At 72.8% G+C, this 40780-nt stretch carries 35 protein-coding genes; 19 read left to right on the forward strand and 16 right to left on the reverse strand.

Annotated features, from left to right (window positions below; translation table 11 throughout):
- Positions 1 to 178 precede the first annotated feature (178 nt).
- Positions 179 to 733 (forward strand): hypothetical protein, encoded by a 555-nt coding sequence (locus ABZ809_RS31935; RefSeq protein WP_357566363.1) that lies wholly within the window; start codon positions 179 to 181, stop codon positions 731 to 733.
- Positions 734 to 766: 33 nt separating this feature from the next.
- Here the strand turns inward: ABZ809_RS31935 and ABZ809_RS31940 are convergent, their stop codons facing one another.
- The 4 genes from ABZ809_RS31940 to ABZ809_RS31955 all read right to left on the reverse strand — a co-directional run bounded on the left by ABZ809_RS31940 (position 767) and on the right by ABZ809_RS31955 (position 6962).
- A complete protein-coding gene (locus ABZ809_RS31940; RefSeq protein ID WP_357566364.1) occupies positions 767 to 2974 on the reverse strand; it encodes a sulfatase-like hydrolase/transferase in 2208 nt (735 codons plus the stop codon).
- 60 nt (positions 2975 to 3034) lie between these two features.
- On the reverse strand, positions 3035 to 4057 hold the full coding sequence (locus tag ABZ809_RS31945; protein ID WP_357566365.1) for a formylglycine-generating enzyme family protein: 1023 nt from the start codon (positions 4055 to 4057) through the stop codon (positions 3035 to 3037).
- Positions 4054 to 5790, reverse strand: coding sequence for a sulfatase-like hydrolase/transferase (locus tag ABZ809_RS31950; RefSeq protein ID WP_357566366.1), 1737 nt, complete (start codon positions 5788 to 5790; stop codon positions 4054 to 4056). Before ABZ809_RS31950 ends, ABZ809_RS31945 begins: the two co-directional genes overlap by 4 nt.
- Before the next feature lie 374 nt (positions 5791 to 6164).
- Positions 6165 to 6962: a siderophore-interacting protein gene (locus tag ABZ809_RS31955; RefSeq protein ID WP_357566367.1), complete on the reverse strand. Its 798-nt coding sequence runs from the start codon at positions 6960 to 6962 to the stop codon at positions 6165 to 6167.
- A gap of 338 nt (positions 6963 to 7300) precedes the next feature.
- Here ABZ809_RS31955 and ABZ809_RS31960 point away from each other — a divergent pair, with 338 nt between their 5' ends.
- From ABZ809_RS31960 to ABZ809_RS31985, 6 genes are all read left to right on the forward strand, one after another.
- The gene (locus ABZ809_RS31960) at positions 7301 to 8332 is read left to right on the forward strand and encodes an iron-siderophore ABC transporter substrate-binding protein (RefSeq protein ID WP_357566368.1); all 1032 of its coding nucleotides are present in this window, start codon (positions 7301 to 7303) and stop codon (positions 8330 to 8332) included.
- On the forward strand, positions 8329 to 9372 hold the full coding sequence (locus ABZ809_RS31965; protein ID WP_357566369.1) for an iron ABC transporter permease: 1044 nt from the start codon (positions 8329 to 8331) through the stop codon (positions 9370 to 9372). The genes ABZ809_RS31960 and ABZ809_RS31965 overlap by 4 nt, the downstream gene beginning before the upstream one ends.
- Positions 9369 to 10403, forward strand: a complete 1035-nt coding sequence (locus ABZ809_RS31970) for an iron chelate uptake ABC transporter family permease subunit (protein ID WP_357566370.1) — start codon at positions 9369 to 9371, stop codon at positions 10401 to 10403. Before ABZ809_RS31965 ends, ABZ809_RS31970 begins: the two co-directional genes overlap by 4 nt.
- A complete protein-coding gene (locus tag ABZ809_RS31975; protein ID WP_357566371.1) occupies positions 10400 to 11224 on the forward strand; it encodes an ABC transporter ATP-binding protein in 825 nt (274 codons plus the stop codon). Before ABZ809_RS31970 ends, ABZ809_RS31975 begins: the two co-directional genes overlap by 4 nt.
- A 164-nt stretch (positions 11225 to 11388) precedes the next feature.
- On the forward strand, positions 11389 to 13101 hold the full coding sequence (locus tag ABZ809_RS31980) for an ABC transporter ATP-binding protein (protein ID WP_357566372.1): 1713 nt from the start codon (positions 11389 to 11391) through the stop codon (positions 13099 to 13101).
- Positions 13098 to 14966, forward strand: a complete 1869-nt coding sequence (locus ABZ809_RS31985) for an ABC transporter ATP-binding protein (protein ID WP_357566373.1) — start codon at positions 13098 to 13100, stop codon at positions 14964 to 14966. Before ABZ809_RS31980 ends, ABZ809_RS31985 begins: the two co-directional genes overlap by 4 nt.
- 71 nt (positions 14967 to 15037) lie before the next feature.
- On the opposite strand, the gene ABZ809_RS31990 is transcribed toward ABZ809_RS31985, so the two are convergent.
- From ABZ809_RS31990 to ABZ809_RS32035, 10 genes are all read right to left on the reverse strand, one after another.
- On the reverse strand, positions 15038 to 15781 hold the full coding sequence (locus tag ABZ809_RS31990) for a hypothetical protein (protein WP_357566374.1): 744 nt from the start codon (positions 15779 to 15781) through the stop codon (positions 15038 to 15040).
- A gap of 82 nt (positions 15782 to 15863) precedes the next feature.
- A complete protein-coding gene (locus tag ABZ809_RS31995) occupies positions 15864 to 17102 on the reverse strand; it encodes an acyltransferase (RefSeq protein ID WP_357566375.1) in 1239 nt (412 codons plus the stop codon).
- A 42-nt stretch (positions 17103 to 17144) separates the two neighbouring features.
- Complete coding sequence (gene wecB, locus ABZ809_RS32000) at positions 17145 to 18356, reverse strand: UDP-N-acetylglucosamine 2-epimerase (non-hydrolyzing) (protein ID WP_357566376.1); 1212 nt, start codon at positions 18354 to 18356, stop codon at positions 17145 to 17147.
- A 3-nt stretch (positions 18357 to 18359) separates the two neighbouring features.
- Positions 18360 to 19220 carry a choice-of-anchor P family protein gene (locus ABZ809_RS32005; RefSeq protein WP_357566377.1) on the reverse strand — a complete coding sequence of 287 codons (861 nt, stop codon included), beginning with the start codon at positions 19218 to 19220 and terminating at the stop codon, positions 18360 to 18362.
- Positions 19208 to 20719 (reverse strand): glycosyltransferase, encoded by a 1512-nt coding sequence (locus ABZ809_RS32010; protein ID WP_357566378.1) that lies wholly within the window; start codon positions 20717 to 20719, stop codon positions 19208 to 19210. Before ABZ809_RS32010 ends, ABZ809_RS32005 begins: the two co-directional genes overlap by 13 nt.
- Positions 20709 to 21248 (reverse strand): hypothetical protein, encoded by a 540-nt coding sequence (locus tag ABZ809_RS32015; RefSeq protein ID WP_357566379.1) that lies wholly within the window; start codon positions 21246 to 21248, stop codon positions 20709 to 20711. Before ABZ809_RS32015 ends, ABZ809_RS32010 begins: the two co-directional genes overlap by 11 nt.
- Entirely contained in the window at positions 21245 to 21394 is a 150-nt protein-coding gene (locus tag ABZ809_RS32020) for a hypothetical protein (RefSeq protein ID WP_357566380.1), read from the reverse strand. Before ABZ809_RS32020 ends, ABZ809_RS32015 begins: the two co-directional genes overlap by 4 nt.
- 135 nt (positions 21395 to 21529) lie before the next feature.
- Positions 21530 to 22141: a dTDP-4-dehydrorhamnose 3,5-epimerase family protein gene (locus tag ABZ809_RS32025; protein WP_357566381.1), complete on the reverse strand. Its 612-nt coding sequence runs from the start codon at positions 22139 to 22141 to the stop codon at positions 21530 to 21532.
- Positions 22138 to 23046, reverse strand: a complete 909-nt coding sequence (gene rfbA, locus ABZ809_RS32030; RefSeq protein WP_357566382.1) for a glucose-1-phosphate thymidylyltransferase RfbA — start codon at positions 23044 to 23046, stop codon at positions 22138 to 22140. The genes ABZ809_RS32025 and rfbA overlap by 4 nt, the downstream gene beginning before the upstream one ends.
- A 197-nt stretch (positions 23047 to 23243) precedes the next feature.
- Entirely contained in the window at positions 23244 to 24299 is a 1056-nt protein-coding gene (locus tag ABZ809_RS32035) for a GDP-mannose 4,6-dehydratase (protein ID WP_357566383.1), read from the reverse strand.
- Positions 24300 to 24691: 392 nt separating this feature from the next.
- Here ABZ809_RS32035 and ABZ809_RS32040 point away from each other — a divergent pair, with 392 nt between their 5' ends.
- From ABZ809_RS32040 to ABZ809_RS32090, 11 genes are all read left to right on the forward strand, one after another.
- The gene (locus ABZ809_RS32040; RefSeq protein ID WP_357566384.1) at positions 24692 to 25573 is read left to right on the forward strand and encodes a sugar transferase; all 882 of its coding nucleotides are present in this window, start codon (positions 24692 to 24694) and stop codon (positions 25571 to 25573) included.
- The gene (locus ABZ809_RS32045; protein WP_357566385.1) at positions 25566 to 27131 is read left to right on the forward strand and encodes an oligosaccharide flippase family protein; all 1566 of its coding nucleotides are present in this window, start codon (positions 25566 to 25568) and stop codon (positions 27129 to 27131) included. Before ABZ809_RS32040 ends, ABZ809_RS32045 begins: the two co-directional genes overlap by 8 nt.
- Positions 27128 to 27976: a class I SAM-dependent methyltransferase gene (locus tag ABZ809_RS32050; RefSeq protein ID WP_357566386.1), complete on the forward strand. Its 849-nt coding sequence runs from the start codon at positions 27128 to 27130 to the stop codon at positions 27974 to 27976. Before ABZ809_RS32045 ends, ABZ809_RS32050 begins: the two co-directional genes overlap by 4 nt.
- On the forward strand, positions 27976 to 28830 hold the full coding sequence (locus tag ABZ809_RS32055) for a class I SAM-dependent methyltransferase (RefSeq protein WP_357566387.1): 855 nt from the start codon (positions 27976 to 27978) through the stop codon (positions 28828 to 28830). The genes ABZ809_RS32050 and ABZ809_RS32055 overlap by 1 nt, the downstream gene beginning before the upstream one ends.
- Positions 28827 to 30170, forward strand: a complete 1344-nt coding sequence (locus tag ABZ809_RS32060; RefSeq protein WP_357566388.1) for a glycosyltransferase family 2 protein — start codon at positions 28827 to 28829, stop codon at positions 30168 to 30170. The genes ABZ809_RS32055 and ABZ809_RS32060 overlap by 4 nt, the downstream gene beginning before the upstream one ends.
- Positions 30163 to 31323, forward strand: a complete 1161-nt coding sequence (locus tag ABZ809_RS32065; RefSeq protein WP_357566389.1) for a glycosyltransferase — start codon at positions 30163 to 30165, stop codon at positions 31321 to 31323. The genes ABZ809_RS32060 and ABZ809_RS32065 overlap by 8 nt, the downstream gene beginning before the upstream one ends.
- Positions 31320 to 32624: an O-antigen ligase family protein gene (locus ABZ809_RS32070; protein WP_357566390.1), complete on the forward strand. Its 1305-nt coding sequence runs from the start codon at positions 31320 to 31322 to the stop codon at positions 32622 to 32624. Before ABZ809_RS32065 ends, ABZ809_RS32070 begins: the two co-directional genes overlap by 4 nt.
- Positions 32621 to 33568, forward strand: a complete 948-nt coding sequence (locus tag ABZ809_RS32075; RefSeq protein ID WP_357566391.1) for a glycosyltransferase family 2 protein — start codon at positions 32621 to 32623, stop codon at positions 33566 to 33568. The genes ABZ809_RS32070 and ABZ809_RS32075 overlap by 4 nt, the downstream gene beginning before the upstream one ends.
- A complete protein-coding gene (locus ABZ809_RS32080; protein WP_357566392.1) occupies positions 33568 to 34788 on the forward strand; it encodes a glycosyltransferase family 4 protein in 1221 nt (406 codons plus the stop codon). The genes ABZ809_RS32075 and ABZ809_RS32080 overlap by 1 nt, the downstream gene beginning before the upstream one ends.
- A complete protein-coding gene (locus ABZ809_RS32085) occupies positions 34785 to 36491 on the forward strand; it encodes a hypothetical protein (protein ID WP_357566393.1) in 1707 nt (568 codons plus the stop codon). Before ABZ809_RS32080 ends, ABZ809_RS32085 begins: the two co-directional genes overlap by 4 nt.
- 64 nt (positions 36492 to 36555) lie before the next feature.
- On the forward strand, positions 36556 to 37410 hold the full coding sequence (locus ABZ809_RS32090; RefSeq protein WP_357566394.1) for a TylF/MycF/NovP-related O-methyltransferase: 855 nt from the start codon (positions 36556 to 36558) through the stop codon (positions 37408 to 37410).
- Between the two features lie 78 nt (positions 37411 to 37488).
- Here the strand turns inward: ABZ809_RS32090 and ABZ809_RS32095 are convergent, their stop codons facing one another.
- Together ABZ809_RS32095 and ABZ809_RS32100 are read right to left on the reverse strand one after the other, a co-directional pair.
- The gene (locus tag ABZ809_RS32095) at positions 37489 to 38526 is read right to left on the reverse strand and encodes an LCP family protein (protein ID WP_357566395.1); all 1038 of its coding nucleotides are present in this window, start codon (positions 38524 to 38526) and stop codon (positions 37489 to 37491) included.
- 73 nt (positions 38527 to 38599) lie between these two features.
- Entirely contained in the window at positions 38600 to 39826 is a 1227-nt protein-coding gene (locus ABZ809_RS32100) for an acyltransferase (RefSeq protein WP_357566396.1), read from the reverse strand.
- A 208-nt stretch (positions 39827 to 40034) separates the two neighbouring features.
- On the opposite strand from ABZ809_RS32100, the gene ABZ809_RS32105 reads away from it, so the two are divergent.
- The coding region (locus ABZ809_RS32105; protein WP_357566397.1) for an MFS transporter at positions 40035 to 40780 on the forward strand (746 nt) is incomplete at its 3' end.

Consider the following 40780-nt stretch of genomic DNA (forward strand, 5'->3'; position numbering starts at 1 on the left):
CACCACATCACCCACCTCTCAGGCCCCCCCCTCTCCATAACCCGCCCACCCCCCCCGCCCCCCCCGGCGCGGGGGCGCCCCCCCCCCCCCCCGCCCCCCGGCCGCGTGGTCCCTCCCGCGCCATTTCTGTTGCTGACCCGGCGGTGCGGGCCGCCGGTCGCGCGGTTACCCTGCGGCGGTGACGGTCGGTGGGGAGGCGGAGGGGTTGGCGGCCTCGTTGGCCGACCGGCTCGACACGGTCACCTTCCTCGACCTGACCACGGACCAGGTCACCGCCCGGCTGATCGACGCGGTGGTCGACTGGGCGGGGGAGCGGGGCTGGCGGGTCTACCGGCGGGCGTCCAGCGTGCTGCCGTTGCCGCCGCCGATGTCCGCCCGGCAGTCGGTGCTCGACGTGGCCTGCGCCCGCCCGGACGGGCCGCCGGTCGTCGTCGAGGTCGACCACGGTACGCGCCGCCGCACCTGGGAGAAGCTGCTCGCCGAGGCCGACGCGGGGCGGATCGCGCTGTGGGTGCGCTGGGGGGCCGGCCGGCTGACCGCGCCACCCCCGCCGATCAGGATGGTGACCTGCGAGGTGAGCAGACGGTCGGACCCGGCCGGCCGGGGCTTGCTGCACAGCCGCGCGCCGCGCGCCGACAGGCTGCCGCCGGCGCACTCCTCGGTGCGGGTGGGGGAGGCGGCCGCCGTGGAGCTGCCGCTGCCGCCGACCGGGCCACCCACCCCCGAAACCTGAGCGGGGCGGGAGGGGCCGCCTCCCGCCGGCCGGTCAGGCCAGCCGGACGAAGGCGTCCGCCCACGACGTGTGGTTGAAGCCGTTGCCGGAGTCGGCGGCCCGTACGACCAGGCGCAGCAGCCGGGCGCCCCGGACGTCGACGTCCACCGGTTCGGGCCCGGTGGACGCCCGCAGCACACCGCTGCTGTGCACGAGCCGGTCGTCGGCCCACACCTCGGCGATCGTGTTGCCCCGCGCGCTCTGCCGGGCGCTGAAGTCGTCGATCCCCACAAGGGAGGTGAACCGGGTGGCCCGGCCGCCTAGGTGGTAGGTGACCTCGGAGTGGGAGTGGACACCGAGGCCCCTGGCGTGGACGGTGCCGCCGAAGGAGATCGGGGTGCCGTCCCCGGCGGCCTGCCTGCCGTTGCTGGTGTCCAGCTCCACCGGGCCCCAGCCGTTGACGGCGGTGATCCAGGGCAGGTCGCTCAGGTACGAGTCGGTGGTCGGCGGAGGTGGCGGTGGGGTGAAGCGGCGCTCGGCGCGGAAGGTGAGCGGCGCGTCGCGGGCGACGGCATGACCCCGTACGGCCAGCGGCCACCGCGTCGTCGTGGCCTGCGCGGGCACCCGGACCCGCCAGGTGGTGCTCACCCGGGTGCCGGGGGCGAGGCGGCCGAGCCCTCGGCTGGACGCCGGCTCGACGGTCCACTCCGGCGGTGCGGAGAGCACCAGCCGGGCGCCCGTCCAGGGCACCGCCGAGCCGTTCGCGAGGGTGGCGGTGATCGTGTACGTGACGCCGGGGAGCAGCAGGTCCGGGGTGTCGAGCGTGACGCCGTAGCCCTCGCGCGTGACCTCGTCGGCCCAGGACTGCCGCAGGAGCCCCACCAGCCGGGTCGCCACCTCGGGGTGGGTGGCCGCCAGGTCGGTCGTCTCGCCGACGTCGTGGGCGAGGTCGTACAGCTCGACCTGCCACTGGTCGTCCGGGACGGTCCGGTCCCTGCCCGGCGCCCAACGGATCACCTTCCAGTCGCCTTCGCGCACCGCCTCGGCCGCCCGCTGCAGGCGGTCACCGTCGACGGCGCGGGCCCGCCGGGTGTTGCCGTTGTCGAGCCGCCAGAAGTAGAGGTACGGCTGCGCGGCGGCGGCCGTGGGGCGCGGCCTGAGCAGCGAGCCGAACGACCGGCCGTCGATGTCGCGCGGTCCGGGAACGCCGGCGAGGTCGGCGAGGGTGGGCAGCAGATCGGTCTGCTGGGTCACCCGGTCGGTCACCCCGGGTCGGATCCGGCCCGGGCCCCAGGCGATCAACGGGACCCGCACCCCGCCCTCGTGCAGGTTGCGCTTGTAGCCGGTGAGGGGACCGTTCGCGTCGAACCGGTCCGGGTCGAAGCCGCCCTCCTCGTGCGGGCCGTTGTCGCTGGTGACCAGGACCACCGTGGACTCCAGCAGGCCCTGCGCGGCGAGTTCGTCGACAAGCTCACCGACGTACGTGTCGATACGGGTGACCTGGGCCGCGTGGCCCCGGTCAGCCGAGGGCCAGTCCTCGTCGGCGTACGGCTCCTGGCTGGGCACGTCGCTCGGGGAGTGGGGCAGGTTCGGGGTGACCACGAGCAGGAACGGCTCGGCGCGGTGGGCCCGGATGAAGTCGAGCGCCCGGGCGTGGAAGAGGTCTGGGGCGAAGGTGGTCGTGCCGGACCCGGCGTTCCCGGGCAGTTCGAGCCGCTCCCCGTTCTGCCACAGGTACGACGGGTGGTAGTCGTGCGCGTGGCCGTGCGTGATGTAGCCGAGGAACTCGTCGAACCCCCGGGCGTTGGGGTGGCTCGGCTGGTCGCCGCGCTCGGGACCGAAGCCCCACTTGCCGAACAGCCCCGTGCGGTAGCCCCGGGCGCGCAGCACCTCGGCGAAGGTGGTGTCACCGTCGCGGAAGGCGATCGAGTCGGGGTCGCCCCCGGGGTTGTTGCGCACCGGCCCGTGGCCGGCGTGCAGGCCGGTCAGCAGCGCCGAGCGGGAGGGCGCGCAGACGGCCGCGGCGGAGTAGGCGTCGGTGAAACGCAGCCCTTCGGCGGCGAGCCGGTCCAGGCGCGGCGTCGCGATGGTGCGCTGCCCGTACGCGCCGAGTTCGCCGTAGCCCAGGTCGTCGGCGAGCACGAGGACGATGTTCGGCCGGGGCCGCCCGGTGGTCCTCGGCTCGGCGGTGGCGACGGACGGGAGCGCTGCGGCTCCGAGGCCGGCGGCGGTGCCGGCGAGGAGTTGACGACGGGTGATCATGGAGTGGCCTCCGGGGTCAGGGCCCGCTGTCGGGGGAGTGGACGACGCGGGCGGGGCGTCTCAGGCGCAGCGGAAGCCGACGTTGGACGCCGCTGAGTCAGGGGTGTTCCCGGAGCGGGCCGCGACCCGGTACCGGTAGCAGTAGGAGTCGTGGCACAGGAAGGAGCCGCCACGCATCACGCGTCGGCCGGCGGCGTCCGGTTCCGCCGGCCCCTGGGGGTCGACGACCCGGCTGCCGGCGCGCCGGGCGTAGGTGTCGGGGGCGAACCAGTCCGCGCACCACTCCCACACGTTTCCGACGGTGTTGTAGAGGCCGTAGGCGTTGGGGGCGTACTGCTTGACGGGTGCGGTGCCGACGAAGCCGTCGTCGGCGGTGTTCCGCCGGGGGAAGTCGCCCTGCCAGATGTTGCAGTTCCACCGGCCGCGCGGGAGCAGGTCGTCGCCCCAGGGGAACCTCGCCCCGTCGAGGCCGCCCCGGGCGGCGTACTCCCACTCGGCCTCGGTGGGCAGGCGCTTGCCCGCCCAGTCGGCGTACGCGCGGGCGTCGTTCCAGGACACCTGGACCACCGGGTGGTTCTGGCGGTCGGTGATCGAGGAGGCGGGCCCGTACGGGTGGCGCCAGTCGGCGCCCCGGACCACGAGCCACCAGGGGGTGCCGGTGGCGGCGCCGAGGACGTCGGCACGTTCGGCCCTCAGTTGAAGGTGGAAGACCGCGGAGACGCCGAGCGCCTCGGCCTCGGTGACGTGGCCGGTGGCCTTGACGAAGGTCGCGAAGGCGGCGTTGCTGACCGTCGTGGCGTCGATGGTGAAGGCGCTGACGGTGACCTCGTGCACGGGCCCCTCGCCGTCGCCCGGGTAGCCCTCACCGTGGGCGTCGCCCATGGCGAAGCTCCCCCCGGGGAGGCTGAGCTGGCCGCGCGTGGAGCGCGCCCGGCCAGCCTCCCGGGGAGCCGGATCGGGCTGCCGTGGCCGGCGGCCGATCTGGAGCAGCCCGCCGGTCGCCGCCGCCGGACCCAGGGAACCGGGTGCGCAGCAGCTCGGTGTGCTGGCGGCGGCGGTGCCGTGGCGATGCGCGGAGGTCATCGCAGGGCGGCCGCTGTGGGCAGCAGCGCCGGCACCTCGTCGCCCGGCTGGAACGTCAGCCGCGTCGGCGCGCCGTAACGGGTGAGCTTTCCGTCGGCGTACGCCGTGCCCTGAAAGGTGACGGTGATCGGGGCCTTGCCCGCGCGCAGGGTCGCCAGCGGGGCGTCGACGTCGTCGAGCCAGCGCAGCAGCCGGTCGCCGAGCCGCCGGGTGACGTTCGGGTACGTCGTGGCCAGGTCGGTGGTCTCACCGATGTCGCTGTCCAGGTGGTAGAGGTCCCAGTCGCGGGTCTCGTAGTCGTAACTGAGCTTCCACGGGCCCGACCGGATCATCGTCTCCGGGTGCTGGTTGCGCACGCCGGAGACCAGGTATCCGGGCAGGTGCCAGAAGAGGGGGCGCGCGCCCTGCTCGGCGTTGCGGTTGCGCCAGATCCCGCTGAGGTCCACGCCGTCGGGGCGCAGGCCCCTGGGCAGGTCGGCGCCGGCCAGCCGTGCGAACGTCGGCAGGTAGTCGACCGCGTGGATCGGCGTCGAGTCGATCACGCCGCCGTCGACCAGGCGCTCGTTGCCACTCCACACGACGGCCGGCACCCGCAGCCCGCCCTCGCGCAGTTCACCCTTGTAGCCGCTGAGCCAGCCGTTGTCGGCGTTCGGGGTGCCGCCGTTGTCGGAGGTGAAGACCACGATGGTGTTGTCCGCCAACGGGTGCCCCGGGTTGCGGGGGTCCGGCGTGGTCTCGAGATGGGCCACGATGCGGGCCAACCCCTGGTCGAGGCCCTCCAGCAGCGCGGCGTACGACGCGTCCGCCGGGTGCCCGGGCACGGCCGGCTTGGCCTGGTACTTCGTGAGCAGGTCGGCGCGTGCCTGCTTGTCGCCGATCGGCGTGTGCACGGCGTAGTTGCTGAGCCAGGTGAAGAACGGCTGTTGCTTGTGGCGGTCGATGAAGTCGATGGTCGCGTCCGTCACCGCGTCGGTCACGTGCTTGTCGGTGCCGACGAGGGCGTCCAGGGTCGGCTCGGCGACGCCGTGGGAGTGCGGCTTGATGTTCTGGTCGACGTACTGCTGGGTGTAGTCGGCCGCGAACCTGTCCAGGGCCGGGGCGACGCTGTTGTTGAAATTCCCGTCGATGGCGTGGTACTGGCTGGCGTGTCCCGAGTTCGAGCCGCCCAGGTTCTCCTCGAACCCGAAGTCGGTCGTGATCTGCTCGGCGGTCCTGGTCACGTGGAACTTGCCGACGTACCCGGTCGCGTAGCCGGCGTCCCGCAGCGCCTCGCCGACGGTGTATGCCTCGCCCGGCAGCGCGTCGTCGCCGTCCGGGAGGCCCTGCGGCGGGCCGTCCAGCAGGGTGTCGTCGCCGCCGCGGTCGAGGTCGCCGACCAGGTAGAGGTTGTTCGTGGGGCGGGGTGCGTAGAGCCCGGTGAGGAGGGCGGCCCGGGTCGGTACGCAGTTGGGGCCGCCGTAGGCGTTGTCGAAGGCGATGCCCTCGGCGGCGAGGCGGTCGACGGTGCGGGTCGCGTGGTAGCCGCTGCCCGACCCCTTGTTCGTGCGGCCGGTGCTGACGTCGGCCCACCCCAGGTCGTCGGCGAGCACGAACACGATGTTCGGCTGCCCGGGGCGGGACGGGGCGGCCGGGGGGCCGGTCGGCGCGGCGGCGGTTCCGGTGGCGGCGAGAGCGGTGCAGCCCAGGGTGGCGGTGGCAGCGGCTGCGCCCAGTCTCAGGGCGAACGATGACATCGGGGGCGGTCCCTTCGAGTGGTCGATCGAGCGACCCGAATCCCACGATTCAGGGCCCTCGTCACTGGGGTCGGAACGGGGGGAGGTGGTCGACGGCGCGCCGGCTCACCGCGCCCTGGCTCGTGTGCCGCGACATCGCGGTACGCGCCCAGCCGTCGCGGCCCCCGACCGCCCCGAGGTTCCGCAGTGGAACGACGGGCGGCGTCGCGCCGGCCAACTCCCTATCATGCCTATCAGATTACTAGGGAATTGTGCGGCGAGGATATGGGACCTGCGTCACGCTGCTGGTCCCGCGCGTCGGTGAGGTCGAACGGAGCGTGGTCGTGGCCGGCCGTGCTCGTGGCCGACCGTGGTCGTGCCGGCCGCGGCCCGAATCAGTGCGCGGTGAGCTTCCAGTAGCCGCCGAAGTAGACGCGCTCCTTGGCGATGCCGCGTTCGGTGCACAGGTGCCGGCGGACGGTCGTGACCATGGCGGACTCGCCGGCGACGAAGGCGTACGGTGTGCCGGCCGGCAACGCCAGTTCCCGCAGCGCGCGGATCACCACGTCACTGCCGCCGGCCGGGGTGTCGCCGCGGTGCAGCCAGGTCAGCGTGGCGCCGGCCGGCGTGCGTACCTCGATCTCGTCTTCCGCGGAACCCACCTCGATCAGCGCGATTGCCCGGGTGTGCGCAGGCAGCGCCTCCAGGACGGCGGTGATCGCCGGCAGGGCCGTCTCGTCGCCGACGAGCAGTTGCCAGTCGGTGTCGGCGGGCGGGGCGTATGAGGCGCCGTCGCTGAACACGCCGATCCGGTCGCCGGGCGCGGCGGTGAGCGCCCAGGCGGAGGCCGGCCCGCCGTCGCCGTGCAGCACGAAGTCGATGTCCATCTCGCGCCGCGCGACGTCCAGGCGTCGGACGGTGTAGTTGCGGACCACCGGCCGCAACTCCTCCGGCATGGCCTTCAGGGCGGGCCACCACTGCGCGGAGTCCGGCAGGTGCAGTTCGGCGCCGGGCGCGGGCGCGAGGAAGATCCGCACCAGGTGGTCCGGCCCGTCGTAGCCGAAGCGGTCGATCTCGGCGCCGGTCAGGGTGATGCGCCGCAGGTGGGGAGTGAGTGGCCGGTTGGCGACGACCTCGGCGAGCATCGGGCGCCTGATGATCCCGGCATCGACCGCAATGGTGCCGACAGTCATGGTGTCGCTCCTTCCGGGCCCGTGAGCCACCCCTGTGCTCCGCGAGTTAGGTTAGCCTGGCCTGACTTCGGTGGAACTTCTGCCCCGTCCCATCGAGCGCCGGGAATCGGCGTGCGCGTGCGGAGGCTCCTCGGCGTCCCCGCCTCGGCTGCCGTGTCCGCTGTGGATCCATCGGCGATTACTGTGCGTGATTGCCTCCGGAGGTGCGGCCAGCGTGTCGCCCCGGTTGCCCCAGGTAAAGGGGTGTGTGAGGGGTCATCTCCGGCCGGGGCGCGGTAGATCGAGATTACGGAGCGCATGTTAGCTTAGCCTCCCCTTACTTATGGAGTGTTAGTTCTATGCGCGCAAACCGCTTCCTGGCCGGGGCCGTCGCACTGGCCGCGACGTTGGCACTCGCCGCCTGTGGTGGCTCCTCAGAGGCTGAGGACGCCCCCGCCGGCGGCAACAGCTCCGCGGCGTTCCCGGTCACGATCACGCACGCGTTCGGCACGACGACCATCAAGGAGAAGCCGCAGCGGGTCGCGACCGTGGCCTGGGCGAACCACGAGGTTCCACTGGCGCTCGGCATCGTCCCCGTGGGGATGGCGAAGGCCAACTTCGGCGACGACGACAACGACGGCGTACTGCCGTGGGTCGCCGAGAAGCTCGAGGCACTCGGCGGGACAGCGCCGGTGCTGTTCGACGAGAACGACGGCATCAACTTCGAGGCGGTCGCGGACACCCAGCCCGACGTCATCCTGGCCGCGTACTCGGGCCTGACCCAGCAGGACTACGACACCCTCAGCAAGATCGCCCCGGTCGTCGCCTACCCGAAGGCGCCCTGGGCCACGGCGTGGCGCGACACCATCAAGCTCGAGAGCCAGGCGCTCGGCCTCGCCAAGGAGGGCGACGCGCTGATCGCCGACATCGAGAAGCAGATGGCCGACGCCGCCGGCAAGCACCCGCAGCTGGCGGGGAAGTCGGCGATGTTCATGACGCACGTCGACCCGACCGACCTAAGCAAGATCGGCTTCTACACGACGCACGACACCCGGGCCCAGTTCTTCGCAGACCTCGGGATGACGGTCCCGGCCAGCATCGCCAAGCTCTCCGCCGGCACCGACAAGTTCACGCTGGACCAGAGCGCCGAGCAGATCCAGGTCTTCGACGACGTGGACGTCATCGTCGCGTACGGCGACGAGAAGCTGCTCGCCGCCGCGCAGGCCGACCCGCTGCTGTCGAAGATCCCGGCGATCAAGCGCGGCTCGGTGGTCATGCTCTCGGGCACCACGCCGCTGGGCACCGCGGCGAACCCGACCCCGCTGGCCATCCCGTTCGTGCTGAACGACTACGTCGCGATGCTCGCCAAGGCCGCCGACAAGGTGTCATGACCACGCTCGACCCGGCTGCCCTGCCGGACGTCGCCGTGGTGCGGCGTCCGGCACGGGTGCGTCTGCTGTGGTTCCTCGTCGCGGTGGCGGCGCTGCTGGCGTTCATGGTGGCATCGGTCGCGCTGGGCTCCCGCAACGTCGGCTGGTCCGACATCGTCGCCGCGTTCCAGGGCGCGGACGGGACCATGGAACAGGCCGCCGTCACGAAACGGATCCCGCGCACGCTGCTCGCCGTGGTCGTCGGCGCGGCGCTCGGCATGGCCGGGGCGGTCATGCAGGGCGTGACCCGCAACCCGCTGGCCGACCCCGGCATCCTGGGCGTGAACATGGGGGCCTCGCTGGCCGTGGTCACCGGAATGGTCATGTTCGGCCTCTCCACGCCGACCAGCTACCTCTGGGTGGCGATCCTCGGCGCCAGCCTCGCGGCTGTCTTCGTGTACGCCGTCGGCTCCCTGGGGCGCGGCGGTGCGACGCCGCTCAAGCTCGCGCTCGCGGGCGCCGCCACGTCCGCCGCGCTCGCGTCGTTGATCAGCGCCTTCGTGCTGCCCCGCAACGACGTGGCCGGCAACTTCCGGTCGTGGCAGATCGGCGGGGTCGGCGGCGCGAGCTACGACAGCATCCGGCACGCCCTGCCCTTCCTCGTCGTGGGTTTCGTGATCTGCCTCCTGTCGGCCCGGGCCCTGAACTCGCTCGCGCTCGGCGACGAACTCGCGGCGGGGCTCGGCGAGCGGGTCGCCGTGGTGCGGGGCGTCGCGGCGTTCGGCGCCGTGCTGCTGTGCGGCGCCGCCACGGCGGTCGCCGGGCCCATCGCGTTCGTCGGCCTGGTCGTCCCGCACGTGTGCCGCCTGCTGGTCGGGCTGGACCACCGGTGGCTGCTGCCGTTCTCCGCGCTGCTCGGCGCGTCCCTGCTGACCGCCGCGGACGTCGTCGGCCGGGTGGTGGCCCGCCCGGCGGAGATCGACGTGGGCATCGTGACGGCCCTGGTCGGCGCCCCGTTCTTCATCTACATCGTCCGCCGGCAGAAGGTGCGCGAGCTGTGAGCACGACGACTCTCGAGGCGGTCACCCACGGCCGGGTCCGCCGCACGTACCGGCGCCGCGCCGTGCTCGTCGTACTCGCCGTCCTGGTCGTCGCCATGTTCGCCGTCTCGTTGATGGTGGGACGCACCTTCTATCCACCGGCGGACGTCCTGGCGGTCATCGCCGGCGAGGACGTGCCAGGGGCCTCCTTCGCGGTGGGCACGCTCCGCCTGCCGCGGGCCGTCCTCGCGATCCTGGCCGGGGCCTGCTTCGGGATCGGCGGCGTCACCTTCCAGACGATGCTGCGCAACCCGCTCGCCAGCCCCGACATCATCGGCATCAGCTCCGGGGCGAGCGCCGCCGCCGCGTTCGCGATCGTGACGCTGCACCTCGGCGAGGCGGGGGTGTCCGCCTTCGCGATCGTCGTCGGGCTGGCGGTGGCACTTGTCGTCTACACCCTGTCGTTCAAGGACGGCGTCGCCGGCACCCGGCTCGTCCTGATCGGCATCGGCATCGCCGCCATGCTCGACAGCGTCACCGCGTACGTCCTCACCCAGGCCGCCGAGTGGGACCTGCAGGAGGCGCTGCGCTGGCTGACCGGCAGCCTCAACGGCACGACCTGGGAGGAGACCATCCCGGTGGCCGTCGCCGTGGCCGTCCTGGCTCCGGTGCTGCTGGGCCAGGCCCGCAACCTCTCCATGATGCAGCTGGGCGACGACACCGCGGCGGCGCTCGGGGTCCGCCTCGAACGCACCCGGCTCCTGGTCATCGTGGCGGCGGTCGGTCTCATCGCCTTCGCCACCGCGGCGACCGGGCCGATCGCCTTCGTCGCGTTCCTCTCCGGGCCGATCGCCGCCCGGATCGTCGGGCCGGCCGGCTCGCTGCTGCTGCCCTCCGCGCTGGTGGGCGCCCTCCTGGTGCTCGTCGCCGACTTCGCCGGCCAGTTCGCCTTCGACACGCGCTACCCCGTGGGCGTGGTCACCGGCGTGCTCGGTGCCCCCTACCTCATCTACCTGCTCATCCGGACGAACCGCGCGGGAGGCTCGCTGTGACCACCACCCATTCGCTCGCGGTCGAGGCTCTGACGGTCGGCTACTCCGACCGTGTCGTCATAGAGTCGCTCGACCTCGTCGTGCCCCCCGGGAAGATCACGGCGATCGTCGGCGCGAACGCGTGCGGCAAATCGACCCTGCTGCGGTCGATGTCGCGCCTGCTGGCACCCCGCGCGGGCCACGTCCTGCTCGACGGCAAGCAGGTGCACCGGATGCCGGCCAGGCAACTGGCCCGTACCCTCGGCCTGCTTCCCCAGTCGCCGACGGCGCCCGAGGGGATCACCGTGGCCGACCTGGTCGGTCGTGGCCGCAACCCGCACCAGCGCGTGTTCTCCCGGTGGAGCAGGGAGGACGACGTCGCCGTGGCGGCGGCGCTGGACGCGACGCAGACGGCGGACCTGGCCGACCGTCCGGTCGACGAACTCTCCGGCGGCCAGCGGCAACGGGTCTGGATCGCGATGGCCCTGGCCCAGCAGACGGACCTGCTGCTGCTCGACGAACCGACGACGTTCCTCGACGTCAGCCACCAGATCGAGGTCCTCGACCTGCTCACCGACCTCAACCTGAGGCGCGGGACGACGATCGTCATGGTGCTGCACGACCTCAACCTCGCCGCCCGGTACGCGGACCACCTCATCGCGCTGGCCGCCGGCAGGCTGCACGCCGCGGGCGAACCGGCACAGGTCCTGACGCGGGAGTGCGTCCGTGCCGTGTTCGGCCTGGAAAGCCAGATCATCGTCGATCCGACGTCGGAGAAGCCGCTGATGCTGCCGATCGGCCGCCACTACACGACGCGCCCGGACCCCGGGCTCGGCACCTGACGCCTCGTCGGGTATCGGCCGTCTCGGGTGGTCGACCGTCCGCTAGCCGGGCGCGGAACCGCCGGCCCTGTCGCCGTTAAGAATTAGGCCAGGCTAACCTGGCCCGTGATCGCTGGGAGGTCGCGGCTCGTGTACACATTCTCCTTCGTTTCCGCTGGTCTCTGATGCTCGTGGCAGGCGACGAGATCAGCGGTACGACGGTGCTCCGTCGCGCCCTGCGCCGCCAGCGCGGTCGCGTGGTGGCCGGCGTCGCGCTGCTCTGCACGCACCAGGCCACCGAAGCCCTCGTCCCGGTGGTGATCGGCGTGACCATCGACCGCGCGGTGGCCACCGGGGACACGCGCGCGTTGCTGCTCTCGCTCGCCGGTCTCGCCGCGCTGTTCACCGTCCTCGCCTTCGCCTACCGGACCGGCGCCCGGCTGGCGTTCGCCGCCGTGGAACAGGAGGCACACCTCGTACGGGTGGAGATCGCCGGCAGGGCGCTCGACCCGCGCGGGCAGCGGTCGGGCATGCGCGACGGGGAGCTGCTGGCGGTCACCGCCTCCGACGCCGAGTTGTCCGCGGTCGTCGTGCGGGTCGCCGGGCTCAGCGCCGCCGCGCTCACCGCCATCGTCGTCTCGGCCGTGGCGTTGCTCGTCGTCGACGTTCCGCTCGGGCTCGGGGTGCTCCTCGGCGTGCCCTTGGTGGTCGTCGCCCTGCACCGGATGGCGCCGCTGCTCACCCGGCGCAGCGCGTCCCAGCAGGAAGCCCTCGCCGGCACTACCGCGCTCGCCGTGGACCTCGTGTCCGGCCTGCGGGTGTTGCGCGGCATCGGCGCGCAGGACCACGCCGCACGCCGGTACGCGGTCGCCAGCCGCCACGCCCTCGACGTCACCCTGCGCGCCGCCACCACCAAGGGCCTGCACCTCGGGCTCACCACCACCGTGAACGGCCTCTTCCTCGCGGTGGTCGCCGGTGTCGCCGGCTGGCTCGCGCTGGAGGGCCGGCTCACCATCGGCGAGCTCGTCGCCGTCGTCGGGCTGGCCCAGTTCATCGCCGAACCCGTGCAGACGCTCGGCTACTCCGTACAGCTGTTCGCCATCGCCCGCGCCTCCGCGGCGCGGGTCGCCCGGGTGCTCGGTGCCGCGCCGCTCGTCCGGCCGGGTGACGCCGGGGCGCCCGCCCCGGACCCGTCGCGGCTCACCCTCGACGCGGTCGGGTACGCCGGACTCGACGGGGTGTGCCTGCGGGTCGGCGCCGGTGAGGTGCTGGGCGTGCTCGCCTACGATCCGGGCGACGCCGAGGCGCTGGTCGCGCTGCTGGCCGGCCGGGTGCCCAGGGAGGACTACCGGGGCACGCTGCGCATCGACGGCGTGCCCGCCGAGGAGTGGGACATCGACGCCGTACGGCGCACCCTCCTGGTCGAACAGCACGACGTGGCCCTGTTCGAAGGGACGCTGCGCGCCAACCTCGCCGCCGGTGCCGGCGTCGACGAGGCGGTCCTGCGCGCCGCGGTGCGTGCCGCGGCGGCCGAGGACGTGCTCGCCGCGCACCCGCACGGTATCGACCGCCTGCTCACCGAGCGGGGGGCGAACCTGTCCGGCGGGCAGCGACAGCGCATCGGGCTGGCCAGGGCACTCGTCGCCGATCCGCCGGTGCTGGTGCTGCACAACCCCACCACCGCGGTCGACACGGTGACCGAGGTGCACCTCGCCGACGGGCTGGCCGCGGCCCGTGCGGCGGCGGCCCGTGGCACGGTGCTGATCACCAACAGCCCGACCCTGCTGCGGATCACGCACCGGGTGGCCGTGATCGACCGCGGGCGGGTCATCGCGGAGGGCACCCACGAGCAGTTGCTCGCCAGCGACGCCCGCTACCGGGAGGAGGTCCTGCGGTGACCGACGGGCCGACCACAGCAGGCGTGCGACCCCGGCAGCTGCTGCCGACGGCCACGGCCCGGCAGACCTGGGCCGCGCTCCGCGCCGAGTTCGCCCGACTGCCCGGGCTCAGCGCCGGTGCCGGCACGTTGCTGGTCGCCGCCGCCGGGACCGGGCTCGTCGCCCCATGGGTCCTCGGCCGCCTCGTCGACGACGTCATCGCCGGGTCCGGCACGTCCCGGATCGTGGCGTGGGCGGGGGTGATCGCGGGCGCCGCCGTGCTCGCCGGACTCCTCACCGCGGTCGGTGCCACGGTCTCCGCGCGCCTCGGCGAGACCGTGCTGGCGCGGCTGCGGGAACGGGTCCTCGACCGTGCCCTGCACCTACCGTCGGCCACGCTGGAGCGGGCCGGGACCGGGGACCTGGTGGCCCGGGCCGGCGACGACGTGGCCGTGGTGACGAATGTGATCACCACCAGCGGTCCCGCCTTCCTCGGCGCGCTGCTGTCCATCGTGTTGACGGCGGTGGGGCTCTTCGCCCTCGACTGGCGGCTCGGCCTCGCCGGGTTGGCCGCGGCCCCGGCCTACGCGTTGGCGCTGCGCTGGTATCTGAGGCGGTCGGTGCCGTACTACGCGCGCCAGCGGGTGGCGACCGGCGAGCGGGCACAGGCGATGGCCGGCGCACTTCGCGGTGCGGCGACCGTACGCGCGTACCGGCTGGAGGACGCCCACGTCGCCCAGATCGCCGACCGTTCCGCCCTGGCCCGCGACCTGTCGTTGGAGATCTTCAATCTGCACACGCGATTCGGGTTGCGGGTGAACCGGTCGGAGTTCGTGGGGCTCGCGGCCGTGCTGCTCGCCGGCTTCCTGCTGGTGCGCGACGGCCTGGTCACCGTCGGCGCGGCCACCACCGCCGCGCTCTACTTCCACCGCCTCTTCAACCCGATCGGCCTGCTGCTGTTCCAGTCCGACCCCATCATGCGGGCCGGGGCGAGCCTCGCCCGGCTCGTCGGCGTGACCTCGCTGCCCGACTCCGCGTCTCCCGACGGCTCCGGGCCCGCCCGGCAGGGACGGCCCGGAACGGCGGCGCCGGGCGAGCCTGAGCCGGCGGGGCTGGAGGTGGTCGTCGCCCGGCACCGCTACGACGACGGACCGGTCGTGCTGGAGGACGTCACCCTCCATGTCGCACCCGGGGAACGCGTCGCTCTCGTCGGAGCCAGCGGAGCGGGCAAGAGCACGCTCGCCGGCATCGCCGCCGGAACCATCGCGCCCGCCGACGGCGCGGTGCGCCTGCGCGGCGTGCCGCTGGCACAGTTGGGGGAGCACCGGGTCCGCCGCGAGATCGCCCTGGTCAGCCAGGAGGTGCACGTCTTCGCCGGGACGCTCGGCGACGACCTGCGCCTCGCCGCTCCGGCCGCCACCGACGCCGAGCTGACCGCCGCTCTCGACCTCGTCGGCGTCACCGACTGGCTCCGTGCCCTGCCCGACGGCCTCGACACGAGCGTGGGGGAGGGCGGGCGGCAGCTCACCGCCGCCCAGGCCCAGCAGCTCGCCCTGGCGCGGCTCGTCCTCGCCGACCCCGCCGTCGCGATCCTCGACGAGGCCACCGCGGAGGCCGGCAGCGCGGGCGCGCGCGACCTCGACCGCGCCGCCGTGGCGGCCACCGAGGGCCGCACCACGCTGATCGTCGCCCACCGCCTCAGCCAGGCGGCGACCGCGGACCGGATCGTCGTGCTGGAGCACGGGCGCGTCGTCGAGCAGGGTACGCACGACCAACTGCTGGCGGCCGGGGGCGGGTACAGCCGCCTGTGGCGTTCCTGGAGCAGGCCCGGTCCCGTGGCCCCGAAGAGCCGCGCGGGCGAGGAGTCGGCCACCGCCTCCCGGTGACGGTTCGACGACCCGGCGGCGGGCGGCTCGGGACGGAGGGCGCGCGGCCACCGGCAGCGGACAGTGCCGGGTCACGCCCGGTCGACGACCAGCTCCGAGACGCCGGCGACGGCGTCGATGTCGTACCGGTCCTCGGCTCCCGCCCAGCCGGCCGGTGTGACGGTGGTGCCGCCGGCCACGCCGGTGCGGGTGACGCCGTCCACGGTCACGGTGCCGGCTCCGCTGTTGGCCCGCACCCGCACCGGCGCGTCACCGGCGAGGTGCACCAGGAAGCGGCTGGCGCCCCCGCTCATCGACACCCGTACGGTGCCGGCGGCCGGTGGCAGGGTGATCTCCGCCCGGTCGGTGCCCGCGCTGAACTCGACCTCGTCCAGCCGGCCGCCGCGCAGGTCGAGGAGCTTCTCGCGGGCCCCACCGCTCAACTGGATGCGCCAGCGCACCGCTTCGTGCAGGGCGACCTCCACGAGCGCGGGACCGGCGCCGGCGGTGGCCGCCAGCCCCGCCCGCACGGAGCCGTCGCCCATGGTGACGGCGGGCCGGACCCGCGCTCCCGTCGGCGTGGTCACCCGGTACAGCGCGTCACCGAGGTCGGCCGACCGCAGCCGGACGGTGTCCGCGCCGTCGGGCAGCACGAAGGTGGCCGCCCGGAGGTCGCCCCGGTCGGCGGTGGCGGTGTGCGCCGTCAGCCGGTCGGCGCCGTCCGCCGCCGGGCCGCGGGAGAGCACGCCGTCGCGGCCACAGCCAGCGACCGCCAGGGTCAGTACGAGTGCGCAGGCGACCGCCCGCCGTCTTCCCGTCCGTCCGGACCTGGTCACCTGCCGACCTCCTCGCGTCGCCAGGACGGCCATTACCCGGTCGCGCCGGAGCCGAATCCCGGCCGTCCGGGCCCGGCAACGGTCAACGGGGCACGGTGGACGGCTGGTGGTGAGCCCTGATCCGGTCGTCCTGCGGGCGGTCGACATGGCGGCGCTGGTGCCGCCCGCCGGCGGAGCGGCCGGCCTTCCACCGCATGGCCTGTTTCTCCACGAGGTGCCACGACGGCACGGCGAACAGGAGCGTTCCGAGCACGCTGAGCAGGATGTAGGCGACGGTGCCGTAGCGCGCGCCGCCCAGGAGCGCGACGATCTGCTGCACCGGGAAGGCGTAGATGTACAGGCCGTACGTGTAGTCGTGACGGCGGGCGAGACGGGCGAGCCGTTGAGGGGCCGCGACCGCGAGGTAGAGCAGCAGGTAGGCGAACGCGGGCAGGCCGATCGCGATGAAGCCGCCCCACCGCAGGGAACCGGCCGCCGCCAGCGCGGCCGCCACGGCCAGCCGACCGTCCAGCGGGACCCGGTGGGAGTAGAGCCGCGCCACCGCCCCCAGCAGGAAGAGAAAACCGAGGTAGAGCGTCCAGTCCGCGGCGAACGACCCGACCAGCGGGAACGGCCCGATGGCGCCCCGCGCCGGTGGCCGGCTCGTCCAGTCGGGTGCGGTGACGAGGTCGCGCAGGATCAGCAGGTAGCAGATGCCGGTGAGCACGAGCACCGCCCGAGGCGCCCGGTGGAGCACCGTCGTGGCGATCAGAACACCCACGACACCGTAGAACGCGAGGTCGTAGCGGAGGGTCCAGAGTGAGCCGTCGAACGCGCTGGGCCCGCCGCCGAGTCGGCCGAAGGGCGTGTCGGCGAGCAGCCCGGAGATCGTGAACTGCTCCATCGAGGCGAACCAGTTCGTCGTGACGTAGTCGAGCGGCCCGGCCGGGTGGGCCCAGAAACCGTCGAGTGTGCCGCGCTCGACGAGCGCGACGAACGGGGCGAGGACGAATGCGGTGACCAGTAGGCACACCCACAGGCCGGGAAAGACACGCAGCAGGCGCGCCCACGCGAACTGCCGCAGTGATGATCGGAGCGCGCTGTCGGTGATGAGGAACCCGGAGATGAGGAAGAAGCCGTAGAGCGCGAGGGCGCCGAGGTCGCTCTGCCCGGACGAGAGGGCGTGCCCCGGGGCGGGGCGGCCGAAGCCCAACGGCCAGGCGTGGGCGACGATCACGCCGAGCGCCAGCGCGACGCGGATCAGCCCGAACGCGTTGTGCCGGGCCGAGTAGCGATCTGCCAGACGGGGCAGGGGGTGACGCGGGAACCGTGAGGCGGGCACGGGTGGCTCCTTGTCGGTCGGGTGGTCGTACTCGCTGGTTCGTCAGGACGCCGGTGTCGACAGCGGCGGCGAGGCGGCCACCACGGGCACCGGCGGCGGCTGGACCGATGCCGCCGGATGTACGCGCGGGGTGAGGACGTGGGGGAGGCCCAACAGGGTCGTGATGGCTCGTACGCAGCGCTGGCCGGCCCGGCCGTCGCCGAACGGCGACTGACCGGGGGATCCTGCCGGCTCCGCCAGACGGCGGCCGACCGCCTCCATGATCCGGCCGGGATCGGTGCCGACCAGTTCGCCTGCCCGATGTCGCACGATCTCGGGCCGCTCCGTGGTGCCTCGGGTCACGACGACCGGTACGCCTAGGCTGGCCGCCTCCTCCTGGAGGCCGCCGGAATCGGTGACGACCAGGCAGGACGCGCGCAGCAGGCCGATCATCTCCGGGTAGGGCAGTGGCGGGACGAGGCGCGCGTTGGGCACGTGACCGAGCGCGGCGCGCACCTGGTCGGCCAGCCGGGGGTTCGGATGGGTGACGAGGGCCAGATCGAGGTCGTCCCGTTCGCCGGCGATCCGGGCCAGGGCACGAAGCACGTCCGCCATGCCCGCACCCCAGTTCTCCCGGCGGTGCACGGTGGCCACGAGCAGCCGTCGGCGTGGATCGACCCAGGCCGGGGTGCGGGCCAGCCCCTCCCGCAGCAGGATGTGGAGCGCGTCCACCACGGTGTTGCCGGTCACGACCACCTGCTCGGCGGGTATGCCCTCGCTGAGCAGATTGTTCCGTGCGGTCGGCGTCGGGGCCAGGTGCAGGGCGGCGCACCGGGCCACGAGCGACCGGTTCGCCTCCTCGGGAAAGGGCTGCCGGAGGTCGTGGCTCCGTAGGCCCGCCTCGAGGTGGACCACGGGGATGCCGTTCCAGAAGGCGACCAGGGCGCCGATGAGCGCGGTGGTGGTGTCACCGTGCACCACCACCGCGTCCGGTCGGTGCCGGGTGAGTACCTGCTCGATGCCGCCGGTCAGGCCGGCGGCCAGCTCGGCGAGCAGGCCTGACCGGCGGTCCAGCGTGAGGGTGACGTCGGCGCGCAGACCGAAGGGAGCCAACGCCTCGTCCACCCGGCCGGGTTGCTGACCGGTGTCGACCACCGACGTGGTGACACGCGGGTCGTGGTGGAGCAGGCGGACCAGTGGTGCGATCTTGACACCCTCGGGCCGAGTGCCCGCCAACATCATGATCTCGGGAATGCCCGCTCCACCACGACCCATCGGTCAGCTCCTGTTCCTGGCCCGGCGGCGGCGGTGCAGCAGGACGCCACCGGTGCTGGCGGCCAGCGCGCTGAGGCCGAGCGCGATCGGCGCCCCGGCGAGCGGGATCACCGGAATGGGCGGGGCGACGGCGTTGGGACCGCAGGTGGCGGACCCGATCGTGACCTCGGCCAGAGTGCCGCCGAGCGCCGACAGGCTGAGGGCGGTGACATTGAGTTGCCCCGCGGTGGGGCTGGACTGGCCGTTGAGGGTCAGGTTCAGCAGACCCGCAACGCTCAGACCGGTGTTGGGGGCGGGATTCGCCGGCAGCGAGAGCAGGGTCGTCGACACCCCCAGCAGGGTCGACACGATGCGGGCGTTGACCAGGCTGGCCGAGCCCGTGGCCGACGGGCTGCTCGTCGCGGTGCAGGACGCGTACACCGCGTCGGCGACCAGGCTTATCGTGGCCAGTCCGTTCGTGCCCAGGTTGAGGGAGACCTCGGAACCCTGGGTCGCGGTGCACACGCCCCCGGCACCGATCGTGATCGCGCCCGCGCTGCCGAGCACGCCGGCACAGGCGGCGGAGGTGCCGTCGTTGAACGCCCGGACGGCCTGGCCCAGAACGCCCGCGGTGATGACGGTCTGGCCGCCCAGCACGCTCAGCGGCGGATTCGTGTTGCCGGAGATGGACTCCGTCGTTCCGTCGTTGGTGGCGCTTGCCGAGCCGGAACTCGCCAGGCCACCGCCCACCAGATTGATCTGGAGGGCCGAGGCCGTCGATTGGGAGGTGTCGGCCATGGCTGGTGACGCGGCCACCACGACCATTGCCAGTCCTCCGGCCAGTACGGCGGCCGTCCGGGCGATGCCCGGTCCTAGCTTGCGCATGTGAGAGCTCTCTTCCTGTCGACGATGCTGACTGGGGGGCGGTCTGTGGGGATGGTCTGGGTGATGGGCTGTGGGACGGGAATGCTCGCGCGGATCGCGGAGGCGGTGGTGCGCCTTCCGGGCTCCGGGCCGGGGCGGGGCGTGCCGGTGGCCCGGACGGCGGAGCCCACCGGGGGGACGGGAGCGTTGACGCGGGCGGTCTTCTGCCACTCCGACCGCGAGCCGAGCATCCGGCCGAGGGCGACCCAGACGGCGACGGACTGCACATAGCTGTAGAGCCAGTGGCCGATGCCGAGCCCCAGCGCGGCGGGTAGGGACAGGTGGGGTTCGCAGCGGCTGCGGTAGACCAGCCCCCAGACCGCGAACGGGCCGATGCCGAAGATGGCGACCAGCGGCGGGAGACCCCAGCCACCGGAGGACCACCAGGCGCCGATCCCGCCGGCCGTGTGGTCGATGTACCAGCCGAGCACCGCAAGGCACCCGAGGTAGACCGGAGTGCCGACGAGCTGGCACCAGGGGGCGGCGAGAAAGTGCGCGATCTCCAGCGTGGCGGCGTTGCCGACCCGTCGGGAGTTCAGCACGGGAGTCAGGTAGCGGCCGCACTGCATCGAGCCCTGTGCCCACCGGGCCCGCTGCCGGATCAGCGGCCTGACTTCCGTGAGCGCCTCCTGGGCCACCCACGTCTCGCCGCAGTATTCGGTGCCCGCACCGTTGAGCAGGATGTGCAGTCCGAGTTCGAAGTCCTCCAGCAGCGCGCCGTGCCACGGGGTGCCGTGCTCGGTGGCGAGCTGGTCGAGCAGCGACAGCCGGGTGAACTGGCCGTTACCGCCCATGGCGACGCTGCGGGTCTGGCGGCGCAGCGACTGCATCGCCGCGATCGGGGCCCGGAACTCCATGTCCTGGAGCCGGACGAGTAGCCGTTCCCGCCGGCTGAGGCCGGGCGTGTGCCGCGCACACTGGATCATTCGGACCTCGACCTGGACGGCCGCGACCGACGGTGAGCCGAAGTACCGGGGGCCGGCGAGGGCGGACCGGCACCGCGGGTCCAGGTAGCTGTCCGCGTCGAGGACACCGACGATGGTCCGCTCGAGGTCGATGTTCGCCGGCAGGTACGCCCTGATGGCCCGCCAGGCGGCGTTCAGCGCCGCGCCCTTGCCCTGGACCGCCTCGGGAAGCCGGCGAGTGACGATGCGCACCCGGGGATCGCTGGCGAATGCGTGGAGGATGGCGCCGGTGCCGTCGTCGGACGCGTCGTCCACACACCACACGGTCGCCTCCGGCATGTCGTGCAGGAGCCGGTGCAGGGTGCCGGCGATGACGGCCGCCTCGTTTCGGCAGGGCACGACGATGTGCCAGTCGAATCGCGTGTAGTCCCCGCCGGGGGACCGGCGGTCACGCAGATGCAGCACCAGGATGCTCAGCACGTAGGCGCAGAAGGAGACGCAGAGCAGGAACGCCACGGTGTTCAGCACCGCCAGGGAGGGAATCTCAACGGGCATCGCGTGGCCTCCGTCGTACGGTCCTGCGTCCCACCAGCATGAGGAAGAGGATGGCGACGGCGATGAGTCCCAGAGTGCTGATGGCGGAGCCGATCAGGACGTGGCTGCGCTGGTAACCCACCTCGAAACCCCATGTCCGCATCGCCAGCACGACGCTGGCGAAGCGGAGCTGGTTGATGGTCACCAGCAGGGCGACCGCCAGCGCGACGGCGGTCACCGCTCTGGGGAAGGTCACCCGTCGGAAGCCGACCAGCAGGGCGGCCAGGACGAACGGCGGGATCAGCAACATGGCCACGGAACAGCCGGTGGACACCAGGAATCCGACCCAGCGTTCGTCGAGACGGAAGACCACCGCCGCGCCGACCGAGTTGGTGTCGGCGAGCCCTGTCGCCGACACCAACCGCGCGTTCAACCACGCCTCGGCGACCGCCACGTCGTGCCAACGGCGCAACAGGAGCGCGCCCAGGGCGACGCCGCAGAGCGCGCCCAGGGCGGCCTGGACCCAGCTCAGCAGGGTGGGGCGGCTCATCGGGTCCGGCCGATGAAGGTGGCCAACCACAGCGACGCGCCGAGCACCACCAGGCCGATCCCCACGAGCAGCCATGACTGCACCGCGGCGCCGGTCGCGGCGAGGCCGCCGCCTATCGACGGCCCCTTGGTCGGAACCCCGTACATCCGTCTCACTCCTCCGGTAGGAACTCACCCGTCGGCAACGAAACGGAACATACCGGTTAAAAACGGACTTTCGGGGCGTGATGGCGAATGTGGGAGGGGTGGCTCGCTGTCGTCGTGGCGCGACGCCGGATCCGGTTACCCGGCGGGCTGATCGCCCGCCGTCTGGTCGCCGAAGTGGTGGCGGGTGGTGTAAGGCGGCAGTTCGCCGCGCGTGAGCAGCTCGTCAAAGCTGGGGGCCGCCTGGTCCCGCGCCGACAACAGTGGTGCGGCCACCGGCCACGGTATGGCAAGGCGGGGATCGAGAGCGTGCACGGCGTGTTCCCGCTCGGGCCGGTAGGTGGTCGAGGTCAGGTACATCACCGTGGCTTCGTCGGACAGGGCGCAGAAGCCGTGCCCGAGCCCCTCCGCCAGATAGACGGCCCGCCGGTCGACGTCGTCGAGGACGATCCCCTCGCACTGCCCGAAGGTGGGCGACCCGACCCGGAGGTCGACGACGACGTCCCAGACGCGTCCGCGGACGCAACAGACGTACTTCGCCTGCCCGGGGGGCACGTCGGCGAAGTGCACGCCGCGGAGCACGCCCCTGGTCGAGGTGCTCAGGTTGCCCTGCCCGAAGCGCACCGGCCGACCGGTGGCGGTCTGCAGATGGTCCAGCCGGATCCACTCCAGGAAGCTGCCTCGTGCGTCGTGGTGCTGCTGCGGGGTGATCTCCCACGCGCCCTCGATGGAGAGTGGGCGGATTTTCATCGTGTCTCCCCACTGCCGATGCCGGACGAGGGCACGGGCCTGACCCCGGGAAGCAGGCGGACCAGGTAGTCGCCGTATCCGCTCGCCAGCAGTGGTTCCGCCAGGGCGCGCAACTGCTCGTCGTCGATGAGGCCGGCGCGCCAGGCGGCCTCCTCGACGCAGCCGATTTTTTGACCTTGGCGGTCCTCGATGACCCGTACGTATTCCGACGCCTGGACCAGGTCCGCGAAGGTGCCGGTGTCGAGCCACGCCGTTCCGCGCCCGAGCGCCGAGACGTGTAATTCCCCCCGCTTCAGGTACTCCTGGTTGACCGCCGTTATCTCCAATTCACCGCGAGCGCTCGGACGCAGGTCGCGAGCTATTTTTACCGCGGAGGAGTCGTAGAAGTAGAGCCCTGGTACGGCATACCGGGATCGTGGCCGGAGCGGCTTCTCCTCTATCGAGAGCGCCCGGCCGTCGTCGCCCAGAGTGATGACCCCGTAGGCGGTGGGATCGGCGACCGGATATGCGAACACGTGCGCGCCGCGTACGGCGCTGTGCGCCCGCAGTTGCCGGCCGAGCCCGGGCCCGTGCAGGATGTTGTCGCCGAGCGCCAGGGCGACGGGCTCGCCGGCGAGGAAGTCCTCGGCGATCAGCAGTGCCTGCGCGATGCCGCCGGGGCGCGGTTGCGTCGCGTACCGCAACCGAATGCCCCACTGGCCGCCGTCGCCGAGCAGCCGACGGAACTGTATTTCGTTTTCAGGCGTGGTGATGATCAGTACTTCGTGAATCCCCGCCATGATGAGCGTGGTGAGCGGATAGTAGATCATCGGCTTGTCGAAGACCGGCATGAGTTGCTTGGAGAGCGCTCGGGTCAATGGCCGTAGACGTGAGCCATTCCCGCCTGCCAGTAGTACACCCCGCATGTGAAAATGGTAGAGAGGGAAACATTTTCGATGGTCGGATCCGTGCGTGTCTTCCGAAAAGTTCGGTGATCCCGATCGAGGGTGCTGTTGTCCGATGCTCGCCCCGAGCTGCCCGGCGCCTCGGTCACGGTGTGGTTGCCCGACGACGGTGCGGCATCCGCGCCGTCATCGAGCGTCGTGGGCCGGACGACGAGCGCTCAGCTGCCCGTGCCGACCGGCTCGGGATCGAGCGGCCGGTAGGTCCGCTGTGTGCCGGTCCGGCGTCGCCGAGCCTCACGTACGGTGAGCTGGATGCCCTCGGTGAGACCGATCGTCGGGCGCCAGCCCAGCCGATTCAGCGCCTTGGTGCTGTCCAGCGCCATCCGGCGGACCTCGCCCTTGCCGGGGTGCGGCGCGTACTCGGGATCCATGTCCACATCGACCGTCGCGCGGATCGTCTCGAACAGGTCGTTCACACTGGTCTGCCGGCCGGTAGCGATGTTGACCAGACCCATGCCGGGATGGTGGCAGGCGCGCGCCACGGCGTCCACGACGTCGCTGATGTAGACGAAGTCGCGGGTCTGTTCCCCGTCGCCGTGGATCGTCGGCGAGTGGCCGGTTAGCAGTGCCTCGGTCATCCGGGCCACCACGCCGGGTGTGCCGTCGGCGCGGACGGGGCCGTAGACGTTGCCGAGGGTCAGCACCGTGGAGGAGAGGCCGTACTGGCGCCGGTACCAGTCGAGGTAACAGATTCCCACGGCCTTGCTGATGCCGTACGGGCTGGTCGCGGCCAGGGGATGGTCCTCCCGGACAGGTAGTGCGTGCGGCGCCACGGTGCCGTAGACGGCGCTGCTCGCGGCGTAGACGAACAGCCGCACCCCGGCCCGGGCGCACGCGTCGAGCACGTTGATCGTGCCGAAGATGTTCACGTCGGCGTCGAAGAGGGGCGTCTCCAGCGCGGCGGGCAGGCTGCTCTGGGCCGCGAGGTGCACCACGACCTCGGGTTCCCAGTCGTGAATCACGTCCACCGCCTCGGCGGTGCGGATGTCGTGCTCGATGATGTCCGACTGGGAGAGCCCGCCGTAGGCGGCATCGGTGAGGTTTTCGAGGCTTCCGGTGGAGAAGTCGTCGAGCACCCGGACGTGGCTGCCCATCAGCATCAGGCGGGCGACGACGCTGCTGCCGATGAAGCCGGCTCCGCCGGTCACCAGCACTCGGCCCGGCACCGAGCTGCCCGGTCGGGGCTGCTTGGGCATCAGCGGCGGCACTTCCATCGTGGACTCCTCGCGACGGTGTGGTCTGCGGTGGCGGCAGCCGGTGCACGACGCGGCGCAAACCACCGATCAATTAAGGACATTCTGGCATGTAGAAGCCTGAATCGGGCTTGGTTGCCCACCCGAGAAAGGTTTGTTTTAGCCACTATGCGCTCTCTGTCCGTTTTCATGCTTCATAGTGCTCTTTGGGAAGTTCGGGTCGCCCAGGTTTCAGCAGGGTGCAGGGGAGGTGCATGTTCGTGGAACCGCCAGCGGTGGTCGTCCCGGCGCAACACGGGCCGGCTTGCGCGGCCCCAGGGCCGGCACGCCGACACGAAGCTGCTTCACTGCGCGGCAGTGGCCGGCACCGTGCCGCCCGGCCCGGCCTGCAGGGACCCCGCCGGATCCGCGTCATGGTGGTGGAGGGAGCGGAGAACCCGACGCCCACCGACCGGCTCGACGACGAGTTCGACGTCGTGCTCCGGGTCTCCGCGCCGGCCCACCCCGATGCCGTCACGGTGGCACTCGACCGGCTGCGGCCGCGGGTGCTGCTGCTGAAACACTCACTGGAGAGCATCGACACGCGCACCGTGGCCGTGTGCCGGCAACTGGGCGTGGAGATCCTGGTGCTCGCGCGCCCGGTCTACGGGCTGCTGCACCCGCCGCGCCTTCGCCGGTTCGGCGGGCTGCCCTGGATCCGGCTCCGGTCAGGCCCGCAACACGCCACCGGGGAAGGGCTCAAGCGCTGCTTCGACCTCCTGCTCGTCGCCGCCGGTTCCGTCCTGGTGCTGCCCCTGATCCTCGCGATAACCCTGGTCCTGTCGTGCACCGGAGCACCGTTCTACCGCCAGCGGCGGATCGGCGCGGCCGGCCGGGTGTTCCACGTCGTCAAGTTCCGCACGATGCGGTTCGGTGCGGAACGGGACACCGGGCCGGTGCTCGCCCGACCCGACGACGAGCGCATCACCCGCATCGGTGGTCTGCTACGCAGGTCCCGTCTCGATGAGCTTCCGCAACTGTGGAACGTGCTCCGCGGCGACATGAGCCTGGTCGGCCCCCGCCCGGAGCGGCCGGAGTTCATCGCGGAGTTCAGCCGCATGCCCCACTACGACATGCGTCACCTGATCCGTCCCGGTCTGACCGGCATCGCCCAACTCACCGGCGGCTACGCGGCGACGGTCGAGGACAAGCTCCGGTGCGACCTGCTCTATCTGAACTGCAGATCGCTGCGGGTGGACCTGACGCTGCTGGCGTTGACGGTGCTGGAGCTGCTCCGGGGGTTCCCGCGTGGCTGAACCGGCTGAGGTGGTCGACGGACGGCCGACCCGCGACACCCTGAGTCTGCTGGGTGCCCGGTCCGCCACGGCGCTGGCCGGCCTGCTCTCACTACCTGTCGTCTACGAACACCTCGGCGCGCAGGCGTTCGGCGTCTGGGTGCTGCTGTCCGGCCTCCTCGCGATGGCTGCCGTGCTCGATCTCGGCCTCGGTTCCGCCCTCGTCCGCGAGGTGGCGGCGGAGGGTGGCGGGTCCGACCCCGTCACGGTCCGGCGGCTGCTGGGGCTCGGTCTCGCCTGGGGGCTCCTGCTGGGGCTGCTCCTGCTCGGTGTCCTGGCGGCCGGTTGGCCGTGGATCAGCCAACTGCTACGCCTGGGTGAGCTCACCCGTGAGGCCTGGCACGCCACGCTGTGGCTGGTGCTCGGGACCGCGGCCGGCGGCGTCGAGCTGCCCTGGCGGGCGGTACTGGAGGGAATGCAGCGGTACACCGTCCTCGCGGCGGTCACCGGCGCCACGGCGGTGCTCGGTGCGGTGCTCGCGGTCGTGGCCCTCCGCCTCGGCGGCGGGCTGGTGGCCCTGGCCGCCTGCGCCGCCAGCACCGCGATGATCCGTACCGGCCTGCTCGCCGTCACCGCCGAGCGTCAGCACCGGCACCTGGCGCCCCGCTGGGGGCGTCTGACCAGCCTGGACCTGCGGCGGATCAGCGGGTACGGGCTGCGGGTCCAGGTGTCCAACGGGGCCGGGACGGTGAACGTCGAACTCGACCGGCTGGTCCTCGGCGGCTTCTTCGGCCCGGCCACCGCCGGCGCGGTCGACTTCGGTGTCCGACTGCTCAACCTGCTCCGGCTGCCGCCGGGATTCGCGCTGATCGTGCTCTTCCCCGCGGCGGTCCGCAGAACGGCCGTCGAGGGCCGGGAATGGCTGGACGGCTTCTACCTGTCGGCGCTGCGCCAGTTGGCGCTCTTCCTCGCGCCGGCGGCGGCGGCCCTCGTCGTCAGCGCCGACCCGCTGGTGCGCCTCTGGCTGGGCCACCAGGTGCCCTGGGCGGGCGCGACCATCGCCATCCTGGCCCCGGCGTACGCGCTCAACCTGATCGCCGGCGCCGCGACCGTCGTCGCCCGCGTGCAGGGGCGTCCGGGGCTGGAGACGCGCTACGTGCTGCTGTCGGTCGCGATCAACCTGGCGCTGACGGTGCCGCTGCTGATGGTGGTCGGTCCCCTCGGCGTGCCCCTGTCCACCGCCCTCGGGGTCGTGGTGGCCAGCGTGTACTTCCTGGCGCACTTCCACCGGGCCACCGTCCGGCCGGTCCGGCCGATGGTGGCGGTGCTCTGGCCGCCACTCGTGGCGGCGGCCGTCGCGGGACTCGCGACGCACGCCCTGACCGCCCTGCTGCCCGACGGCCAGGGACGGCTGGGCGCGGCCCTCGCCGTGACCACCCGGGGAGGACTGACCCTCGTCCTCGCCGGCACGCTGCTCGTGCTCTGCGGGTACCTCGGCGCGGACGACCGCTCCCGGCTGCGGTCCCTGGCCGGGACCGCCCGGTCGGCCGTCGGACCGCTGGCGGGGAGGGGACGATGAGCGTCGCCGCGCCCCCGAGACAGTGCCTCAACTGCGACGCCGGCACACCGCACCGGTCCCAGCTCGGCGGACTGCTGCGCCGCTGCGTCGGCTGCGGCCTCAACTGGACCGTGCCCGACCCCGCCGTCGCGCCGCCGCGTTACGAGGCGGACTACTTCTGCGGTGGCGGCTACGACGACTACTTCCTCGCCGGGCCGCGCCGGTTCGAGGCGGGTCGGCGGTTGCGGTGGTTGTCGTCGGTGGTGCGTCCGTCGGTGTTGGTGGAGGCGGGTTGCGCGGGTGGTTACTTCCTGGAGGCGGCGCGGGGGGCCGGGTTCACCGTGACGGGGGTGGAGGTGTCGCGGGTCGCGGCGGAGTTCGCGGTGCGGGAGTTGGGTGTGCCGGTGCGGCAGGGGTATTTCGAGCGTGTCGCGTCGTCGCTGCGGGCGGACGTGGTGTGTGCGTTCCACGTGTTGGAGCATGTGGATGATCCTCGGGTGTTCCTGCGGGCCGCGTGGGAGACGTTGACGCCGGGTGGGTGGCTGGCGTTGGAGGTGCCGAACATCGCCTCGGCCGCGGCGGACCGCCTCGGCCACGACTGGCCGGGACTGCAACCCGACTACCACCCCTGGCACTTCACCCGGGAGTCGCTCGCCCGACTGCTGACCGGCGCGGGCTTCCAGATCGTCCAGCAGGACACGGCCGTGTTCCGGTTCTACATGCCGGCGGGCTACCGCCTCCGCCACGCGCACCGACTGTTGCCCCGGGACTGGATCGACCTGCGCTCGTCCCGCCTGACCCATCCCCGTCGCGGGGACCTGCTGCGGGCGATCGCCCGTAAACCGCACGACCCACGGAGTGGCTGATGAAGCTGACGAACGAGGAACTGGTCACCTGCGCGCTCTGCGGCGGGACCGGTGGCCACCTACCCGCCCTGGACGGGGTGTTGCGCCGATGCGCCCACTGCGGGTTCGTCTGGACCGCCGGACCCGCCACCCCGCCCGACGCGCTGTACGACGAGGCCTACTACCTCACCGACGGGTACCAGGACTACTTCGCCGACGCGGCGCAGCGTCGGTTCGAGGCGGGCCGGCGGTTGCGGTGGTTGTCGTCGGTGGTGCGTCCGTCGGTGTTGGTGGAGGCGGGTTGCGCGGGTGGTTACTTCCTGGAGGCGGCGCGGGGGGCCGGGTTCACCGTGACGGGGGTGGAGGTGTCGCGGGTCGCGGCGGAGTTCGCGGTGCGGGAGTTGGGTGTGCCGGTGCGGCAGGGGTATTTCGAGCGTGTCGCGTCGTCGCTGCGGGCGGACGTGGTGTGTGCGTTCCACGTGTTGGAGCATGTGGATGATCCTCGGGTGTTCCTGCGGGCCGCGTGGGAGACGTTGACGCCGGGTGGGTGGCTGGCGTTGGAGGTGCCGAACATCGCCTCGGCCGCGGCGGACCGCCTCGGCCACGACTGGCCGGCCGTGGCCCCGCGCTACCACCGGTGGCACTTCACCCCGGACACCCTGACCCGGATGCTCCTCGACACGGGGTTCCAGGTCGTCGCCCACGACACCGTCTTCTCCCGCTTCTACTGGCCGCCGCTCGCCAGGCTGCGTCAGGCCCGTGACCTGCTCGTCGCCGACTGGGCGGCGTGCGGCTCACCCCGGATGCGCCACCCACACCTCGGCGACCTGCTGCGGATCTTCGCGCGCCGCGACGACGCGCCGAGGTCGCGATGAGCGCCGCCGCCGGGCCCGCGGGCAACGCCGACCGCCCGGTCCTGTCGATCCTGTTGACCAGCTGGAACACCCGGGAACAGACCCGGCTCTGCCTGGAGTCGCTGGCTGCCACCGTCGACCCCGATCTCGACTACGAGGTGGTGGCCGTCGACAACGGCTCGCGGGACGGCTCGGACGAACTGCTCGCCGGCTGGCCCGGGGTCACCCTGATCCGCAACGAGCGCAACGTGGGCTATGCCGGCGCGGTGAACCAGGCGTACCGCCGCTCCCGCGGCGACCTGCTGCTGGTGCTCAACAGCGACATCCGGTTCCATCCCGGAACGCTGGCCAGGATGATCGGCTTCCTGCGCGACAATCCGGACGCGGCCGGGGTGAGTCCGTTGTACCTGAACCCGGACGGCACCTTCCAGCAGCACTACGTGCAGCTGCCCAGCTTCGCCGCCACCCTGGCGCTGTTCACCGTCCTGCGCCGGGTGCCCGGCTTCCGGCACGCGCTGCACACGTTCCAGATGCGCGGGCAGGACTTCAGCAGGCCCCGGCGTCTCGCCTCCGGCAGTTGCATGATGCTCCGCCGCGCGGTCGTGGAGCCGGACGACGTCTTCGACGAGCGCTTCCCCGTCTACTGGAACGACGCCATGCTCGCCCGCCGGCTCGACGAGGCCGGTCACCACGTGTGGATGATTCCCGACGCCGCCGTCAGCCACGTGCGCGGCGCGTCGTGCCGGCTGTTGGGCCCCGCCATCCGCCATCGCCACCTGCTCGGCGGTCTGGTGGGTTACCTACGGGAGACCCAGCCCCGGCACCGGCTCGCCCTGTTCCGGCTGGTGGTGATCGGCGACCACGTGCTCAAGCGACTCTGCGGTCGCACCGTCCAGCTCACGTTCGCCGACCTGCGGCAGGCACTGCGGGGGGACGTCGGCCCGCTGCCCGACGGCGACATCCGGGACTGGCTGGTCGTGTTCGCCGGGGCCCCCTGGTCCGTCCCCGCGGCCCGGGCCGCGGCGGAGGACGAGGCCGGCCGGGACCGGCGTCTGCTCCTGGTCGATCCGCCGGCCGGCCGACCACGGTGGCGCAGTCGACTCACCGTCCTCGACGGGACCGGATGGCACCTGACCCCACCGACCGGACTCCCCCTCGGCCACCGCCTGCCGGCGGCCGACCGGATCAACCGCCGGATCGCCGCCGCCGCCGTACGACGTTGGCTCGACCGGCACGCGGGCGCACGACTGCTCCGACTCGACGACCAGCGCGCGTGCCCCGTGGTCGGAAAGATCGGTGAGGACGAGGTGCTGCCGGCCGCGGTCCGCACCCCGGTGGCACAACGGGCCGGCAATGGGTGACACCACGGCCTGCCGTACGCGGATCGCCGCCGGCACCGGGGCGGGCGACTCCCCGCCCTGGGTGGTGTTGTTCAGCGCCACTCCCTGGCAGGGCGGAGCCCACCGGCAGCACGCGCTCGCGCGGCAGCTCGCCGCCGACCATCTCGTGCTCTTCGTCGATCCTCCCGGCCAGTTGCCCCACTGGCGGACGACCGTGCGGCCCGTCGAGCGGAACGTCTGGCACGCGGTACCACCCGCGGCCGTGCCGCTCGGTCGTCATCTGCCGCCGGGCAACGAGCTCAACCGCCGGGTGATCGTCGTGTCGCTGCGGCGCTGGCTGGACCTCCGGGCCGCGACCGTGCGGCTGCTGTGGCTGGACGAGGACGCAGCGGCTCCGTGCGCCGGCCGGGTTCCCGCCGCCGCCAGTGTCTACGACGCCACCGACCTGGACTGGACGTTCACCCGCTGGTGGAACCGCTGGCACCTGCGCCGAAACCTCGCCCGGGCGCTCGCCGCCGCAGACCTGGTGCTGGCCTCCTCGGCCGCGCTTCCCGAACGGATGCCGGCGGTGGGACCGGCCCCGGTGGTGCTACCCAACGGCTGCGACCCGGAACACTTCTCGCCGGACGGTCCGACCGCGCCCGAGCTGACCGGGATGAGCCGACCGCTCATCGGCTACTGCGGCGCCATCGACACGCGCGCCTTCGACGGGGAACTCCTCGCCGCGGTGGCCCGTGCCCGACCCGGTTGGACCTTTCTCCTGGCCGGTCCCAGCACCCGCGCCGGCCGCTCTTCCCTGCGGGGACTGGCCAACGTGGTCCTGACCGGGCCGGTTCCGTACGCCAGGGTTCCGGCACTGCTGCGCGCTTGTGACGTCACCGTCGTCCCGTACCGGACCGGCGCCCTGGTGGACTACGTCCACCCGAAGAAGTGCTACGAGTACCTCGCCCTCGGCAAGCCCGTGGTCGCGACCCCGCTGCCGGCGCTGCACGCCCTGACCGGCGTCGTCCGGCTCGCCGCCGGGCCCCGCGCCTTCGCGCAGGCGATCGAGGCGGCGCTGGACACCGCCCGCCTGCCCACGCAGGTCGCCCGACGACGTGCGGTGGCGGCCGACAACAGCTGGGCGGTCCGCGGCCGGCAGCTCCGGGAACTCCTCGACGGGCTGCCGCGGTGAGGCGCGCCGGCCTGGCGGTCGTGCTCGCCGGAGCTGTCCTCGGGGTCACCCTGTCACTGGTGCTGATGCTGCCGGGTCCGGCGGCGCCGGCCGGTGCGGGCGCGTTGCTTTTCCTGCTCGTGTTCCTGCTCTGGCCGTGGACGGTGCTGCCCGTCGGGATACTCGGTGGCGCGCTGGCCGGCGCCTTCCTGGGCGGGGGAGACATCCGGGTGTACGTGGCCGCGCACCTGCTGCTGCTGGCGACCGGCGGAGTCGCTCTGGCCGTCCGCCACGGGCTGCGCCTCGACACCCGACCGCGACGGACGCCGGCCCACACCGGGATGTTGTGCGTCGTCGGGCTGACCGTAGTCGGTGCGGGCTACGGCCTGGCAATCGGCAACCTGCCGACCCAGGTCCTCGTCGCGGCCTACCAGATCGCGATCCTCCCGGTGTACTTCTTTCTGGCCATCCACACCCTCACCACCCGACGCCGGCTGGTCGCGGCGGGTCTGCTGTACCTCGCCGCCGTCGTCGGACTGACCGCCGTGTCGATGGCGGTCCCGGGCCGCCACGGCGGGCTGCTCGCCCTGCTGGCGGCACCGATGCTGATGTGGGTCGCCGGCCGTACGCGAGGCCTGCGCCGGGCCACCGCGGTGGTGCTCGCCGCGTTCCTCTGCGCCGACGTGCTGCTCGCCTCGTACCGTGGCATCTGGCTCGCCGCCGGCGTCACGTTCCTGGTGATGCTGGTCCTCGGCCGGCGGTCCGTCCGGCTCGGGATGGCCGCCACCGCGGCGGCGGGCATCCTGGTGGCGGGGCTGCTCGCGCTGCACCCCGGGGTCCGGGAACGGGCCCAGGAAATCGGCGACGGGCTGCGGCAGTCGGCCGGATACCGGGGCCCCGAGTCCATCGTGGGGCTGGGCGTCTTCGCCGAGCGGCCGCTGCTCGGGGCCGGGCTCGGGCAGTCCACCACCGACATCTACCTGGCGGACTTCGCCTCCACGGACGTCGGGCCGGTGTACCACGCCTTCTACGTCACCCTGCTGGCCAACGTCGGCCTGGTCGGACTCGGGCTGGTGCTCTGGCCGATCCTGCGCAGCATCCGCGCCGGCCTCGCCAGCCGGGACGGCCCGGGCGTGCCGTTCGCGGCGCTCTGCTGCGGTTTCCTGGTCGCGGCGATGTTCGCCGCTCCCACCGACGGGCACTGGGAGCTCGGTCTGCTACCCGCGTTGACCCTGTTGACCTCGCCGTGGCGTGCCACGGGGGCGCGCCGGCCCGCCCCCGCGCGGGCGGCCTGGCGTCCCAGGGAGGTGGTCTGGCGATGACCCGACCCGACGCCACCGCGATCGTGGTGACCCACAACTCCGCGCGGCAGATCGTCGCGGCGCTGACCGCCCTGCGGCAGGCGGACCTGACGGTCCGGCTGGTCGACAACGCCTCCGTGGACCGGACGGTCGAGCTGGTCCACCGGCACTTCCCGGAGGTGACGGTACTGGCCGGCGACGAGAACGTCGGCTTCGCCGCCGCCGTGAACCGGGCCGCCGCCGGGGTCGGCAGCGGGGTCCTGCTCTTGGTCAACCCCGACTGCGTCGTCCCGCCGGCGACCGCCCGGGAACTCGTGCGCGCCGCGCTCGACCGACCGGAGGTCGGGATCGTCGGGCCCCGGCTGGTGGACGCGCACGGCGGTGTCGCGGTCAGTGCCCATCCCTTCGAGACGCTGACGACGGTGGTGGCCAGCCGGTTCGGGGGACTGCTCGTGCCGGTGCCACTGCGGCGCCGGCTCGCCGGGCGGCGGCGGCGCCGGATGTACGACGCCTGCCTGCGCGGCGGCCGGCCCTTGCCGGTGGACTGGGTCTCCGGCGCCTGTCTCGCCGTGCGTACCGACCTCTTCACCGCCGTCGGCGGGCTCAACGAGGCGTACTTCATGTACTACGAGGACGAGGAGCTGTGCCTGCAGGCCCGGCGACTGGGGCGGACGGTGCTCTACCTGCCCACCGCGACCGCCTGCCACACCGGTGGCGCGAGCAGCAGCGATCCGGCCTGGATCTGGCCGCACCTGTACCGGAGCATGCTGCTGTTCTTCAGCCGGCACCAGCCCCGGGTCCGGCACGCGGTCCGCGCCGTCGTGCTGCTCAGGGCGCTGATCGGCGTCGGGCTGGCGGGCGTGCGGCTGTCCCTGCAACCTCGGGCCGGCGTCGCCCGGGCCCGAGCCTGGGCCCGGGTGGGCCGCGTCGCGGTCAGCCGGCTCCCGAGCGGAGGGAAGTTGTGATGCATGTCCTGACCACGGTTGTCGGCTCGCGCACCGAGCACTGGACCGACCTCTTCGACATTCTGTGTGAGCGGCCCGGGGTGCGCCTGACCGTGCTCGCCGCCGACGTCTCGCCCCGGACCCGCCGGGAATTCGCCCGACTCGCCCGGCGGCACCCGGCCTTCGAGGCCCGGACCCTGCCGCACTGGCTCGGGGAGGGACGCAGCGGGCACATGGCCTCGGTGCTGGTCCGCTTCGGTGGCCGGCCCGGCCCGGCGATCCCGCCGCCCGACGTCGTGCACGTCATCGGCGAGGCCGCGTACCTGTCGACGTGGCAGGCGTTGCGGCTGTGTCGCAGGCGCTGGCCGGGGGTGCCGACCACCCTCTACGCCGCGCAGAACGTCGTCACCCGGTTCCCGATGCCGTTCCCGCTGCTCGAACGGCATGCGTACCGCAGCGTGGACATGATCCTGCCGATCACCCCCGCAGCCCGCGACGTGCTCCGGGCCAAGGGCTACCGGGGGGCGGCCCCGATCGTCCCCCTGGGGGTCGACGACCGGATCTTCCGTCCGCCGCCCAGCCGACGCGTCGGATATCAGCCGTTCACCGTCGGCTTCGTCGGCCGGTTCGAGCACCACAAGGGAGTGTTGGACCTGTTGCGCGCCTCCGAGCTCGTCGACTGCGACGTGCTGCTGGTGGGCGACGGAAGCCTGACCGCCGAGATCGACCTCGCCGCCGCACGCCGTCCCGGCCGGGTCCGGCGTCACGCCTGGGTCGGGCACGCCGAACTGCCGGGACTGTTGGGCGAGATGAGCGTTTTCGCGCTGCCCTCGGTGGAGGTCGTGCAACGCAACGTCCTGCCCTGGGTCGGGATACCGCTGCGCGAACAGTTCGGGCGGGTCCTGGTGGAGGCGATGGCCTGTGGCGTCCCGGTGGTGGGAAGCGACGTCGGCGAGGTCCCGTATGTCATGGGCGACGCCGGCCTGGTGTTCGCGGCCGGCGACGTCGCCGCGCTGGCCGGTCGGCTCGCGGCGCTGCGGGACGATCCGGCGCTGGCGCAGGACCTGTCGGCCCGGGGTCTGACCCGGGTGCGGACGCACTTCACCTGGCAGCGGGTCGCCGAGCGACTCTGCCAGGTCTGGGACGGGCTGTGCGACGGAGGATCCGCAGCCACCGCCGGAACGGGCACCCCGAACGGCCGTATCACCGCCGTGGCGGTGGAGGAGGCGAGCACACGATGAAGACAACGATCGACATCGGCGAGTTTGTCAATGTGTCCTGGCAGCGGGCGGTCCTGCCGCTGCTCGGTCTCTGCTGCGGGCTCGCCGCCGCGCAGGCGGTGACACCCGCCCTGCCGGCACGGTACGAGGCGGACGCCTCCATCCTGGTCGTCGCCAACCCGCCCGACGGGGACCGGCCGGCGGAGATGAGCCTGGCCCTGGCCCAGAACCTCGCCCCGACGGTGGCCAAGCTCGTCGGCTCGCGGGAGGTGGCGCTGGACGCGGCCGACGCCCTGTCACTGCCGGAGCAGGCGGTCGCCGGGCACGTCCGGGGTTCCTTCGAGCCGGGACTGCAGATCATCACGGTGCGCGCCACCGCCCCGTCGGCGGAGCGGGCGGCGGCGATCGCCAACGCGGCCAGCCAGGCGGTCGGCGGCCAGTTGACCAGACTCAAGATCGGCGGCGACACCCGAGTCACCACCCGCGTGGTCGACACCGCCAGCCCGCCGTCGCGGCCGGCCTTTCCGAAGCCGTTGCTGAACGTGGCCCTCGGTGCGCTGGCGGGGCTGCTGCTGGGCTGGGGCGCGACGATGCTCCGGGACCGCTTCGCCAGGGGCCTCAGGGACGTCGCGCAGATCGAGTCCCGGCTGGGTCTTCCTGTCGTCGGCGTCCTGCCGCCCATGCCACGACGCTTCGCCCGGCACCACGCCGCCGCGCTGTTCGCGCGCCGTGACGTCGCCCGTCACACCCGGGCCGCCGCGGCGGCGCTGAGCGTGTTGACCGCGACCTCGGAGCGCCGGCGGCTGCTGGTCGCCAGCGTCCGCGACGACGACGGCGCGTCGCTGATCACCGCCCTGCTGGGGTTGGGGATGGCCGCCGAGCGCCGTCCGATCACGCTGGTCGACGGAGCGGTCCGCGATCCCGCGCTCGCCGGGCACTTTCCCGACGCGCCCTTCACGTGGCAGCAGGTCGTCAACGACCGGCGGACACCGGCCCGGCTGGCCAGCGCCCCGACGCTCATGGTGTTGCCGACCGAGCCGCAGGACGGGCTGGGCCCGACGCACGCGCGGGCCCTCGGCGAGGTGCTGGACCTGCTCGACGACGGGGACGAATCCGTCGTCGTGCACGGGTCGCCCGTGCTGGCCAGCTGCGACACGGCGGCGCTCACCCGACACGTCGACGGGGTGCTGCTCGTCGTCGTGGCGGGGCAGACGAAGCTCACCGAGGCGGAGCGGGCGGCACGCCTGCTGCGCCGGTTGGGGATGCCCCTGATCGGCGTCATCGCGGTGGGGGCCACCGACGGCGGCGCCTGCGGGCCCGCCGAGACGGTTGCCGGGGCCGGCCCGGCCGTGGCGCCCGCCCCGGCGTCCGGGGACGGCGGTGGCGGCGAGCCGCAGTCGCGGGCCCCTCAGGCCGTCCGACCGCCGGCGGACGCCCGTCCGCTCGTGGCGGCGACCGGTGCGGGCACGCCCGCCGAACCGGTGGGCGTGCGCGCCCACGGCCCCCAGCACTCGGCGGTCGGTCGCCCCCTGGCCCGGGCCGAGGGCGGTCTCCGGCCCGCGCGGGCGGCGGCCGGACGCGTGCCGATCGAGGGCGTACCGGCGCGCCGCACCCTGGATCCCGACGCCACGAGGTATCTCCCGAACGGTGTCGTGGTCGACACCGATCCCGCCCCCCGTGCCCAACCGAAGACCCGCCCCTGGTCGTCCCGCCGACGCCCGTGACACGACGGGCCACCTGCGGCCAGGTGCCACGCCCGACAGCCCCGAGATCCCGAGAGGAACCCTGATGAGTGACACCGTCGCGGTCGTGCCGACCACGTCGACCGACCCGCGCGCCATGTACTGCGACCTGCTGAAGCAGGCACTGACCCGGTACGTCTTCCAGGAGACGTGGATGCCGTACCACCCGCGCCCGAAGTCGCTGCACGGCCGCGTCTACCACAGATACCGGCATCTGCTCCAACGGCGCGGGCTGGAACTGGTGCTGCGTTTTCCGTTCGACGCGCAGGCGCGCGCCAACGGTCGTGACTGGCCGCCCGAGGCCGACACGATGATCGGCCTGCGGCGCCTCGACAACCTGGAGAAGTGCATCGCCGACGTCCTGGCGGACGACGTGCCGGGCGACCTGATCGAGACCGGCGTGTGGCGAGGTGGCGCGGTCATCTTCATGCGGGGCATGTTGCGCGCCTACGGTGACGACGAGCGGTCGGTGTGGGTGGCCGACTCCTTCCGGGGGTTGCCGAAGCCGGCTCCCACGAGGACCGAGGACGTCGAGGACGCGTTGTGGAACCAGCCGTTCCTCGCCGTGCCGCTGGACCAGGTGAAGGCCAACTTCCGGCGGTACGGGCTGCTCGACGACCGGGTCAACTTCCTGCCCGGCTGGTTCGAGGAAACCCTGCCGCAGGCCCCGGTCGAGCGGCTGTCGCTGATGCGGCTGGACGGCGACATGTACGACTCGACGATGGTCGCGCTGCGCAGCCTGTATCCCAAGCTGTCGGTGGGAGGCTACGTCATCGTGGACGACTACCACGCGGTGCGGGGCTGCAAGCAGGCGGTGGACGACTTCCGGGCCGAGTACGGCATCGTCGACGAGTTGCACCGGGTGGACTGGACCTGCCGCTACTGGCGACGGTCCCGCTGACCCGGCCGGGTCGACGGATGAGGGTTGGCGGGCGGCCGAGCCGCCCGCCAACCCTCACTCCTCTTCCGCCTCCGCCGCTCAGTTCGGCGTGGACGCCTGCGGGTTGGCCGCGATCCACCGGTCGAGACCGTCCTCACGCACCGCCGCGAAGAGCTCGGCGGAGCGCCGCTCGTCCAGCCGGACCGCCGACCCGGCCGGGGTGGCGAGGTTGGTGTCGACGGCCGGTACGGTGACGAACCGCAGGCTCTCCGGGCGGACGCGGCGGACGGCCAGCGCGAGCGCGGTGAGGTCGAGGTCCTCGTCGACCGTGAGCGACGCGGCCGCGGTGGTGAGGAGCCGGTCGAGGCGTCCGGGATTGGTCAACAGGCTCTCACCGGTAACCTTCTCGGCGATCGCCCGTACGACGAGTTGCTGGTCGTGGATGCGGCCGAAGTCGCCGCCGGGCACGTTGTGCCGCTGCCGGACCAGGTCGTCGGCCGCGCGTCCGTCCAGCTGGTGGCAGCCCACCAGCCACCGGGTCCCGGTGTCGGTCGAGACGACCTCGTGGGGGAGGCAGACGGTGATCCCGCCGAGGGCCTCCACGATGGAGCGCACGGCGGCGAAGTTCGCCACCAGCACGCCGTCGATGGTCACGCCGGTGAGCCGGTGCACGGTCTCGGCGGCCAGTGACGCCCCGCCGAGGGCGAACGCGGCGTTGATCTTGTTAGGTCCGCCGTCCCAACTGCCCGCGCGGGCGGGCACGTCGACGTAACTGTCCCGGGGGATCGACACCACCGTGGCGGTGTCCCGGGCGGCGTTCAGGTGGGCGAGCATGATGGTGTCGGATCGCTGCCCCGGGTACACGCCCTGGTCCGGTTCGCCCTCGCGGGAGTCCGAGCCGAGCAGCAGCAGGTTCAGCGGTCCCCGGGCCCACCGGCCCTCGTCGCGCGGTGCGGTGCCGTTGCCGAGGATGTCCTCCCGGTGCACCCTGCTCTCGTAGCGGTGCTTGGCGGCGAGGCCCAGCGTGACGAGCCCGGAGCAGAGCACCCCGAACATCGCGACGAGGACGATCGTCGCCTTCTGCCAGCCTGCCCGGCGGCGCCATGCCGTTCCCAGCGTGGCTCGTATGGACGTCATCGCGGCGTGAACCCCTCCTGTGCGGTCGGTGTGGTGTCGGTTCCGCCGTGGGCGGACTCCGCCTGCGGCCCGGTCAGGGTGCGGTCCCGACGGCAGCCGGCTGCCTGGCGGTCACCGGCGGGGCGTCGGCCGGCGGTCGCGGCGCGGAGCGGGTCAGCCAGGTCCGCAGGCTCAGGGCGGGGCGTTCCACCAGGTGCCACGAGGGCACGGCGAGCAGGAGCGTCCCCGCGAGGGAGAGTGCGACGTACGCGGGAAGACCGTGGGCCGCGCCGCCGAGCAGCGCGACGACCTGCTGCACGGGAAAGGCGTAGATGTAGACGCCGTACGAGTAGTCCCGGTCCCGGCCGAGCCGGCGTAGCGCCCGGGGCAGGGTGACCGCGAGATAGAGCACCAGGTAGGCGAAGGCGGGCAGGCCGATGGCGAAGAATCCACCTAGCCGCATCGACCCGACCATCACCACGGTGGCGAGCAGCGCGAGCGTGCCGTTCATCGGCAGCCGGTGCGCGTGGTGCCGGGCGCACGCCCCGAGCAGGAAGAGGAAGCCGAGATAGAGGGCCCAGTCGGCGGCGAAGCTGCCGACCAGTGGCAGTGGACCGATGGCGCCGCGCTGCGGTGGCCGGTCGGTCCACGCCGGCACCGTCAGCAGGTCGTTAAGGATGAGCAGGTACGCCCCGGCGGTGAGGGCCACCACGAACCGGAACGCGCGGTGCAGGACCGCCGTCGCCGCCAGGACGCCGATCACCGCGTAGCAGGCGAACTCGTAGCGCAGGCTCCACAGTGAGCCGTCGAAGGCGCTGGGCCCCGCGACGAGCCTGCCGTACGGGGTGTCGGCCAGGAGGCCGGAGATGGGGTACTGCTCCATGCTGGCGAACGAGTTGACGAGGATGTATCTGAGTGGTCCCTCGGGGTGCGTCCAGAAGCCGGTCAGGCCGCCGTGCTCGTACCAGTGCACGGCCGGTGCGATCACGAACGCGGTGACCAGCAGGCACACCCAGAGCCCGGGCAGGACCCGCAGCGCGCGGTGCCAGGCGAACCGGCCGGGGGACAACCGCAGGGCGCTGCCGGCCACCAGGAAGCCGGAGATGACGAAGAAGCCCTGCACCGAGAGGGTCCCCAGGTCGGTCTGCCCGAGGGTGAGGGAGGCGCCGATACTCGGGCTGCCCAGGCCCAGCGGCCAGGCGTGCGCGACCAGTACGCCGACGGCCAGGGCCAGCCGGAGGAAGCCGAAGGCGTTGTCGCGGGGGTCGTAGCGGTCGGCCAGGCTCCGGCCCGGTGCGTGGTCCCTGCCCGGCTGTGCCATGAACTGCCCCCGTCGGTTGCGCCCGGACCCGCGCCGCGGCCGCCGATCCAATGGCGTCAGTATCTCCCCAAAATTGGGACAAAAGGGTCAATTGCGCAACATGAGCGAGCTGACCGCCGGCCGGCTTGACCCTCGACCTGCTCGATGGCCGAGCGTGTGTCGCGTCATGCCGGCGTCACGGGCAGGAGATGCGACGGTGTCGCACGAGATGGAAGAGTCAGCCGTCGGCGAGAAACCGTCCTCGTCGGCAACGGGCCGTTACTGGATCTGGCTGAGCGGGGTGCTGGTCTCCCTGCTCGGCTCGCAGGTCATGGCCTTCGGGATGACGTGGGTCGCCGCGGAGCGGGGCGGCGCGTTCGCCGGTCTGGTGCTGACCGCGGTCAACCTTCCGCGAGTGCTCCTGCTGCTCCTCGGGGGTGCGCTGGCCGACCGGATCGGCGCCTGGCGGGTGATGATCACCGCCGACGCGACCATGGCCGCCGCTACCGTACTCCTGGGTGGGGCACTCGTGGTGTGGGGCGCCCGGCCCTGCCTGCTGCTCGCCGCCGCCGTCGTCATCGGGGTCGTCGACGCGTTCTACCTGCCGAGCTCGGGCTCGATGCCCCGACGGCTGGTGCCCGCCGAAGGGCTCGCGCGGGCGGTGTCCGCGCGAGCGGCGGTCGGTCAGGTCGCGGCCTTCGTCGGGCCCTCGGCCGGCGGCCTCGTGGTCGCGACCGCCGGCCTGGCGGCTGCCGCGTTCGCGAACGCCGGCACGTTCGCGGTGATGGCGTTCGTGCTGGTCGCCCTGCGCCCCCGGGCGCTGCGGGCGGCCCCGCCGCCACCGCCGGGCGGCCGGGTGCTGCGCCACGCGGCCGACGGCCTGCGGATCGCCTGGACCGATCCGCTGCTGCGAACACTATGCGCTTCACCTCTGAGACGTCGTCCGACGGCATTCTCGAACAGCTGTTCATCCTC

This window comes from Micromonospora sp. NPDC047074 (assembly GCF_040643815.1).
GTDB lineage: Bacteria > Actinomycetota > Actinomycetes > Mycobacteriales > Micromonosporaceae > Micromonospora.

What these genes read in the sequence shown, in the direction of transcription:
- ABZ809_RS32095 (WP_357566395.1), bottom strand. Translation starts at nt 38,526, where the DNA reads ATGACGTCCATACGAGCCACGCTGGGAACGGCATGGCGCCGCCGGGCA.
- ABZ809_RS32015 (WP_357566379.1), bottom strand. Translation starts at nt 21,248, where the DNA reads ATGAGCCGCCCCACCCTGCTGAGCTGGGTCCAGGCCGCCCTGGGCGCG.
- ABZ809_RS32025 (WP_357566381.1), bottom strand. Translation starts at nt 22,141, where the DNA reads ATGAAAATCCGCCCACTCTCCATCGAGGGCGCGTGGGAGATCACCCCG.
- ABZ809_RS32010 (WP_357566378.1), bottom strand. Translation starts at nt 20,719, where the DNA reads ATGCCCGTTGAGATTCCCTCCCTGGCGGTGCTGAACACCGTGGCGTTC.
- ABZ809_RS32085 (WP_357566393.1), top strand. Translation starts at nt 34,785, where the DNA reads ATGAAGACAACGATCGACATCGGCGAGTTTGTCAATGTGTCCTGGCAG.
- rfbA (WP_357566382.1), bottom strand. Translation starts at nt 23,046, where the DNA reads ATGCGGGGTGTACTACTGGCAGGCGGGAATGGCTCACGTCTACGGCCA.
- ABZ809_RS31960 (WP_357566368.1), top strand. Translation starts at nt 7,301, where the DNA reads ATGCGCGCAAACCGCTTCCTGGCCGGGGCCGTCGCACTGGCCGCGACG.
- ABZ809_RS32035 (WP_357566383.1), bottom strand. Translation starts at nt 24,299, where the DNA reads ATGGAAGTGCCGCCGCTGATGCCCAAGCAGCCCCGACCGGGCAGCTCG.
- ABZ809_RS32020 (WP_357566380.1), bottom strand. Translation starts at nt 21,394, where the DNA reads ATGTACGGGGTTCCGACCAAGGGGCCGTCGATAGGCGGCGGCCTCGCC.
- ABZ809_RS31940 (WP_357566364.1), bottom strand. Translation starts at nt 2,974, where the DNA reads ATGATCACCCGTCGTCAACTCCTCGCCGGCACCGCCGCCGGCCTCGGA.
- ABZ809_RS31950 (WP_357566366.1), bottom strand. Translation starts at nt 5,790, where the DNA reads ATGTCATCGTTCGCCCTGAGACTGGGCGCAGCCGCTGCCACCGCCACC.
- ABZ809_RS32060 (WP_357566388.1), top strand. Translation starts at nt 28,827, where the DNA reads ATGAGCGCCGCCGCCGGGCCCGCGGGCAACGCCGACCGCCCGGTCCTG.
- wecB (WP_357566376.1), bottom strand. Translation starts at nt 18,356, where the DNA reads ATGGGTCGTGGTGGAGCGGGCATTCCCGAGATCATGATGTTGGCGGGC.
- ABZ809_RS31965 (WP_357566369.1), top strand. Translation starts at nt 8,329, where the DNA reads ATGACCACGCTCGACCCGGCTGCCCTGCCGGACGTCGCCGTGGTGCGG.
- ABZ809_RS31980 (WP_357566372.1), top strand. Translation starts at nt 11,389, where the DNA reads ATGCTCGTGGCAGGCGACGAGATCAGCGGTACGACGGTGCTCCGTCGC.
- ABZ809_RS32055 (WP_357566387.1), top strand. Translation starts at nt 27,976, where the DNA reads ATGAAGCTGACGAACGAGGAACTGGTCACCTGCGCGCTCTGCGGCGGG.
- ABZ809_RS32065 (WP_357566389.1), top strand. Translation starts at nt 30,163, where the DNA reads ATGGGTGACACCACGGCCTGCCGTACGCGGATCGCCGCCGGCACCGGG.
- ABZ809_RS32080 (WP_357566392.1), top strand. Translation starts at nt 33,568, where the DNA reads ATGCATGTCCTGACCACGGTTGTCGGCTCGCGCACCGAGCACTGGACC.
- ABZ809_RS32005 (WP_357566377.1), bottom strand. Translation starts at nt 19,220, where the DNA reads ATGCGCAAGCTAGGACCGGGCATCGCCCGGACGGCCGCCGTACTGGCC.
- ABZ809_RS32050 (WP_357566386.1), top strand. Translation starts at nt 27,128, where the DNA reads ATGAGCGTCGCCGCGCCCCCGAGACAGTGCCTCAACTGCGACGCCGGC.
- ABZ809_RS32090 (WP_357566394.1), top strand. Translation starts at nt 36,556, where the DNA reads ATGAGTGACACCGTCGCGGTCGTGCCGACCACGTCGACCGACCCGCGC.
- ABZ809_RS32075 (WP_357566391.1), top strand. Translation starts at nt 32,621, where the DNA reads ATGACCCGACCCGACGCCACCGCGATCGTGGTGACCCACAACTCCGCG.
- ABZ809_RS32040 (WP_357566384.1), top strand. Translation starts at nt 24,692, where the DNA reads ATGGTGGTGGAGGGAGCGGAGAACCCGACGCCCACCGACCGGCTCGAC.
- ABZ809_RS31945 (WP_357566365.1), bottom strand. Translation starts at nt 4,057, where the DNA reads ATGACCTCCGCGCATCGCCACGGCACCGCCGCCGCCAGCACACCGAGC.
- ABZ809_RS32100 (WP_357566396.1), bottom strand. Translation starts at nt 39,826, where the DNA reads ATGGCACAGCCGGGCAGGGACCACGCACCGGGCCGGAGCCTGGCCGAC.
- ABZ809_RS31955 (WP_357566367.1), bottom strand. Translation starts at nt 6,962, where the DNA reads ATGACTGTCGGCACCATTGCGGTCGATGCCGGGATCATCAGGCGCCCG.